The following is a 57,671-nucleotide window of genomic DNA, read 5'->3' on the forward strand; positions in this document are numbered from 1 at the left end:
ATCATGATGCCAAGTTTGCCTCAACTTCTAATATTAATTGCGGTTATTGTGTTGCTATTTGGAACTAAAAAACTACGTTCATTAGGCTCTGATCTTGGTGCATCGATCAAAGGCTTTAAAAAAGCAATGAGTGACGATGATGATAAAAAAGAGCATGATGATTCCTACAAAGTTGAAAAGCGTGATGCATCAAACGATGCTAACGATAGTAAAAAAGAGTAGCTTGTGTTCGACATCAGCTTTGGTCAATTACTCTTAGTATTAGTTATCGGGCTTGTGGTATTAGGTCCGGAGCGATTACCTGTTGCCATTAAAACCGTAGCAGGTTGGATAAAAGTGCTTCGTCGAATGTCTGCAACCGTTCAATTAGAATTGAATAAAGAACTTAAGTTGCAAGAGTTACAAGATAGTCTAAAAAAGGCTGAGCAAAGTGGTTTAAACATATTAACGCCTGAAATTCAAGAATCTATTGATGATTTAAAACGTGTAACAGAATCCTTGCAAAAAGAGATTGATTCTGCAACGCAAGTCGATAAAGATATTCATTCAAATAAAGATAAATCATGACACAAGACGCTACTCAACCTTTAGTTGGACATCTCGTTGAACTCAGGACTCGACTTTTACGTTGTATTATCTGTATTTTATTGGTATTAGTTTGCCTGCTCTATTTTTCTAATGATATTTATCATATTATAGCAAATCCACTTATCCGCCAGCTTCCTAAAGGCAGTAGTATGATTGCAACGGATATTGCAGCTCCTTTTTTCACGCCGATTAAGCTTACCGCTGTAGTGGCAATTTTTGTCTCGATTCCTTATATACTGTATCAAATTTGGGGATTTATTGCGCCGGCACTTTACCAACATGAAAAACGATTAGTTATGCCACTGATTATTTCAAGTACTATTCTTTTCTATGTTGGCATCGCTTTTGCTTATTTCGTTGTGTTTCCTCTCGCTTTTTACTTTTTTATTCATACTGCACCCGTTGATGTTGCTATCAATACCGATATCAGTAAATATCTTGATTTTGTCATGACACTTTTTGTGGTATTCGGATTCGCATTTGAAGTTCCGATTGCAATTATATTGCTTTGTTGGTCAGGCATCACAACACCAAAAAGTCTACGAAAAAAACGACCTTATATTATTGTTGGAGTATTCGCCATTGCCATGTTTGTTACTCCACCGGATGTATTTTCCCAAATATTATTAGCGATACCTATCTGTTTATTGTTCGAAATTGGCACTTTTTTTGCGCGTTTTTATCATCCGCGAAACCGAAAAGAAGAGATGGATGATAGCGATCAACAGTCAGATGAATCGTCATAAATGTAAAAGTAATGAATCTTGTTAAGCAGTAAGGATAATAAATAACCATGAAAACAGCATTACCTGATTTTAATCATGCCAATATTTTGGTTGTCGGCGATATTATGCTAGATCGCTATTGGTATGGAGGTACTAATCGTATTTCACCAGAGGCCCCAGTACCCGTTGTTAAGATTGATGCGTTAGAAGAGCGTCCAGGCGGAGCTGCTAATGTGGCCATGAATATTACTTCACTAGGTGGTAATGCGAGGTTGATTGGTTTAACCGGAATTGATGAACCAGCAAAAATTCTTAATGAAAAATTGAATGAACGTCATGTCCAATGTGATTTTGTATCAGTTCCGACACATCCAACAATTACTAAATTACGGGTATTATCACGTAATCAACAACTAATTCGTATCGATTTTGAGGAAGGATTTGGCAACATTGACCTTGCACCTATGCTTGAACGTATTCAAATAGCATTAAATAGTCACAAAGTTATGATATTGTCTGATTATGCCAAAGGAGCTTTAAGTGCGGTTCAATCGATAATTGAGTTAGCTAATCAAGCCAATGTAGCAATATTAGTCGATCCTAAAGGAACCGATTTTGAACGTTATCGAGGTGCAACACTATTAACTCCTAATATGTCAGAGTTCGAAGCTGTTGTTGGCCATTGTGACAGTGAAGAAGCGATTATAGAAAAAGGTCATCAATTAATTAAACAATATGATCTTAAAGCGTTACTTGTTACCCGTAGTGAAAAAGGGATGACATTATTACAATTAGATAAACCAACTTATCATTTACCAACCCAAGCAAAAGAAGTTTTTGATGTTACTGGTGCTGGTGATACGGTTATTGCAACCTTAGCAACGGCATTAGCATCGGGGCAGTCTTTAGAAGATAGCTGTTTTTTAGCCAATGCTGCTGCGGGTGTTGTTGTTGGTAAATTAGGTACGTCAACGGTTTCTCAAGTCGAACTCGGCAATGCCATTCGAGCGCGAACAGATGATGGCTTCGGTGTAATGACTGAATCGGAGTTAAAAGAAGAGGTGCGTAAGGCTCGGATCCGTGGTGAAAAAATTGTTATGACCAATGGTTGTTTTGATATTTTACATGCAGGGCATGTCTCTTATCTAGCTAATGCCAGAAAATTAGGTGATCGTTTAATTGTAGCGGTTAATAGTGATGAGTCAGTAAAACAATTAAAAGGTGAATCCAGACCTATTAATCCATTAATGCAACGCATGATTGTATTAGGTGCATTAAACTCTGTTGATTGGGTAGTGCCATTTACAGAAGAGACACCACAACGATTAATCGCGAGTATCTTGCCAGATATATTAGTAAAAGGTGGTGATTATAAACCTGAAGAAATCGCCGGAGGTAAAGAAGTTATCGCTGCGGGCGGTAGTGTTAAAGTGCTTAATTTTGAAGACGGATGTTCAACAACTAATATTATTAACGCCATTAAAAATCGATAAAATCTCTCTAACTCAGCTAGGCTACTTAAATAAGTAATAAGTAATAAGTAGCCATTTTCACTTCAAGAAAAATCAATTTTCATTATGTCATCTGTCACCGTGTTAATTTAACATGAATAGGTTTCTTATTTGGCTTTGAATAAGCTAATTATTGTTTTAATAAACTCTATTTGTGATTAGGCTTTAGTAACTGCATTGGTTATTTACGTTTTTTATTCAAAAAATTGTCAATTGAGATCAAAATGATTTTTGGTGATGTTATATATCAAACCTGTATATCGTTATCAAAATAGAGTTAATGAGTTCATGTTCACAGGTTACATACTGTAAAAACAAAATAAATTAAATAGGATATTTTTTCATTTAGATATTTGCAGATTCAAAAACAGTGATCGGATACTCTATTTAGTGAATATGTATAAATGATTTTATGATAATCAACATTATTTTATTGTTCTGGCAAATAAAATCATAAAGTAAACAGTAGGTTGATAATGCTTTTAATATCGAACTTTACTAATAGAATGATAAGAACTAATATTAAAAGCAATTCAATAATATTTAAAGGAATAAAGGTGAAAATAATGAAACATAAACTATTTATATTATTAATAACATTTCTTATAGTAGGTTGTAGTACGGGTTCATTCAAGAAAACGAAATACCGTTACCTAGCCAATAGCGATGATCCTCAACTAGAATTTACCTCTGATTTTGTCAAAGCCTATTATCAACCTGTTTATTTTACACTCAATATTGTTACGCCTGAACAAAATAGATGCAGTGATTTCAATACAGTAGGTTATTATTACCCGATAAAGACTTTTTTTCATTATCCGAGAATGGTGACAAATTTAAATGCGAGTGTTCCAGCTAATAAGTTGGTTTCTATTGAAAGTCATTATGATATGGGTAATCTATATTGCTATGCACCAATTAAGCAATTTACAGCTGAAAAAGGAAAGAACTATCAGATTAACTTTAAGGTAGAAAATGGTTATTGTGAGCTACATGTTATCGATAAACAGACTTCACAACCTGTAAAAGCGCAAGTAAAAAAAGCATGTACTAAATAATGAAGCTTAAGAGCGAATTATTAACAAGAGCATCATGTTATTTTTATAGGATTTTAGGCTAACCTTATGATTTGTTAAAATTGATTGAGGATACTCTTAAAAAAACAAACCATAGATAAATCAATTATTCTCCCCAAATCAACACTTATTGTGATTGCTAATTTAAAGACATTTGAAGCCTAAAGTGTAAATTAATAAAGTGATCTTATTTAATGAGCAGATCAATCGTTAATAGCTATTATTAAATTCTGAATTTATCTCTTTTTTTATTCGTTACTTTGTGCAAAGCTAGTATCAGGATTTCTTTATATTAGTACCGAGGATATTTTATGACAAAACATTATGATTATATTGCCATTGGTGGTGGCAGTGGTGGTATTGCCTCAGTTAACCGAGCAGCATCATATGGTAAAAAATGTGCAATTATTGAAGCGAAATTATTAGGTGGAACTTGTGTTAATGTTGGTTGTGTCCCGAAAAAAATTATGTGGTATGGTGCGCAAATTGCCGAAGCGATAAAACACTATGGCCCTGATTATGGTTTTGATACTACGATCAACCAATTTAGTTGGAACAAACTAATAGCCAGTCGAACCGCTTATATCGATCGGGTACATGAATCTTATGATAATGTACTTAATAATAATAAAGTTGATGTTATTCATGGTTATGCAAAATTTATTGACCGTCATACTATTGAGGTAAATGGTGAGCAGTATAGTGCAGAACATATTTTGATCGCTGTTGGTGGAAAAGCCATTGTTCCTGATATTCCCGGCGCGCAGTATGGTATTACTTCTGACGGTTTTTTTGCCTTAGATGCATTGCCAAAACGTGTAGCTGTAGTTGGTGCTGGTTATATAGCCTGTGAGATTGCCAGTGTTTTACATTCATTAGGCGCACAAACACATCAATTTGTGCGTAAAGCCACACCGTTAAGATCTTTCGATCCATTAATTGTGGATACCTTAATGGAAGTTATTGCACTTGAAGGTCAGCAATTACATACTTTTGCAATCCCAAAATCGGTAACTAAAAATAGCGATAACTCATTAACATTAGCGTTTGAAAATGGTGAAAGTTATAGTGTAGATTGCATTATTTGGGCCATTGGTCGAGAGCCTGCGACCAAAAGCATGAATCTTGAAGCTGCCGGAATTGAAGTTAATAGCAAAGGTTTTGTGATTGTCGATAAATATCAAAATACCAATGTTCCCGGTATTTATTCGGTTGGTGATGATACCGAAGCAACTGCATTAACACCGGTTGCGGTAGCAGCTGGGCGTCGTTTATCTGAAAGATTGTTTAATCATAAACCAGAGGAACATTTAGATTATAATAATATTCCAACTGTAGTGTTTACTCATCCGCCAATAGGAACGGTAGGACTAACTGAGCCAGAGGCAATTATGCAATATGGCGAAGAAAATGTTAAAGTCTATAAAACTTCATTTACAGCGATGTACACCGCGGTGACACAATATCGCCAACCTTGTAAAATGAAATTAGTTTGTGTAGGTAAAGAAGAAAAGATAGTTGGTATTCATGGCATAGGTAATGGTATGGATGAGATGCTACAGGGTTTTGCTGTAGCACTAAAAATGGGTGCCACCAAAAAAGACTTTGATAATACGGTTGCTATTCATCCAACTGCCGCAGAAGAGTTTGTAACAATGCGTTAGTAAAACAACAAATTGTAATAGTATAAAAAAAAGCAGGATATAACCTGCTTTTTTTATTTGTAGTAATCAATGAATGCTACTCATTGGGTGTTTGATTTGATTCACTTTGCCAACCGTGTTTCGCCAGTGGATAGAAACCTACAGCTACAGCAACCAATGAAACAAAAGAGATATAAATCCCTGCACCAAGATAACTATATTTACCTAATAAATGTTCCGGACTTAATAAATAAAGCGTTAGTGTTGGAGTGATAGCACTAAATAGAGCATAAGCTAAATTATAAGAGAAAGATAAGCCAGAATAGCGAATAGCAGGTGGAAACGCCCTTGTACCAATCATTGGTGTAATAGCAATAGCACCAATAAATAATCCAAATAAAGCCCAAATCCAATAAAGTTTGGTTAATGACATATCTGGACTTAAAGAGTTGTAGAAATAAATACTAGTAATAGCAAGTCCACCCCAAGCAATAATCACGTTTTTAGTCGTACCAAGTTTATCTTCTAACCAACCAAAAATGATACAACCGAGGGTTAAGGTTAAAGCAGCAATACATCCACCGATGCGCCAATCAAGATTAGCAAAATGATACATACCACCAACAATGCGTCCGGGAGTGATTAAGATCCCAACCATGATTGCGGTGGAAAGTGACCAAGTTAATAAAGCCACAATTACGCAGGCTGTTTTATGTTTTTTGATTACTGTAACAACAGGGATACTTTTTTCTAAAGCTTTACGTGCAGCCAATTCTTTGAAAATAGGAGTTTCGGATAAAAATCGGCGTAAGTACACGGAAATAACCCCAAAAATTCCCCCTACAATAAATGGGAATCGCCATGCGTAATCTAAAATATTTTGGGTAGTAAAACTAAGGTCGATCATAATGGTCATGAGAAAACCGAGTAAAATTCCTCCAGTTATACCTGAGGTTAAAGTACCAACTCCCATACCATAACGTTGTTTTGGTACATGCTCAGCAATGAACACCCATGCACCGGGCATTTCACCACCAATGGCGGCACCTTGTAGCATCCGCATGACTAATAATAGTAGCGGTGCAAACATACCTATTGTGACATAGGTCGGTAGAATACCAATAACAAATGTTGGTAGCGCCATCATTGCTACACTTAAGGTGAACATTTTTTTGCGACCAACTTTATCGCCGAAGTGTGCCATAATTATGCCACCAACCGGGCGAACTAAGTAACCGGCAGCAAAAATCCCCCACGCAAACAGATCTTTGGATAAAGGCGATAAGGTATCAGGTAAAAAGAGGGGTTTGACTATCGTATCAATGTAAAGAGCATAAATTACAAAGTCATAAAATTCTAGTGTCCCTCCTAATGAGGATAAGAATAATGTTTTTAAATCTCCACGGTTGAGCGGTCGGGCAACAGGTTGCCATTGAGAACAGATTTCTGGGTGACTCATGCAATAACCTTAATGTTAAGCTGATATAGAAAATAAAGAAAATTCTTGTTTTTTGACTAAATCATCATTTAAAAGGACATTTTGCCATAAAAAATAGCCTTTTTTTTCATCATAAAAAAATTTAATGAATATGGTGAAACTCATTATTTGATTTATAATTTAATGATATTTATCTTATTTTAGGATAAGATTTATTACACTAACCCATAATAAATAATTAAATATCTAACTAACTAACTAACTAACTAACTAACTAAACCCTGAATGGAAGAACAACAATTACTTCGCTGTAGTTGGGTTTCAAATGACCCATTATATATTGCTTATCATGATAATGAGTGGGGAATACCTCAATTTAATAGCCTGAAATTATTTGAAAAAATTTGTTTAGAAGGACAACAGGCAGGTCTATCATGGATCACTATTCTTAAAAAACGAGATGAATATCGGCGATGTTTTTTTAATTTTGAACCTGAAAAAATCATACAATTAACCGCAGAAGATATTGAGCTTTTATTGCAAAATAAAGGACTCGTTCGTAATCGCTTAAAGCTAAATAGTATAATAAAAAATGCGCATGCTTATTTAGCTATGCAAAATAATGGCGAAAATTTTTCAGAGTTTATTTGGTCTTTTGTTGATGGGAAACCAATTATTAATCATTATAAAGAGATGAGTGAAGTACCGATAACGACCGAAATCTCGGATAAAATGTCTAAGGCATTAAAAAAGAGAGGTTTTACGTTTGTTGGTTCAACCATTTGTTATGCTTTTATGCAGTCAATGGGATTAGTCAACGACCATTTTGAAGATTGTGATAAGAAAGGTTATTAAATTTATGAGAATGACAAAAGTGATCGAATATCTTTTTATATTGGTTTTATTATATTTTATTATTTGTAATGTGATCATCTATTATTGTTCTCAACAAAAACCAGATGATAATGCTGATACGGTGGTTGTTTTAGGAACACAAGTGATTGGAACGCCTGCCGTCCCGCATCCGACATTACGCGATCGTTTAGATGTAGCGGTAACTTATTTACAAAATAATCCAAGTACAAAAGTGGTAGTGTGTGGTGGACAAGGTAAAGATGAATCAGCGACAGAAGCCAGTGTCATGGCTGATTACTTAGCCAAAAAGGGTATTGAACGCTCAAGAATCTATATTGAAGACAAATCAACCAGAACCGCACAACAATTTGTATATGCTAATCAAGTCATACCTTTAGGTAAAACGGTTGTTGTAACCAGTGATTTTCATTTATTACGTTCTATTATGTTAGCCAAGCGATCAGGTATCAGTAATGTTTCAGGACTACCGGCTGATTTGAGCTTTACTAATTTAGACAAATATTACGCTTTAATACGTGAGCCATTAGCATTGCTTAACTCTTGGTTGTTTGATCATCCAATGGAATATCTTAAAGCAGACAGATCTGCCGAAAATGATGACCATTAATGCAATTTGATTCAGATAATTAAAAATGTGAATTGATCTTAATTGAGCAACACACATAATCAATCCAGACAGCAGAGGATACATGGCCATATATTGGTCGTCTGTGGCTGTTTTTACAAGCCGTACATGTTATCATAAAGCATTACCATTGATTTAAAAAACAGATAAATATGAATTTAGATACTATTGTTGCGCAGGCTACACCGCCAGGTCGTGGTGGTGTGGGTATTTTGCGCGTTTCTGGCCCACAAGTTCAGGCCGTTGCGCAAGCAGTACTAAGGAAATTACCTAAACCGCGTTATGCTGAATATTTACCATTTTTAGCTCAAGATGACTCAATATTAGATGAAGGTATTGCATTGTTTTTCCCTAATCCTCACTCTTTTACTGGTGAAGATGTGCTTGAATTACAAGGGCATGGTGGACCGGTTATTTTAGATTTATTATTAAAACGTATTTTAGCGATCCCTAATGTACGTATTGCAAGGCCAGGCGAGTTTTCCGAACGTGCTTTTTTAAATGACAAATTAGATCTAACACAGGCTGAAGCGATAGCGGATTTAATTGATGCTAGCTCAGAGCAAGCAGCGAAATCGGCGATATCTTCATTACAAGGTGTATTTTCCAAAAAAATTAATACACTGGTTGAATCGTTAATACACCTACGTATTTTTACTGAAGCGGCTATAGATTTTCCTGAAGAGGAAATTGATTTTTTATCAGATGGCAAAATTGAAGCTCAGCTTGATGACGTGATTGCTCGTTTAGAGGACGTGCGCCGAGAAGCCAGACAAGGCTCTTTATTACGTGAAGGAATGAAAGTGGTGATAGCAGGGCGTCCTAACGCGGGTAAGTCAAGTTTACTTAATGCATTGGCTGGACGTGAAGCTGCTATTGTTACCGATATAGCCGGCACAACAAGGGACGTACTGCGTGAACATATCCATATTGACGGCATGCCATTACATATTATAGATACTGCCGGATTACGTGAAGCAAGCGATCAAGTGGAACGAATTGGTATAGAGCGTGCATGGCAAGAGATTGAGCAGGCTGATCGGGTCTTATTTATGGTCGATAGTACAACAACATCTGAAACCAACCCTGAAAAGTTGTGGCCTGAATTTATTGAACGCTTACCAAAACAGATCCCGATTACTGTGATTCGCAATAAAGCAGATTTAACTCATGAAGCCTTAGGAGCCAGTGAAGTAAATGGTTGCTTCCTCATTAGGTTGTCGGCAAAAACCGGAGAAGGTATCGAATTATTGCGCGATCATCTCAAACAAGCAATGGGTTTTACTAGTGGTGTTGAAGGTGGATTTTTAGCGCGACGTCGTCATTTAAACGCATTGGAAAACGCATCAAATCACTTAAATAATGGTAAACATCAATTAGTCACTTTCCATGCAGGTGAATTACTTGCTGAAGAGTTAAGATTAGCCCAAGAAGCATTAAGTGAAATCACCGGTGAATTTACTTCAGATGATTTATTGGGACGTATTTTTAGTTCTTTTTGTATTGGTAAGTAACTTATAGATGTTATGTGTAAGGCATTAACAGGTAATAAGTAAAATAGAGAGGTTAGTATGAAATTAATAGTCGATAATATGAGTTGTCAACATTGTGTTAAAGCTATTACTAAAGCGATTAATGATGTCGATCCTAAAGCTAAAGTAACGGTTGATTTGGCTAAACGTGAAGTTAATATTGAAAATGGTACTATTTCGCAAGAAGCCGCGATTGCCGCTGTTGATGAAGCGGGTTATCAATTTGTCGGTATAGCTTATTAAGCGCTGATCATTAATCAATAGGAAAATGGTAAGATGCAACAAGTCAAACATCTTACCAAACCTTTTATTAAATCGATTTTCACTTAATTGGATAATTCTGCAGAAATTTTATACTAAAACGTATAGCTAACCTGAAACATTTTTACAAAAAACGTCAGACAATGATTGATTGTCTCATTACCACCAGCGATAAAAATGATGAGTAGGACCAATCCCTTTACCAATTGATAAATCATCAGCATGGCTAATAGCACCATGTAAGTAATTTTTAGCTTCTTTTATGGCATCTTCTAAGGTGTTGCTAGGTAGTAGCGCAGCAATAGCCGCAGATAATGTACAACCTGTCCCATGGGTATTTTTGGTATTGACCCGTGGCGATGTTAGTCGAACGACTTGTTCTGGTGTCATTAAGTAATCAGGGCTTTCATTACTGGAAAGATGTCCACCTTTCATTAATACAGCTTTACAACCTAACTTAAGTAAATCAATTCCTTGTTGTTGCATTTCATCTTCTGTAGTAGCTTCATCACAATTCAATAGTGCTGCGGCTTCCGGTAAATTTGGTGTAATGACCGTAGCTAAAGGTAACAATAAATCGCGTATTGCGTTCACTGCATCTACATTGAGCAATGAATGTCCGCCCTTAGCAACCATAACGGTATCGAGTACGACAACTGGAATTGGGTGATTGCTTAATAGTTGCGAAACGGAGGTGACGATCTCTTTATTCATTAACATGCCGATTTTCACACTATCAATTTGGCTATCTTGATAAAGGGTATTAAATTGAGCTTCGACGAATTGTGGTGGTATAGCTAAAACTGAATTAACTCCTTGTGTGCTTTGGGCGGTTAATGCTGTGATAATAGACATCCCATAAGCACCTAACGCCGAAAATGTTTTAAGATCTGCTTGGATGCCTGCTCCACCACTAGGATCGGATCCTGCAATAGTTAGTGCAATTGTCATAGTATAGTTTCCTTTTTAACTTGTTCTATTTTGGTCTTGAGTGATAAGGTAGCTTGTTTGATATTGGCTTGACCACATATTGCCGAAACGACTGCAACGCCTTCAATACCGGTTTGCATTATTTGGCTAACATTGTTTAAACCGATCCCACCGATAGCAACGGCACGACAGCGCTTTAATTGTACTAACTCAGCTAATTGTGATATTCCTATTGCTGGGGAAGCATCTTTTTTTGTGGCAGTTGGAAAAATTGGACCGATTCCCAGATAATCAACTTCTTGCCAAGGAACTTGTGCTAGTTGCTGACGATGTGTTACCGAAAATCCTAACCACTTATTTGCACCGATTAATTGTCGAGTTACATGCACCGGTAAATCATTTTGCCCAATATGTACACCGTCAGCATCGGTTGCTAGTGCTATATCAACGTAATCGTTAATAAATAATGGCACAGGGGTAGGCTTAAGTACCTCTTTTAAAGCTAAAGCCGCATGATACCACTGCTTACGATCAAATGGTTGTTCTGAACGTAATTGTATGGCAGTAACACCATTTTCTACGGCGATTTTAGTGGTATTAACCATACCAGCAATACCGCCACATAGAATCGGATCTAAAACCAAATAAAGCGTTAAATCGAGTTGTTTATTCATTTTATTTCCTTATTACAGGGAAGAGGTAAAAAGGGAAAGCTGATCTATCAGTGATACCGCATAACTTCCCAATCCTTGTTGTTTATTCGCCCGTTCACCTGCTTTTTTCATCATATAGCAAGCCGAAGCAGTAGCAGATAATCTATCTGTGGCACTCGCAATAAAAGCGGCCACCATTGCTGACAATGAGCAGCCAGTGCCGGTTACTTTGGTTAAAGCAATGTCACCTCCGGTGATGCAATAGACCGTATTACTATCTGTGACATAATCAACTTCACCAGTGATTGCGACAATGGTTTGATATTTTTGAGCGAGTGTCTTGGCTGCATTTAGTGCTGATTCGGTTGAATCTTGACTATCGGTTCCTTTGCCGGAAGCATTTTGTCCATTTAACGCTAAGATTTCTGAAGCATTTCCCCGAATGACTGTCGGTTTAAATGACAATAATTGATGAGCAATATCACTTCGGTAACTGAGTGAGGTGCCAACCGCGACAGGATCTAACACCCAAGGTGTTTGTGTTTGCTTAGCTTTAGCCGTTGCCAATAACATACTTTTTGCCAAATTGTGGCTAATGGTACCAATATTGATTAATAAACTATTAGCAACTGTCACAAATGATGCCGCTTCTTCCTCAGCTATAACCATTGCTGGTGAAGCACCAATAGCCAGTAAGATATTCGCGGTAAAATTTTGAACCACATCATTGGTCATGCAATGTACCAAAGGGCGCTGTTGTTGAACTTGATTGATAAAGGGAATGGCTTGTGTTGCAAGAAATGGTTTTACTATGGACATATTCTTTCCTTATTAATGAATAATTAAAACAGGGAAGAATTCGCCAGTGTATAACGAATTTAACTTAGACTTCCCTACGCTGGTATGATCCAGATCAGGTTCAACGGGTAGAATCTCAGTTTTTTGTCTTGAAACAAAAAACACCCCGAGTCAAAACTGTATGTTTATTATGAACTGACTATTGGTTTGAAACAAGTTATTGTAATAATCTTTCAATATCGGATATGGCTTTCCTTTCAGGTAGAAAGATTATTAGGTGATCATTATCTTCGATCGTCAAATCAGTATTGACGATAATGACATCTTCACCACGCACAACTGCTCCAATTGTTGCCCCCGAAGGCAATTTTAATCCATTGATATTTTTACCTACTAATTTTGAGTTTTCATTATTACCATTAGCGACCACTTCGATAATTTCAGATTCACCTTGTCTGAGTGAGACAACTTTGACAACACCAGTTTGCCTTACATGACTAAGTAATTCTGAAATAGTGGCGTGTTGTGGAGATATCGCGATATCAATGACACTATCATTAATTAATTCAAGATATGCTTGCCGTTGAATTAGCACAATAACTTTTTTAGCCCCCATTCTTTTAGCCAGCATTGATGACATTATATTTGATTCATCATCACTGGTGACAGCGATAAAAAGATCGGTTAATTCTACTTGCTCTTGGGATAGCAACTCTTGATCTGCTGATTCACCATGTAAAACAGTGGTGTTAAGTAATTGTTCGGCTATAAATTCGGCTCTATCAGCATTGCGCTCAATTAATTTGACTTGATAATCATTTTCTAAACGTTTAGCTAATGCGACCGCAACGCCACCACCACCACTAATAATGATGCGTTTATACGGTTTTTCTAAACGCTGCAATTCACTGGTTACAGCTTTGATATTAACTGGTGGCGTTATAAAATAAACCATATCACCAGCCTCAATCAACGTTGAGCCAATAGGGCGAATAAAGCGATTTTTACGATAAATTGCAACGACCCTTGCCTCAACATGAGGCAGGTGTTCTTTAAGTTCCGATAGTTCGCTACCGACTAATGCTCCGCCATAGTATGCGGTAACTGCAACCAGACAAACACGATTATCGTAAAATGAAGCAAATTGTAACGCACCTGGATATTGAATTAGTTGACTAATATGATTAGTAATCAGATTTTCTGGTGCAATGATATGGTCGATAGGAATACAGTCTTTATTAAAAAAAGGGTAATCCTCATCATTATATTCAGGCGCTCGAATACGTGCGACTTTTTGTGGAATATTAAAAAGCACATGGGCGATTTGACATGCAATCATATTGATCTCATCAGAGCTGGTAACAGCCACTAACATGTCTGCTGACTCAGCTCCCGCACTTTCTAATACTTGTGGATAGGATGATTTACCTAAAATGACTTGTAAATCAAAACGTTCTTGCAAAGATTGTAATTTATCATGGTCTTCATCAACCACAGTGACGTCGTTCTGTTTTTCGGTAACCAGATATTCTGCTAGCGCACTGCCTGTCTGTCCTGCACCAAGAATAATAATCTTCATAAATGATCCGTTATATCTTTAAATGACTTTAATTAATAGGTTATTAAAGTCAATCTTAATTGCTGTATAACTGTAATAAAACAACTTAATATGGTTAATCATTAAATGGTTTTTATTTATACAAAACCAATCGCATCATACACCTTTTTCAAGGTTGGCTCTGCTTTAGCACGAGCTTTCTCTGCACCTTCTTTCATGATTGAAAATAGATAATTTTCATCATTACGATATTCGTGATATTGAGTTTGTAAAGTGGTCATCATATTAATGACTTGCGTTGCAACTTCAGTTTTAAGGTGACCGTACATTTTACCTTCAAACTCTTTTTCTAGCTCGGCAATTGCTTTGCCGGTTACGCCGGTTAAAATATCTAATAAGTTTGATACTCCGACTTTATTTTTAAGATCATAACGAACCACAGGAGGCTCATCAGAATCAGTCATTGCGCGTTTAATTTTTTTCTCAACATCTTTTGGATTTTCAAGCAACCCAATAACATTATTGCGGTTAGTGTCAGATTTAGACATTTTTTTAGTCGGCTCTTGTAATGACATAACGCGAGCGCCAACTTTAGGAATAAATGGCTCTGGTATAGTAAAAATATCGCCATAAAGTGCATTAAAGCGCATAGCGATATCACGAGATAATTCTAAATGTTGTTTTTGATCATCACCTACAGGAACCAGATTGGCTTGATATAAAAGAATATCAGCCGCCATAAGCACAGGGTAATCAAATAAACCAGCATTAATATTTTCCGCGTAACGAGATGATTTATCTTTGAATTGAGTCATACGGCTGAGTTCACCAAAATAGGTATAACAATTTAAAGCCCAACCTAATTCTGCATGAGCCGGAACATGAGATTGGACAAAAATAGTACTTTTTTTCGGATCGATTCCGCATGCTAAATACAGTGCCATTGTGTCTAGTGTTGCTTTGCGTAATTTAATTGGATCTTGGCGTACGGTAATAGCATGTTGATTTACAATACAATAAACGCAATCATATTCACCTTGCAAGGCAACCCAATTTTTTAACGCACCTAAATAGTTGCCAAGTGTAAGTTCTCCTGATGGCTGAGCGCCACTAAAGACAATAGGTTTACTCATAATTTATTCCTAATTTGTACTCATTATTTTTTCGCTTCAGCCTTAGGCTGAGGTAGTAAAGTTAAAATATCTTTGAAATCATCAAATAAAAAATCCGGTTCGCTGGTCGCAATAGATATGCCATAGTTATAGCCATAACTTAAAGCAACCGTTGGACAGTTAGCATTTTTAGCTGCATTGATATCATTTTTAGAGTCACCAACAAACAGAAGCTGATCATTAAACAATCCAAATGTTGCCATAACTTGATATAACGGCGCTGGATGCGGTTTTAGTTTAATGACATCACCACCACCGAGTACTAGAGAAAAATAATCTTTAATCCCTAATGAGGTGAGTAATGCTGGTAAGAATTGTGCAGGCTTATTGGTAACTAATGCCAATGGGTACTGATTTTGATGAAGTATTTTTAGTGTTTCTTTGACATTAGGAAACAGTTTTGTTTCAGCATCAATGACTTTATCATAGTGCATATTAAACAGATTTTTAGCTTGTGAAGACAACGCTTGTGATGGTTCGACTTCTATTGCTTTAAATACCCGTTCTAACATGATATCAAGACCGTTACCTACCCAATTTTTAACTTGTTCATTGGTGACTTGTGGTAACTGCAAATCGGCTAACATAAGTTGTAGCGCCAGTGCTAACCCCGGCACACTATCAACCAAAGTACCGTCAAGATCGAACGCGATTGCTTGAATATCATCTAATTTACGCATGTTTAACTCCTGCTAACTCTTTTCGCATCGCATCGATAACGGTTTTATAATTAGGTTGATTAAATATAGCTGAACCAGCGACAAACATGTCAGCTCCCGCTTTAGCAATTTCAGCAATATTTTCGACTTTTACTCCACCGTCAATTTCCAGACGAATGTCTCTTCCTGATTGTAAAATACGTTGCTTAACTTGTTGTAATTTCATCAATGTTGATGGAATAAATGATTGACCACCAAAACCCGGATTTACACCCATTAATAAAATCAGATCAACTTTGTCAATAATATAATCCAAGTAATTAAGTGGAGTTGCCGGATTGAGAACAACCCCTGCGGTACAACCATGATCTTTAATTAACTGTAAAGAACGATCAAGATGAATCGTTGCTTCAGGGTGAATCGATATATTCGTTGCGCCAGCTTTGGCAAAAGAGACAATTAATTCTTCTACTGGTGAAACCATTAAATGAACATCAATTGGTGCGCTAATGCCATAGTCTCTAAGTGCTTGGCAAAACATTGAACCCATAGTTAAATTGGGTACAAAGTGATTATCCATGACATCAAAGTGAACCACATCAGCACCAGCATCGAGAACTTTTTGCGTATCTTCACCAAGACAAGCAAAATTAGCTGATAATATTGATGGCGCAATAATATATTCTTTCATAATCTACCTCTAATGATTAAGCTTATCCGCAAATCAATTTAAGATTTTTTGTACAGAGCTAAAATCTCATCAATTTTTTTGCGTCCTTCACCTGCACAACTAATTGAACGTCGCATTTCTGCGCGGTAAAGATAACTAGCTTTATTATAAAGTGTTTTGGTGTAATCCGTATAATGATTAGACACCAGCACTGGAATATCATTTTTATACGCTATCTTTTCAGCCAATTGTGATAATTTTTTATGTTCTTCAAATCCGAAGTTGTTTGAATAATAAGCGGTAAACCCAGCTGATTCATTCGGTGAAAGGTAAGGTGGATCACAATAAATCACCGAATTTTGTTTGGCTTTTTTCATTACCTTTTGATAAGGTGCGCAAATAAATTGCGCGTTTTGTGCTTTTTCGGCAAAAAAGTACAACTCCTTTTCTGGGAAATAAATAGTTTTATAGCGCCCAAATGGGACATTAAATTTACCGCTATTATTATAACGACATAAACCGTTATAGCAGTGACGATTTAAATATACAAACAAAAGTGATCGTAAATATTGGTCTTTACTGCCATTGAAGACATCACGTAGTTGATAAAATGCTTCAGCTTGATTATTTTGACGATTAAATAATAATTTCAGATCATTAATAAAGAGATCTGGTTTTGATTTGAGCAAATTAAATAACGCAATTAAGTCATGATTGATGTCAGCCAAAATATAATTTTTAAAGTTAGTATTTAAGAAGACGGAACCTGCTCCAACAAATGGTTCAATAAGTTGTTCCCCTTCAGGTAGATACCGCCTAATTGTATCCACAAGCTCATATTTTCCACCGGCCCATTTTAAAAAGGCTCGTTGCTTCTTCAACGGATGCTCCTATTTTGTTTTTAGGTAGGATAAATGAACTTTATCCTTTGTTTATTTTATTGCTTTTTCTTTGTTAATAGTAGCAGCTGGTTTGACCCATGGTTTGTCTTTTTGTAATGAACTAGGTAAAGCTTGAATTGCTTTTTTAGCGTCATTGGCTGACGCATAATTACCTTTGATTAACACAAACCAGGGACTATTATTTCGTTTTGTTTCATAAATTTGGTAGTTAGTAATTTTATGCTCATTCGCAAATTTTTTAAGATTATTGATCGATGAAGATGCACTAATTTGAATCGAGAAATGATTACTTTCTAACTTACCCGTTTTTGCTAAATTTAGTTCTCCTTCATTATTATTGAGCGTATTTCTTTCAGGAGTATTTTGAGATTGAGTTGATTCCGTATTATGTGAATTGGAAGAACCATTAACACTATTTATATTATTTGGTGTCGATGATGTATTTGTTCGACCTCGTTGTTCAGATGTTGTAATTTGATTGTTATTTTGTTCATTGGTTAAATCATTCGGATTATTATTTCCATCGTTTTGATTAAAGGATGGATTTAATGTCGTATCCTGTGGATTAGTTGTTGAATTCAAATCATTAGGTTGAGTAAGTACGTTAGAATTTTCATCAGTTAATGTACTATTGTCTTCAATTGATGAATCACCATTGACAACCGGCGGCGTCAATGGAGTTGGTTCATTTTTGTGTGAAGAACGAAAGATAATTAAGCTAAGCAAAAGTAGAATAATTACAATTGTCAAACCCAAAATAATCAATTTAGTTTTTGAAAAATTTGGTAGTATATTGGGCAATTTAAATGAGGGCGTAGAGTCCTTATTTGGTTGTTCCGATACATAACGATCATCTCTATCTACTCGCATACTTACTCCTTCACCTGTCATCAGGTTTATCGCATCTTAATGATTAGTCATTATATGAATGAAAATAAATAGCTTATATTTCTTCTATTTTTTCAATAATATAACCTGCTACACCTTTTGCACTTTGTTCATCTGTTTTAATTGTAATATCCGCAATTTCTTCATAAAGAGGCTCACGTTCACCTGCTAACTCTTCATAAAGCTCACGCGGTGTATTACCGCCTTGCAAAAGTGGCCGACGCTTATCCTTTTGTGTTCTAGCCATTTGCTTTTCAATTGTTGTTTCAAGATAGACCACAATACCACGCGCTGACAATCGATTGCGAGTTTCTTTAGATAAGACTGAACCGCCACCTGTTGCCAGTACTACACCTTGTTTTTCAGTCAATTCGTTAATAACTTTCTCTTCTCTGGCTCGGAATCCGTCTTCACCTTCTAAATCAAAAATCCATGCAATATCAGCGCCAGTACGCTTTTCGATTTCCTGATCAGAATCAAAAAATTCCATGCCTAACTGTTGTGCAATTTGTCGGCCTATTGTGCTTTTTCCTGCCCCCATTGGGCCAATTAGAAAGATATTTCGCTTTTCTGCCATTGTAGTTTCATCATCTATTAATTTTGGTTAAAAATATACAACACAGTATCAATTAATTATGATTTTTATAACCATTGTTGATATAAACTGTGTAACTTTTCTTGGATCTCCGTCTAACGACAAAAATTTAGGTCGGTAATTATCTCAATAGATAGCCCCTTTTTGCAATAGGTATTTATTAATAGTTTTAGCTAATTCCGGCTTGATGCAAATCATGAATATTTAAAGCCCCAACTAATTCGCCTTCCGTATTAACCACGGGAGCAGCTGTAATATTATGGTCATTAAATGATTTCAGTGCTTCAATTGCCTTCCAATTTTCAGGTATTCTATAGCCCGGACTGGTCATCACCGTCATAATACGATCTTGTAGTGTGCCATTTTTTAATAATAATCGACGTAAATCACCATCTGTAAAAACCCCGATAATTTTATTATTGTCATTACATACAGCAACTAAACCTACACCTGTACGACTAAGTTCTAGCATTGCATCAAATACGGTTGCTGTTTGTGGAACTTTGGGAATTAAATCTCCCGTTCGCATAACATCTTTTACATGATTAAGTAATTTAGCACCTAAACTACCTGCTGGGTGAGAACGTGCAAAATCTTCTTCTTTAAAGCCTTTAGCGCGCATCACCGCAATGGCTAGTGCATCACCTATCAGTAATGTATTGGTTGAACTTGAAGTCGGTGCAAGTCCCATAGGGCAAGCTTCTTTTTCAATTGAAATATCTAAAACAGCCTGTGCTGATTTGGCCAGTGGAGAGTCCAATCCACCAGTAATTGCAATCACAGGGATATTCATTGTTGCCAGTATGGGTAAAATGAAATTAAATTCTTTAGCTCGACCAGAGTAAGAAATTAAGATAGCCACATCATTTTCGGTAACCATACCTAAATCACCATGCAAAGCCTCTGATGGGTGCATAAAAAAAGCTGGACTGCCAGTGCTTGCTAGAGATGCTGCTATTTTTTTACCTATATGTCCAGACTTGCCGATACCCGAAACAACTACTTTTCCTTTAGTCGCTATAATAAGCTGACACGCTTTGATAAAATCATCACCAAGTCGATTAGGTAATTTTTGCGCTTCGTAAAGTTCCAATTCAAGAAGTTCTCGACCATATTGTAATAACTTGTCCATTTTTAATTAGCCTATGGTATTTTTATTAAAAATAACTGTTTTTTATAAAATTAGTATCAAATTCAATTCCTAATAATTAAAAACAGTCACATGTGTAACAGTTTAACAATTAACAGCTAAATATTCAAAAAAGAAAGCTTTACTTAGGTTAATTTGTAAAAAAGTTTCAGGAGTGCTATATGTTTAAGTATAAAAAGTAGTTAATTTCATCTTTAGCATTAAAAACCTAGCGCAACTTTTATGCCTAGCATAATTAAAATTACGCCTAATAATTTGTCAATAATGAACTGAATTTTAAAATAACGACGTTGTACAGTTTGTGTTTGAAAAATAAAGACAACAAAAGGCCACCAAAATACAGCTTGTATCCAAATAATAAATGCAACAACGAGTTTATCAGTTAAAGATGAATTAGCATTTAATACTTGAGTAAAAATAGCAAGAAAGAACAGGGTAGCTTTTGGATTAAGTAAATTGCATAAAAAACCTTGCAAAAAAGCTGTTTTACTTGAGATAACCTGTTTAGTGATTGACCTGCCAATGTATGTTGTCGTCGAAACGTTAGCAAGCAAGGCTTTAATACCCAGCCAGATTAAGTAAGTAGCCCCAGCATAACGTAGAGCATTAAATAACCATGGTGTAGCAGTGATAAGTATGGCGACTCCTGCAACACAGTAACTCATATGAATTAAGATAGCGGTAATTACGCCCAAACAAGTAATTAATGCTAATTTTCGGCTATAACTTAAGCTATTTTTCAATATAAGGAAAAAATCAGGTCCCGGAGATATCATTCCTAGAAAACTAATTGTTGTGACTAAAATCAAAATATCAAGAGTCATTGTTGTTACTGTTTAACCTCTTCTGCCGAGTGGTTTAATGTTGCAATATTGGTTTTATTTTGCTCAATAAATTGTTTTTTATCAAAATTTGGTTTGGTTAAATAATCGGTTAAAAATTTGGCGTTGGTTTGAATTTGTGCGCCATTTAATATTAAACGAGGTAAATCAATTTGGTAGATTGTTTGGTCAGGTGTTTTTTGTAAATCCTGAGTTTGTGCATTGGTCAATAGGTATAATTTACGCTCTTTTTCTGAAAGATGTCTAATTGTTGAGGTTCCAGCACCCATCATGAGATGATCTGGGAAAATATAAAAAATAGTGTTATTTAATATACCTTTATCCTTTAATTCTTGGATAAATAATCCCAGATTATGATCAAGTGATGCTGCTACAAAGGACATATTATCCTCTTTTGAGGAAATTACAGAGGCCATACGGTCATCATAAAATCCATTAGGAGCATGAGTCGATACAGTTGAAATAAATAATGCAAATGGTTTATCACCATTATTCATCTCGGTAATTTGCTGTTTTGCTATATCGAAAATATCTTTATCATATAAACCAAATGGAGCTTCAGGATATTGATTAACATAATTTTTTTCAGATATAACTTGCATGCCTAATAGTTCAGCAGTATGTCCAATACCGGCAAAACTAGGACTGGCCATGACATAACGGGTTTGATAGCCAGCTTGGTGTAATACATCGCCTAAACTGACTATTTGTGTTTTATTAGCGTTAATTAATGGGGTAGTGGCAAAACCACCAATCAAAAAAGGCATACCCGTCATGTAGGTATACATAGAAGCAGTCGTCCAAGTACTACCAGCACTCATAGGCATATTAGGAAAGAAGGTATATTCTTGGCGTAATTGACGTAAATTAGGGGTAATATCTTCAAAATCAAAAAAACCTTGCTCGAATGACTCTAATGATATGACAATAATATTTTGACCTTTATGACTAATAAGCTGATCTTTATTCGGATAATCTGTCATATTGAGCGTTTGTAATGCTTGTTCAAATGGTACTCTTGGCGCGGTGGTTACTTGATAAATCTCATATAAGCGACTCACAGGACCATTATGATAGCTAATGGAAAAAATGGCTAAAATACCTAAAACTAATCGTAAAAATAAATGACATTTACGTTTAAATAGATTGGTTAACTTTGTCATTATCCAGATAAGAACAAAAAACACTACAGTGACTAACACAGCCTGTAATTTAAAGATAAATAACCCTTCAATAATGTCATTAATATTCAAGTTAACATAAAATTGATAATCTATAAAACCACCACTAAAGTAAATTGCTGTAAGCTCCATGACAATAAACACCGTCATTAATATGATGGTAAGTAGTTGCCATTTTTTTGGGGAAAATAATGAAGCAAAAGCAAGGGTGATAATAAAAAGAGGTATAACAACTAAGGTCGATATGGGCATAAAACTCATTACTCAATAAACAATTTTGACTAAGTATATACTTAAAGTCTCAAAAGTAAAAAATAGTAACTTATTTTCGATTCAACTGTAAAAAGCTCGTTATTAGACGCTAAAGGTTTGATAACTCTTTTACATCTATTACTAATATTAATTAATTCATTGGAATAATGACGTAAAGAACTTTCAGGAAAGGTATATGTCTTAGTATGTAATTTTAGCTTGAATTCAAGTAGGATTTTTAGATCGTTTCACTGATAACGTAATCATTTTTTATTCTCCAGATTAATAGTGGTGAATATTTAGTAAAATAGAATTATATTTCACATGTGACGATTAACTAGATGATTTATTGATGAGTAGATAATTGTTATTGACTGGCTTTGGGTTAGCAAGTAAAGGTATCATTTTTAGGAAGTAGTAGGGCAAATATCTTTCATCCTACATTTAAGTAGCAATAGTCCAATTATTTTATCTAAGAGTAATAAAAATTTGTTTTAAAAGTAAAACAAGTTAAGTGATATCGTTTGAAAACAAAGTTATCTTTCGCTTAATAAACAAAAAGAATGTTCATTTCGTCCTACTAAAATCGTTGGGCTGACTCAAGGTTTTAAAATAAATATTATTTATAATTAAAAAAAGATTGAAATTAAATGGTGATTAAGTGAGGATACATCAGTTATGATGTTTTTTCGTGCTAACAAGTACTGTAATAATTCTAAAAACAATGCAATTTTTAACAAGGAGCCAACATGTTTAGTAGAGATATGACCATTGCCGATTATGATAAGGATTTATGGGATGCAATTAAAGCAGAGGAGCAGCGTCAGGAAGATCATTTAGAACTTATTGCATCGGAAAATTATACCAGTCCAAGAGTAATGCAAGCACAAGGTTCACAACTCACCAATAAATATGCAGAAGGTTATCCGGGTAAACGTTATTATGGTGGTTGTGAATATGTTGATATTGTAGAACAACTGGCTATCGATCGGGCTAAAGCACTATTTGGAGCTGATTATGCCAATGTGCAACCACATTCAGGCTCACAAGCTAATTTTGCCGTGTATACTACTTTAATACAACCTGGTGATACGGTGCTTGGAATGAATTTATCGGAAGGAGGACATTTAACCCATGGTTCACCGGTTAATTTTTCCGGTAAGTTGTATAAAGTTGTTGCTTATGGCGTTGATGATACAGGGCATATTGATTATGACGAAGTGGCAAAAATAGCTGAGCAAGCTAAACCTAAAATGATTGTTGGCGGATTCTCTGCTTATTCTGGCATAGTTGATTGGCGAAAGATGCGTGAAATTGCTGATAGTGTTGGAGCTTATTTATTTGTCGATATGGCTCATGTTGCTGGATTAGTCGCGGCCGGTTGTTATCCGAATCCTGTTCCTTTTGCTCATGTGGTGACAACGACAACACATAAAACACTTGGTGGACCTCGTGGTGGGTTAATTTTAGCCAAAGGTGGAAGTGAAGAGCTTTATAAAAAATTGAACTCAGCAGTATTCCCCGGTGCGCAAGGCGGTCCTTTAATGCATGTCATTGCGGCAAAAGCAGTAGCCTTAAAAGAAGCGATGGAGCCAGCTTATAAAGAGTATCAAGAACAAGTAATTAAAAATGCTAAAGCAATGGTTGACGTAATTTTAGCGCGTGGTTATAAAGTGGTCTCTGGTGAAACACAAAATCATCTATTTTTAATTGATTTAGTTGATAAAAATATCACAGGTAAAGAAGCGGATGCCGCATTAGGTAGTGCGAATATCACCGTAAATAAAAATAGTGTACCTAAAGATCCGCAAAGTCCGTTTGTCACATCTGGTGTACGCATCGGTTCGCCGGCGATCACACGTCGTGGGTTTAAAGAGGCTCAATCACGCGATCTTGCTCACTGGATCTGTGATGTGCTGGACAACATCAATGACGAACAAGCTATTCAGGCAGTTAAAGAAAAAGTGTTAGCTGTTTGTCATCAGTTCCCGGTATATCAGCATTAATGGTTGATGCTGATAACGGGTCACATCACTTGAAAAACGGTGATAGTGGTTTGCTATCACCGTTAATTAGTTATTTAGTTGGATTGTTGGTGGTTTGTTGGTGCTGTTGTGGTGTAAAAAATTGATTCAAATAACCTTTATACCAAAGCCAGCCACCTGTTGCACCAATACCTATTATTATGGCTAATATAAAAACTATTATTAAGCTTTTGTTTCGCTTTCTCATCGGATCACGTAAATTACGTTTGGCATTTTGCGGTAACTCCGCTTTACTGGTGAGTAATCCACCGAGTAATAGATTGATTTTAACTTGGCCATTAATCGCCCATCCGGAAGCTTCAAGCAGAGGGCCAAGTGTTCTACGTCTTAACTTTAACCAAGCTAAAATGACAGAAGGACCAGAAATAATTAAAAATAATCCAATAAAGACAAGTGGAAATTGCCACCATGTTAATGAAAAGATAGCCTGAAAAATAGTCGCTAAAGCAGTGCCGATAGCTCCTATTGCTAAGCCAATAGCTGCAAAGATCCCCACACTTTTACCGATATCAAATTTGTTTTCAGGATTTTGCAAAACTTGGGTACTGGATTTTTCAATATCGGCATCTTTATTGGTTGCCCACTTGTTGATCTGTTCAGTGATTAAACGACCAATACGTTGATAAGGCGCCCAGATTGCTTGCTGAATACTAATCGGTTTAGTGATCATCTTAACTACATTAGCATCCCAGTCATTACCTTCATTATCAATAAATACACCGTTTCGCCCTTCAATTAATAAATCACCTTGACCGGCAGTTATTGCCGCAACAATAAGTTGTTTTTGACCTTGCCTTGTACATTCGCAATACAGTAGGCATAACTCGGAGTAATTTGCTAATACAGAATGCTGAGCGATATTATCAACTGAAACGCAAAGCGTTGCACAGCGACCGTCAATATAGAGTTTACCTAATTGAAATGCAGCGCTATTTTCCAGAGAGAAAAAGTCGGCAAATGAAGCAAAGTTAACCAGTAATCGATAAAGATGTTTTTGGAAAAGTACTAACTTTTCTAAAATAAGCACATCTGATGCCGAAATAGGGGTTTTATTATCCTGCTCAACCATATGTTGAAATTCTGTCAATAAATCACTATTGACGATACTGGCAATCAGTTTACCGGAAAGATCTTCAATGCTACCTGTTGGCTCAACAGATACTTTTAATTGGGTAAGTGCCGGTTTAGAACTAATTAGCGTAGTATAGGCGTCTAAGCTATTTTGTATATTTTGCCACTCTGGTTGAGTGAGTTGGTTGGGGTTAGCAAGCGCAGAAGTGACTAACGTTTTAAAGGTCGTAATTTTAGATTTCCAAAGTGGATTGAGTCCATTGACTAAATCAAGGGTATTTTCAGTGTCAATTTTAGATAATGGCAGTTGAGCCAAAGCTTCGTCCGATAATAATCCATTTTCAGTAGGTACGATATATTTTTCATCAACATTAAGAGCAGTTTGTGCTTGAGGAGCATACTGGGCAAGTTCGACACGTAGAAAGTAATCATCGATTTTCGGTTTAAGAATTTGTACAAGTTTCCATATTTCGGAACTATTTTCCCCAAAAGGTGTTTGAGTATTACTAATATCGGTTTGCCATTGGTACCAAGTTTTTAGATTATCTACAAAGGTTGTAGCAATAGCTAAATTAATACCATTTTGTCCACTCATATCTTTTTCGGCTCCGATAATATTAATTGCCGATTGAATAAAAGTTTGCATTTCAGATGATAATTGAGCAGAGACAGGAAAAATCAAATCGCCATTATAAAGTTTATTAGCATTGATTTTAATCGATTGTTGGACATCGTCTTGTGTTAAATAGTCACGTTGGCTTTGGTTTAGATTAGCTAAAATACTATGTGCGGTGACCAGTAATTTCTGCCCTTGTTCAGTTGAAGTATTTATTTGGGATAAAGGTAAAATTTCGCAAGCTTGTAAAATATTATCGAAGGATAAGATTTTATCTTTCATCCAATTAATTGCATCTAGAATATCTGGAATACGAATCCGCCCATCTTGATCTACATCTAATAGAGCAAGCGTTCTTTCATCAAAATCGAGTCCTGTTGTTGGGCAACTAAGCGCAACCCATAATTTGGGATCTAAATTGGGTAAATTGATAATGTCATCAGTACTTTTAATTACAACTTGATCTAATCCGCCGACACGTTGAAATGTCCACATATGACTCATAATAACCTCCGTACCGAGATTTATTAATGTTAGTAGTTAATAAATACAACAGCATTAGTTTTTTAAAAGAAGAGAACAGTGATCCTCACCTTGATGAGGGCTTTTAGTATTTCTTTGATAATTGATTTTAATTGTCTAGAACAACTTTAATGATAAAATAGCGTCTTATTATTCTATATCTCGATAAAAACTACAAGTATGTCATTAATTAATCTAACAAATGCTTATATCTCTTTTAGCGATGCTCCACTGCTTGATCATATTGATATGTCAATTGAACCCAATGAACGAGTCTGTCTTGTTGGGCGTAATGGAGCGGGTAAATCCACTTTACTAAAAGTACTTAATAAAGAAATCCCATTAGATGATGGGCAAATTATTTATGAAAATAACGTTGTTGTTTCACGTTTACAACAAGATCCGCCAAGAGATATTCAAGGAAATGTGTTTGATTTTGTGGCAGAAGGATTACAAGAACAAGCACAGTTACTAAAAGAGTATTACGAATTATTGCATTGTGTTGAAAGTGATCCTAGTGAAAGTAATTTGGCCAAATTGACCAAAATGCAAGAACAGCTCGATCATCAAAATGGTTGGCAGTTAGATAATCGTATTCGTAATATTATTTCTTCATTGTCGTTAGATGGTGAGGCGCTACTATCTTCATTATCTGGTGGTTGGTTACGTAAAGCTGCATTAGCTAAGGCCTTAGTTTGTCAACCTACGGTTTTACTTCTTGATGAACCGACAAACCATTTGGATATTGAAACAATTAAATGGCTTGAAGAGTTTTTGAAAAGTTTTAATGGCAGTATTGTATTTATTTCCCATGACCGTTCTTTTATCAGGCAAATGGCAACGCGTATTATTGATCTTGATCGCGGTAAAATTGCTTCTTGGGGTGGTGATTACGATAGCTATTTGTTAGGTAAAGAAGAGGCATTACGTGTCGAGGAGTTACAAAATGCCGAATTTGACAAAAAATTAGCACAAGAAGAAGTATGGATACGTCAAGGAATCAAAGCACGTAGAACTCGTAACGAAGGACGTGTACGTGCATTAAAAGCGATGCGTCAAGAATATTCCCAGCGACGCCAAGTCATGGGTAGTGCCAGAATGCAAATTGAAGAAGCACTACGTTCAGGAAAAATTGTTTTTGAACTTGAGCATGTGAATTATCAAATTGCAGACAAATTATTGGTTAACGATTTTACTGTGCAAGTATTACGCGGTGATAAGATCGCGCTTATTGGACCAAATGGAATCGGTAAAACCACACTATTAAAACTCATGTTAGGTGATTTAGAACCTACCAGCGGAAGTGTACATTGTGGGACTAAACTGGAAGTTGCTTATTTTGATCAGCATCGGTTAGAACTCGATCCGGAAAAAACCGTTATGGATAATCTTGCTGAAGGTAAGCAAGAGGTTATGGTCAACGGACGTTCTCGTCATGTGCTTGGTTATTTACAAGACTTTTTATTCCCACCTAAACGAGCTAGAACGCCTGTGCGAGCGTTATCAGGAGGTGAGCGTAATCGTTTATTGCTGGCTAAACTGTTTTTAAAACCAAGTAATTTATTAGTACTTGACGAACCAACTAATGATCTTGATATTGAAACATTAGAACTATTAGAAGAGTTAGTTAATGATTATCAAGGAACCGTTTTATTGGTGAGCCACGATCGACAATTTGTTGATAATGTTGTAACTCAATGCTGGTTTTTTGAAGATCAGGGTCATATTGGTATTTATACTGGTGGTTATACCGATGCATTGCAGCAACAGCAACAGTCTCAACCAGTTAAAGTCTCAACGGCAATGAATAATAAACCTGAAATAACTAAAAAAGAGACTGTCAATATTAATCGTCAGAATAATCAACAAGTGACGAAGAAAAAGGTAAAGCTTAGTTATAATGAACAACGTGAATTAGCACAATTACCGAGCAAAATTGAGCAGTTAGACATTGAGATAACTGAGCTTCAAGCGCAAATTAGTCAGAGTGATTTTTTTAATCGTCCTCACGAAGAAACGAGCGTGATATTACAAACTTTAGCTGATAAAGAAGCAGAATTAGAAGCCGTATTCGAACGTTGGGAAGCGTTAGAAGCAATAAATAATTAGTCTTTGTCAAATTAAATTTGAGCGGTACAAATAAGCGCTTGTTATGCAAGCCCTTATTTGCTTAATATCCAAATCTTTCTGGAAAAAAAGAAGAACAGCAATAGTGCAATAATGACAAATATCGCACCAATGAACCCGATATATTGGGTTGATAATAAGATAAGTACTTGGCTACCCACAAATGCTCCGCCACCTATACCAATATTGTAAATACCTGAATAGACCGAAGTCGCAATATCAGCGGCATCTGGCGCTACATCAATCACTTTGCTTTGCATTACCATACCAATAATAGTAATGGCTAAACCCCATATCATCCCTTGCAATATTGCAGTATAAAGGCTTAAAACGCAGACATAGAGTGATAATAGACAAATCATCAATAACAGCACAGGGATCACTAATATAGCGGTTGGGTGCTGTTCAGCAAATTTGGCAAAGATGAAGCTACCTATCATACCTGAAAATCCAACAGCTAATAATAAAATCACAACGGTATGTTGATTAAAACCACCAACACTAAGCATAAATGGTGTGATATAAGTATAAGCAGTAAAATGACCTGTTATAATAATTGCTGTTAAAAGATAGATATTTAACAAAACAGGTCGTTTAAGTACATGTGGGATATCTTTAATAGAAATCGTATTAGTACTTGGCACACTAGGTAACAAGTTGGTTAACAAAATCATAATGCAAAAAGCAATAAATCCAATACATAAAAAGGTAAATCGCCAACCTAGCAGTTGACCAATCATAGTACCAATTGGAATACCTAACACTGTTGCCATTGAAACGCCAACGACAATAAACCCCATAGCTTGCGCACGCTTTCCATTAGGGGCTAATCGAACCGCTAAAGGTGTTGTGATAGCCCAAAATACAGCATGGGCGCAAGCGATCCCAATTCTGGCAAGCATTAGACTCATAAAGTTCCAAGCAAATCCAGCTAACACATGGCTACCAATAAATAAGCAAAAGAGAAAAATGAGTAACTTACGTCGCTCCATTTTTGACGTCAATATAGTAAGTGGAAGTGACAGTAAAGAAACCGCCCACGCATAAATAGTTAATAATAAACCAGCGTGGGACACATCCATTGAAAAACTTTCGGCAATATTAGGTAATAAGCCAACCGGCACAAATTCGGTGGTATTAAAAATAAATCCTGCAAAAGCGAGACAAAGAATCGACGACCATATCCGAGACCGTTTTTTGGTATTATTCATGGTATAAAATATAAAGATGATAGAAGGGATATATATTGTTCGCGATTATAACCGAATATTTTTTATTATTAAACAGATACAAATAATAAATATTAATTTATCTTGCCACCTTATCTTTGATTAGGTGGCATAAGCTAATTTAAACTAGCGTCTTAACTACTGCTAAAGCTTTATCATAATTAGGTTCATCTGAGGTTTCTTTAACATACTCTACATAAGCAATTTTGTTATTTTTATCAATAATAAAGACGGCTCGCGCCAGTAACCGTTTATCCTCTATGACAACGCCATATTTCAAACCAAAATCAAGGTCTTTGTGGTCGGAGGTTACTTTCACCGCATCAATACCTTCTGCAGCACAATAACGACCTAGAGCAAAAGGGAGGTCAACACTAACAGAAAAAATCACCGTATCTTTTAATTTAGTTGCCTCAACATTAAAACGATGAACTTGCGCGCTACACACAGAGGTATCAATTGAGGGAACGGAATTAATAATTCTAACCTTACCGTTAAAATCTGATAATTTGACAGGTTTCATTGTGGCATCTTGTACTACAAAATCACTGGCAATATCACCGACTTTGATTTTTGGACCGAGCAAAGTAACCGGTACACCACGCATAGTAACTTCATTTACTCTTTTTTGCATAATTGTCTCCTGTATTGTGACAAATTACGTTATTGGAAATCTCTACACTAACATTGCAACAAAATAAGGGATCTTTTAAAAATTATTATTTAGTTAATATAGAGCTATAACGATTTGACAGCAATAGCCATATCTCATTAAAACCGCTGTTAGATCCGATTAATAAAATAGCTAATGACTTATTTCATTTGTAAGAATTGTCGTGTAACAGCTTTGTCAATCGAATATAGCAAGGTATATAATATTTAAACCTTTTCACTACTATCATTATTATCATGAGTCAACTTCTTATCACTGTTTGTTTACTTACTTTTAGTAATATTTTTATGACCTTTGCTTGGTATGGACATCTACGCTTTTTACATAATCAAGTTTGGATTGTGGCGGTGTTTATTAGTTGGGGAATTGCGTTATTTGAATATTTATTGCAAGTGCCAGCTAACCGAATCGGTTTTCAGGTTGCCAGTGCAGGACAATTAAAAATTATTCAAGAAGTGATCAGTTTATCGGTATTTATACCATTTTCAATTTTTATACTAAAAGAGCCATTTAAAACCGATTATATCTGGGCAGGGATCTGTTTATTAGGCGCAGTATTTTTCATGTTTCGGGATAAAATTATCGGATGAAATAGCGACAAAAAGCAAGTGAGTTTTAGATAGCCATTGCAACTTTTGTGGCTAGATAACTGTTTTTTATAAGTGTAGCTTGACTTTATAAAGGTAAAATTGCGGGCTTTTAACTTTTATTAACGGTATTTGTCCGTCTATTTTACCATTACAATAGATTTGAATACAGAAAATGAAAAACAATAAAATATAAATGTGATTCTAATCACATATAGCTCACTCCACCATTTATTAATTCAATTGTTCAATTTATGATTAATTAACTATTGATTAGTCGTTGTAATTAAGCAACGGCTATACCTTATGAGCCTATTGTAAAAAATTCTTCTATCATAATCAGATACTTATAAATCATTTTGTTGATTTAAGTAAACACATGAGTTGCAAACATCTATAACTAATCTCATTAAGGGGATCGCTATGCGCAAAATATTAATTAATAGTTTAATTATTTCTTCTTTGATTTGTACCAGTACTTGTGTTTTTGCTGTTAAAGATGTTACCACTAGCCCTGAGGATTTTTACCTTAAGGAGGATCAAGCTCCCAATAGTTTACTGCTTTTACCTCCTCCGCCAGCTTATAATAGTATCGATTTTCTCCGAGATAAGGCTCAATATGATTGGGGTAAATCCTTACGCAATACAGAAAGGGGGCATCAAGCTTATTTAGATGCTGATACGAGTAAAGATAATATTACAGAACAATTTTCATCATCTTTCGGTTTTGCTATTTCATCCGATAAAACACCAGAGATTTATAAACTGATCGCTACAATGAAAGAAGATGCCGGCGATCTTGCTACTCGCTCAGCTAAAAATTATTATAATCGAGTAAGGCCATTTTCTTTTTTTCATGAATCAACTTGTCGTCCGGAAGATGAAAAAACATTATCTACCAATGGCTCGTATCCATCAGGTCACACCACAATGGGATATGCTATCGCACTTGTTTTAGCTGAAATTAATCCACAACGTCAAAATGAGATTTTAAAACGGGGTTATGAAATTGGCGATAGTCGGGTAATTTGTGGTTATCATTGGCAAAGTGATATTGATGCAGCAAGGGTTATGGCTGGTGCGGTTGTTGCTCAACTACACACTAATACTGCATTTACTCAACAATTAGCCAAAGCAAAAATAGAATTTGACATGTTAAAACAATAAATAAGCAAATTTTATTAAATATCCGTTTAGTTTATTAGTTAGGAATAAAAGAGCTAAGTTAATCTGTAAAATATTGGCTGTTTGTGATAACAGCCAATATTAAGCAGTGTTAAATTATAAACTCTTAAAAGAGATATCAGGTAAAATTGCCTCACCTTGCCAATAAAGCTCACAAGCAATCCGACCGGCAATTTGGTAATAAATTTGAGCAAATTCACTATCCGGATGACTGATAACCGTTGGTTTACCAACATCGAGATCTTGTCTTAACATACTATGCAATGGAATTTGTCCAAGTAACAATGTATGATACTGTTTTGCTAACCGCTCAGCACCGCCTTCACCAAAAATAGCTTCATGGTGACCACATTTTTCACAAATGTGATAGCTCATATTCTCTACAATACCAATTGTGGGAATATTCACCTTATTAAACATCGTAATCCCTTTTTTCGCATCAATTAAGGCAATATCTTGTGGAGTAGTAACAATTACTGCCGCGGTAACAGGAATATTTTGCGCAAGCGTTAACTGAATATCCCCTGTTCCCGGTGGCATATCGACAACTAAATAATCTAATTCAGGCCATAAGGTATCTTGCAAAATTTGTAATAGCGCTTTACTTGCCATTGGACCACGCCAAACCATGGCTCCATCTGACTCGACCAGATAACCAATAGAATTACTGGCAAGCCCATAAGCAGTAATTGGATTCATATGTTTATTATCTGGGGTTAACGGTTGTTCTTTTTCGGTACCTAGCATCATCGGAATTGAAGGACCATATATATCAGCATCTAAAATGCCGACTTTAGCACCTTGCTTTTGTAAAGCTAAAGCTAGGTTAACGGCAGTTGAGGATTTACCCACACCACCTTTTCCCGAACTAACTGCAATAATATTTTTGATATTATTAATGGCAGGTTGACTGTTAGCACGCTTTAAAGTGGCAATGTTATATTTAATATTCCAGTTAACCTCATCAATACCTTCAAGTTTAAGCAACTCGGGGGTCACAGTCTGTTTTAACTCTTCAAAAGTCATTTGCCAAGCAAATGGCATTTCCAACGAAATCAACAAGTGATGATTCACTTGTTCACACTGTTTTACTGCACCTAATTCAACTAAATTCTTGGTTAGTGTAGGGTGAGTAAATTGTTCAAGAATCTTTTTTGCTTCCATGGGTATTAGCCTTGTCTCTTGTCCACAAATGTTTATATTCATCCGACCCAATGTTAGTTTTTTATCCGTAATGACCGATAAAAATAAAAAAGGATAAATGGCGAAAAATATTTCTACCTGCAATCCATTTTTTCGTTTTTCATTTAAAGGTTAGCTGAGTATCTAAAGAAATTTTATCAAATTATGGCATAAATCTAGCGATAATCCCACGATTGATGTACTATTTCTGCCATTATGTAAAAAAAGGTAATAAATCAACATGACAACTCAACGCAAAATACTGGTTACTTGTGCGCTTCCTTATGCTAATGGATCAATTCACTTAGGTCATATGCTTGAGCATATTCAAGCAGATGTTTGGGTGCGTTATCAGCGAATGCGTGGTAATGAAATCTATTTTATTTGTGCCGATGATGCTCATGGTACGCCAATTATGCTCAAAGCGCAGCAATTGGGTGTGACACCAGAACAGATGATTGAAACGGTAAAAGCAGAGCATCAACGTGATTTTTCTGGGTTTAATATAAGTTTCGATAATTACCATTCTACTCATAGCCCAGAAAATAGAGAGATATCAGAGCAGATTTATAAACGCTTAAAAACTAACGGTTATATTAAAACCAAAGTGATTTCGCAACTTTTTGACCCTGAAAAAAAGATGTTTTTACCAGATCGGTTTGTAAAAGGTACTTGTCCGCGTTGTAAAGCTCCCGATCAATATGGTGATAACTGTGAAGTGTGCGGTGCTACTTATAATCCTATTGATCTGATTAATCCGCAATCGGTTGTATCGGGCGCAACCCCGATTATGAAAGATTCTGAGCATTTCTTTTTTGATCTGCCTGCTTTTTCAAATATGTTACAAGAGTGGATACGTTCAGGCACATTACAAGATCAAGTGGCTAATAAGATGCAGGAGTGGTTTGAAGCAGGTTTACAACCATGGGATATAAGCCGAGATGCCCCTTACTTTGGTTTTGAAATTCCTGACGCACCTGGTAAATATTTTTACGTTTGGTTAGATGCACCAATTGGCTATATGGGATCTTTCTTAAATTATTGTAATAAAAATAATAAACCAATTTTTGATGAATTCTGGAATAAAAATTCAACTACCGAACTGTATCATTTTATTGGTAAAGATATTGTTTATTTCCATAGTCTGTTTTGGCCGGCAATGTTGGAAGGTAGTCACTATCGTAAACCGTCAAATATTTTTGTACATGGATATGTGACCGTTGATGGTGCGAAAATGTCTAAATCGCGAGGCACTTTTATTCAAGCCAGTACTTATTTAAAACATTTAGATCCGGATTGTTTGCGTTATTATTATGCAGCTAAATTATCTCCACATATTGATGATATTGATTTAAATCTAGAAGATTTTGTACAACGCGTTAATAGTGATTTAGTCAATAAAGTGGTCAATATTGCTTCACGGTCGGCTGGATTTATCAGTAAACGTTTCGACGGAAAACTCTCAGGACAAGTCGCTGAACCTGAACTCTATGCTCAGTTTACTGAAAAGTCGCAAATTATTGCTGATTATTTTGAACAACGAGAATCCAGTAAGGCGATTCGTGAAATTATGGCATTGGCTGATGAAGCGAATCGTTACATCGATGAAAAAGCGCCTTGGGTTGTTGCTAAACAAGAGGGGCAAGATCAGGCATTACATGATATCTGTTCAATGGGGATCCACTTATTCCGTATTTTAATGACTTATTTAAAACCGATAGTTCCTTCACTAGCTGAACGAACAGAAGAATTTTTAAACAGTAAACTACAGTGGCATACTATTGATAATGCCTTAACCAATCATACAATTAATCGTTTCAAAGCCCTATTTAACCGTATTGATATGGACAAAATTATTACAATGATTGAAGAATCTAAACAGCAAGCTGTATCGGCCACGACGACAGCGACAATGGCTGAACCTATCGCAGATACCATCAATTTTGATGATTTTGCTAAAGTGGATTTACGTGTAGCTCTAATTAAAAACGCCACACTTGTCGAAGGTTCAGATAAGTTATTACAGTTAACACTCGATATTGGTGACCAAACACGAAATGTGTTTTCGGGGATCAAACAGTTTTATCCAGATCCTCAGGTATTAATTGGACGTTTGACGGTTATGATTGCTAACTTAGCACCTAGAAAGATGCGTTTTGGTCTTTCAGAAGGTATGGTACTTGCAGCGAGTGGCAAAGATGATAGTGACGGTATTTATCTATTATCACCAGATAGTGGTGCAAAACCTGGTATGCGAATTGCCTAAATGACACTAATTTGCATCTTAACAAGTAGTTATACTTGTTAAGATGTTTCAGGTTAGCTATACGTTTAAGTATAAAATGTCCCTACAATCAACTTTTTTGATTTTGTTTAGGATCTCCTGAATAAGGGAAGATGCTATCTTTTAAAGAAAATGAAAAATCTTTTGTGTTGATTTCACCAATAGTTTTATCACTATCATAAAGTGCCAGCAAAAATTCTGCCATTTGATCTGCCGTATGATATTTAGCGAAACTTTTATCATAGTCATATTCAGTAACATTGTTAGCTTTTTGACCAAATTCAGTTTGGGTTGCAGCAGGAGCCAAAACTTTAGCCGTTAATTTGGCTTTGATTTGTTTTAACTCATGTGCAAGTCCTTCAGTGAAGGCATTGACATAAAATTTAGTTGCACAATAGGTAACAGCATTAGGCACAATTGTATAGCCACCACGTGATGAGATATTAATAATTTGTGTACCAGATTGGTTTTGATATTTTCTTGTATAGAGAGTGGAAAATATCGTTAAGGCTTCAATATTTAAATGTAGCATGGTTTCAATTTTATCTAGATCCTGATCACCAACACTGCCATAATTACCAAACCCAGCATTATTGATCCAAGTTTCAATAAAATAATTGTCTAATTGATTAAAAAGTGCATGTACATTAGTCGATTTAGATAAATCACACACTTTGATTACAACCTCTAATTGCGGATTGATATCGGCAATTTTTTGTTTTAATAAGGCTAATTGTTCTTCTCTTCTGGCAATCACAATAAGATTTTTATTGCGTTTAGCAAAAGCGATGGCTGTTGCATAACCTATTCCTGAACTAGCCCCGGTTATAACGGTATATTTTTTATCTATATTTTGCATATCTATTTACCTTTCATTAAAGTTTTATGTATGAATATTAATTAATGCTGTTTAAATCTATAATAACTTATTCCATGCGTTTTCTGGTAACTGAATGTCTCTTTTTGCTTGCATTAAAGCATCTTGTAACTGTGAGCGGTTAAATGGGAAGCAATAAGCTGGTTTAGCTCGTTCAAATTTCCAACTTACAGCTAAAGATCCGACATCAACATAATCAAAGCCTACACGATCGAGTAACTCAAATATTACTTGTTTGGCTAATAAGTCATCTCCTGCAACTGGAATTGCGCGTCTATTTAATTTATCGTTTGGTTTTGCATCTTTCACGATATCTTTTGCCAAAATGGCATTAAACACTTTGATAAGTTTAGATTTATTTAGATGCTTAGCAACTAATTCACTGGTTGTGGTTTCATAATTATCTAATTGTTGGAACTGTCCGTCACGCTTAGGATAATAGTTCATGGTATCAAGAACGATTTTATTGGCGAGTAGTTCAGTTGGTAGTTGTGGATAGTTGATGAATGGAATTGCAGCCATGATTATATCACCAAATTCAATAGCTTCTTGTTGACTGCCAATTTCACAGCCTATACCTCTAGCTACACTAAATAGTGTATTTTTATCTCTTGAATTACTCAACATGACTTGGTAACCAGCCTGCATAAATAGCGTTGCACAAGCTTGACCAACAAATCCAGCTCCAATTATACCAATTTTTTTCACTGAAATATCTCCTATTCCTGATAACTATGGTGTATTATCTTTGTAAATTAAAAGATAATAAATATAGTTATAATTGATTTATTAACAACTGAGAGTTATTAATATGGATCTATTTAGATGTATGGAAGCATTTGTATTAACGGTAAAAACAGGTTCTTTTGCCACTTCATCTATTTCGTTAAATACTTCACCACAAATGGTCGCTAAATACATAGCCTTTTTAGAAAGCTATTTAGGATTAAAATTACTTAATCGAACAACTCGTTCACAAATGTTAACTGAATTTGGCAAACAATATTATGATCGCTGTTTAGTTATTCTTGGCGAAGTTAAGAAGACAAAAACCTTGGCACAGCAGTTTAGTGAAGAGCCTAAGGGGAGAATTAGAATTAGTGCTCCACTGAGTTTTGGTCGGTTTACTTTGATCCCTTTAATTAGCCAATTTATGAAGTGCTATCCAAAAATTAATGTTGATGTTCAACTCAGTGATCGTTATGTCGATTTAGTCAAAGAGGAATTTGATGTTGCTTTCCGTGTTGGTGAATTGAATGATTCAGGTTTAATTGCCCGTAAACTTAGCCCTTATCAACCTATTTTTGCTGCTTCACCGAGCTATATCACTGAGCATGGTATTCCGGCAACTCCTTATGAACTAAAAGATCATCAATGCTTGATATACCAATATGTCAATCGTAACGGGAATGACAATATTTGGCCTTTCACTATTAACGGTAAATTAGTGCAAATTCCTATCGCTGGTGCATTTCAAAGTAATGATACTTCGGTATTAGCGTCGGCAGCGGTTGAAGGGGTAGGGATCGCGATGTTATCTGAGTTTATGCTTAGTGATCTGATTAAACAAAAAAAATTACTGCCAATATTACAAGGTTATTTACCTCCGGCAAAGAAGATGCATTTAATTTATACCGCCGATGCTCAACGTTTGCCGAAGCTGAAAATGTTTATTGAGTTCATATTAGAATCAAGCATCTAAAAGATCTCTTGTTTTATAGTTTTGACATTTAAATAAAGTAATATTAACTAATCATCATGTTGATTTACTAGCGATTAAGTTAAAAAAGCGGCAAGAGATGGATGTTATGTGAAGATAATAAAACAGGCGATGAACTGATCGCCTGTTTAACTATATGATTAAACTAATCTAATGATGATCTATTTTATAGTAACCTGCGTACTTACATCTTTACCAAGCATATTATTTAAAGTAACTAGATCATCGGCTGTTAATGTTCCGACCGCATACTTTAATTGTAATAGGTTAATTAAATAGTTATATTTTGCATCAGATAGGTTTCGTTTAGAACTATATAATTGCGTTGTAGCGTTTAATACGTCAACAATCGTACGTGTTCCAACTTGATAACCAGAGGTGGTTGCTTCTAATGAACTTTGAGCTGAAACTACCGCTTGTTGATAAGCTTTGATCGCACTGATTGATGAAGAGATATTATTATAAGATGAACGAACTTGATTAATCACACTACGGTTAGTACTGACCAACTTTTCACTGAAACTGACATAATTATGTTGTGCTTGTTCAACTTGGGACATAGTCGCACCACCAGAGAAAATCGGTACATTGACACTCAGACCGATGGTATTATTCCCTGCATATGTTTTCCCTTCAGAAGGTTTTCCACGATAATAATTACCGTAGTTATCGTTTTTATTTAAATTAGTTGAAGCATCTAAACTGGCTGTTGGTAAATGACCAGATTGTGCTAACTTAATTTGTTCACGTGCAATATCCTGATTCAATTTCATTGTTAATAAATTCAGGTTCGATGATTCAGATTGTTTTAACAATGCACTAATTTGTGTAGGAGCTTGCGTTTTGAAGGTATTTGTATTAATAGTTGCCAGTTTTGAATAAAAACGACCACTTACTTGACGTAAGTCTTCTAGAGAATTATTTAATTCGTTTAATGCATTAACTTGTTGAGCAACCGTCAGATCGTAATTTGCTTGGGCATTTTGCACGTCAGTAATTGCAACCAGACCAACTTGGTGTTGCTGACGAGTTTGTTCTAGTTGACGATAGATTGCTTTTTTCTGTGCATCAATAAAGCTAAGTGCATCAAGTGCTTTTAAGACATTAAAATAAGCAACAGAGGTATTTAAGATTAATGTTTGCCCCTGATACTGATAAGAAATATCAGCAATACTTGCTTGTTTCTTGGTGATATCTAAAGCTTTCCAATTAGAAAAATTGAAAATACTTTGTGACATGGTGACTTGATATAAATTACCGCTTTTCGATTTTGCACCACTGTTATCACGACGACCATGAGTCACGCCATAAGATGCGCTTAAACCAACTTGAGGAAGTAAACTTGCTCTTGAACCTGAAATTGCTGAATATGCTTTATCTTTTTCAGCTAATGAACTACGTAAATCAGGATTGGTTTCTTTTGCTTGTTCGTAAACTTGAACCAGATTTTCAGCAAATACAGATTGGCTTAACACTAAGCCGATTAAAAGTGTTAAAGTTTTTTTCATTCAGCTTCTCTTTAAAAAACATTAAAATATAATAGTAGTATTTCCAATTGCCTAATTTTAACAGATAATTAGCATATAGAAAGCATACTTTGTATACTATCCGCACTTTTTATTAAAATTTAACTAAAAATCGAGAATCAATATGAAAATTAAGAATAATCCTGTGCATTTTGACAAAAAAGATGTCTTTAATTTAACCAAGCGAAGTTTATACAATGGATTTTTTACTCTGCTTGAATATCGTTTTCAATACCGTAAGTTTGATGGTTCAACCAGTGAAGTTGTCACCCGAGAAATTTTAGAACGTGGTCATGCGGTAGTATTATTAGCTTATGATGTCAAACGGGATGAAGTTGTTTTGATTGAACAAATTCGTATTGCTGCCATTGAAACGCAACAAAGTCCATGGATACTAGAGCTAATAGCAGGTATGATGGATCATGAAAATGAATCATATGAAGAAGTGGCAAGGCGAGAAGCCATGGAAGAAGCGGGTGTCACAATTGGTCGTTGTAAACCAATCGTCAGTTATTTAGCATCGCCAGGTGGATTAACCGAAAAATTACATATTTTGGTTGGAGAGGTTGATTCATCCACTGCAGTAGGTATCCATGGACTAGCTGAAGAGAATGAAGATATAAAGGTTCATGTAGTAAGTCGAGAACAAGCTTATCAATGGGTTGAAAATGGGGTGATAAATAATGCCGCTTCAATTATTGCACTTCAGTGGTTACAACTTAATCATCATTTGTTAAAAAATGAATGGAAGTAAATTATTTTATAGTTGCCAATTAATAATTTCTTTCATAATAATGTGATCTAAATTACACTTTTAATATTAGATTTGTATTTAAATTAATATACTTAAGCGTTGTCAAAATTATACTTTTTAATCAAGCATAATTATATTAATAAATAATAGAGGTAGGTTTTGGAGCCACTTTTACAACTTCCGATAAAAAATAATAAAAACGGTAAAATTTTACATATTACCGATACTCATCTATTTGCGAACAATAATGATATGTTGTTGGGCGTGCATTCAAATGCCAGTTTTTTAGCAGTAATTGATGAAATAAAACAACAGAATAAGCAATATGATTTAATAGTGGCAACCGGAGATTTTGTACAAGATGGTTCGAAAGAGGCTTATGCACGTTTTGCCAAACAGATTAATACCTTTGATGTTCCTTGTGTTTGGTTAGCTGGAAATCATGATAATTATACTTACATGCAGCAAGTATTTCATCAATATCACTTAGCTGAAAATAAAGTGGTGTTACTCGGTGATAAATGGCTTATCGTATTACTTAACAGTCAAGTTGTTGGTCATGCATATGGTTTTTTACCGGAATCAGAGCTTCATTTTTTACGAGATACATTAGAGCAGCATAGTGATCGTTGCGCACTTGTGTTCTTACATCATCATCCCATTACATCCAGTTGTCACTGGTTGGATCAGCATATATTAAAAAATAGTGTTGAATTAGAAAAGATCATCGAACATTATCCAATGATAAAAGGATTAGGTTGGGGGCATATTCATCAACAACGAGATTCAAACTGGCATCATTGTAACGCATTTTCAACACCTTCAACCTGTGTGCAATTCAAACCAGAATGTTATGAATTTCAATTATCGAATGAGGATGCACCAGGGTGGAGAGAAATTACATTAAATACTGACGGTACTTTTGCTACACAAGTTTACAGAATTAGTCATAATCTGTTTAAACCAGATATGTCGAAAAATGGTTATTAGTCTGAAAAATATGAATAATTCTTATTTATAATAAAGGTGCGAAAAAGTAAAATAACCTTTCGACAATACGTTGCCAAACAGGTCGTTTTTCCCAATCATGTACATTAACAGTGTCAGAATTGGATAGATATTGCTGTAAAAGGGTAGCGAGTGATTGAGCAAATTCAGCATCATCAATAACAGTTGTTATCTCAAAATTTAACCATAAACTTCGCATATCTAAATTAACCGTGCCAACAAGGCTAAGTTGGTTGTCGATTAAAACACTTTTAGTATGTAATAAGTTATCATTAAATTGATAGAGTTTAACGCCACCTTCTAATAATTCAGAAAAGAATGCTCGACTAGCCCATTTTACCATGACCGAATCGTTCTTTTTAGGTACGATAATAATGACTTCAACGCCACGCTGAGCCGCAGTACATACTGCATGTAATATGTCATCACTTGGTACTAAGTAAGGTGTTGTGAAAATAATTTGTTGTTGTGCAGAATAAATTGCTGTCAATAATACCTGATGGATCATATTTTCCATATAACCCGGACCTGAAGCAATAAGTTGCATGATGTGTTTCTTTTCTTCCGGTGGTTCAGCAAAATCAGTTATTTGTGGTAAAGCTAAATATTTACCAGTTTCTAATTCCCAATCACTGGCATAAATGGCCCCCATTAATGTGGTCACAGGGCCACTCATTCGTACCATGATATCAACCCATTCACCCACATGTTTATTTTGTTTGAAAAAACGAGGATCAACAATATTCATGCTACCCGTGTAAGAAATATAGTTATCGATAATAGCGACTTTACGATGTTGACGTAGATCGAGACGTCTGAACATAAAACGGAATAAGTTCACCTTTAATACTTCAATAATAATAATTCCTGCATCACGCATTCTTTTGCTAGCATTGGTTTTGATAAAGTGTCTGCTACCTGCTGAATCGAGCATTAAGCGACAAGTAACACCACGTTGAGTCGCTTGAATTAAAGCTTGTTCGACTTCGTCTGCTCGGCCCCCTTCATTCCAAATATAAAAGACCATTTCAATGTTGGAAGTTGCATGATTAATATCTTCGATTAGACGGTCAAAGATCACATCGGTTTTACTAAGAAGTTCAATATGATTTCCGTTAATTCCGTCAAGTCCAGTTTGATGTTTACAAAGTTGAAAAATAGGTTTACTTACTTGGCTAACATTATTTGTAAAAATATCGGGAAAGGCACATAATTTATTAATAAATTTAGTGATAGTAGGGCGCATTTTCTGCGCACGTTTAACGCGTTGTTGACCTAAATGCGCTTCACCTAATGCAAAATAGAGTATCACACCTACAAGCGGTAAAATATAAATAACTAGCATCCATGCAATAACATACGTTGTGGGTCTACGTTTAAACACAATACGTAATGTTGTTGCTACAATAATTAGCCAATATACCAGAAAGATTAAAGAACTAATTAAGGCATGAAATGAAGTAAATTGCATATTTATCAACTATCACTTAGAGTTAATTTACTAACAGGATCTGTATTGTAATCATAATTTTGAAATGCTTCTGGTAATGCTTTGGGACTGTTATGTTTATCTACCGAAACATAAGTAAATGTTGCATCAGTAATACAAAAACGTTGATTGGTATCGTTAGTATCGGTTAGTTTTTTGATCCAAACTTCGATACCTATGGTAATTGAAGTTTTTCCGGTTTTTATGCAATGAGCATAACAGCAGACTACATCGCCAACCATGGCCGGTTTATGGAAGGTAATACTGCTAGCATTTACAGTTACTACTCTTCTTTTAGCAATCTCTTTAGCTAAAATTCCTCCAGCTAGATCCATTTGTGACATGATCCAACCACCAAATATGTGTCCATGAGGATTGGTATCAGCAGGCATAGCAAGCGTTCTAAGTACCAATTGTCCTGTTGGTTTATTCATTTCTTGTTTCATTATAAAATACTCCACCCTAGACTATTGTATTAGTTGCTTGCATTTGCGCTTTTGTTCATGTTTTTATAAATATAAATACCCGATATCAACGATAATAATAGTGATGCTCCAGGTAAAATAAATACTTTAAAAATCCAAAAGAAGTCGTCGGATGTGTAATAAGTTGCACCTAAACTAAATACACCACAGAACATAAAAAAGCTTATCCATAATAGGTTGAGTTTATTCCAAACAATAGGATCTAACTGAATTTCTTTACCTAACATGGTTTGTAGAAGATTTTTTTGAAATACAAATTGACTCACTAACAATGCGGTTGCAAATGAGAAATTAATAATGGTGACTTTCCATTTAATGATATTTGGATCACGTGTATAAAGTGTAAATCCACCAAAAATAATAATCATAAGATAAGAAATTAATTCTACTTTATCTATTTTTCGGTAAATTAGCAGAAGGATTAAAAAAGAAACGGTGGCAGTGATCATTAATGCCTGAACGCCAGCAAAAATATCGTATATTGTTAAAAAAACAAAAAAGAAAATAAGCGGAATAAAATTCAAAAGCTGTTTCATTTAATCATTAATCCAATAAAAAAGAAAAATATTTTGTGTTCTAAAAAAACAAAAAGCCTATAAAATAGGCTTATTTTTTGGTATGAAGTTCGGGATGTTCTTTACAGTTACCAGAATGACAGTGACCATAAAGATACAGACTGTGATAAGTTAATTGCACACCATATTGAGCTGCAATCTCTTTTTGTCTGGCATTTATAATCTCATCACGAAATTCGAATACCTCACCACAATCTAAGCAAATTAAGTGATCATGGTGTTGTTGTGTTGCGAGTTCAAAAACTGCTCTACCACCTTCAAAATTATGACGAGTCACTATCCCTGCATCATCAAATTGGTTCAAAACTCTATAAACAGTTGCAAGCCCAATTTCTTCCCCCATATCAAGTAGTTTTTTATATAGGTCTTCAACAGTGATATGCTGACATGAAGGATCACGCAATAATTCTAAAATTTTTAATCGTGGTAACGTAACCTTTAAACCTGCACTTTTTAGTGCAGCATTATTATCATTTTCATGATTTGTCATATTACATCCCAGTTTAGTTAATTAATAAAGCATATTATAGAAACTATGCACTGAAAATAAAAGCAATCATTTTACCAGATTAGAGATTCATTTCAGTTTTTACTTGATTAACCCAATTATTGATACGAGTTTGAGTTAATTCTGGTTGCCTGTCTTCATCAATAGCAAGACCGACAAAATGTGAGTCATCAACTAAACTTTTTGAAGCCTCAAAATCATAATCTTCTGTTGACCAATGTCCAACTATTTTTGCTCCTAATGGTTGGATAATATCGCGTAATGTTCCCATTGCATCACAAAAATATTCAGAGTAATCTTCTTGATCACCACAACCAAAGATGGCAACTGTTTTACCATTAAAATCGATCTGTTCTAAATTCGGGAAAAACTCATCCCAATCACATTGAGATTCACCATAATACCAAGTTGGTATACCGAAAAAAAGGTAATCATATTGTTCAATCTGTTCTTTGGTACTTTTTGCAATATCATAAAGATCTGCTGTATCACTTCCTAAAATATCTTGAATTTGCTTAGCTACATTCTCTGTATTGCCTGTGTCACTACCAAAAAAAATACCAACTTTTGCCATATTTTTACCTTTACTATTATTTATCATACTGAAATATTTTTGGATTATATCACTGTCATCTAGTATCAGCAATAATTCTCAATTAGCAAAACATTGGTTATTAATTGCTACACAATTTATTGATCTTGGATTATCATTATTGACTGTTTTTTATTAACTTAAGTTGTGGAAATTCTTTATGAACCTGCATGAATATCAAGCCAAACATCTTTTTAAACAATATAATTTACCTGTTCCAGAAGGTTACGTCTGCAATTCAATTGATGAAATACAAGATACTTTAGCTGAATTGTCAACTCAAACTGTTTCAAACGCTTGGGTCGCTAAGTGTCAAGTTCATGCCGGGGGGCGAGGTAAAGCAGGTGGGGTTATTTGTACCAAAAACCTCAATGAAATAAGGCAATTTGCCGAAAAGTGGTTAGGTCAATATCTGGTTACCTATCAAACAAATTCAAAAGGACAACCTGTTAATAAAATTTTAATTGAAAAGGCTTCACAAATTCACAAAGAACTTTATTTAGGGGCTGTAATTGATAGAAGTACGAAACGGGTTGTAATTATGGCTTCAACTGAAGGCGGTGTTGATATCGAAAGTGTAGCTGAAAAATCTCCGCATTTAATTCATAAAATTTCACTCGATCCTCTGACAGGTCCTTGTGCTTATCAAGGTCGTGAACTTGCTTTCAAATTAGGATTAAACGGTAAGTTAATTAATCAATTTTCCCGATTGTTTGTCAATTTTGCTAATTTATTTGTAGAAAACGATGTTTCTTTAGCGGAAGTTAATCCTCTGGTTATTACTGACTCCGAACAATTAATTTGTTTAGATGCTAAAGTTGTTTTAGATGACAATGCACTGTTTAGGCATCCTAATTTAAGCATCTTAAGAGATACTACCCAAGAAGATGAGCGTGAATCGATTGCAGCCAAGCAAGGTATTAGTTACGTTTCGCTAGATGGTAATATCGGATGTATGGTCAATGGTGCAGGGCTAGCAATGGCTACAATGGATATTATTAAGCTATATGGCGGCGAACCAGCTAACTTTTTGGATGTTGGTGGCGGTACAACTAAAGAGCGTGTTGCCGAAGCATTTAAATTAATATTATCCGATAAAAATGTTAAAGCGATATTAGTCAATATTTTTGGCGGTATTGTCCGCTGTGACCTGATTGCAGATGGTATTATAAGTGCTATTAAAGAAATCGGTCTTAATGTCCCGGTGGTTGTTCGTCTTGAAGGTAATAATGCCGAATTAGCCAGAAGTATTTTAGCTGAAAGTAAATTAAATGTTATTACCGCAGAAGGATTAATCGACGCTGCACAAAAAATAGTTGCTGTTGCATAACAATAAAAGGAATGGAGAAAAGTTATTATGTCAATTTTAGTTAATAAAGAAACCAAAGTTATCTGCCAAGGCTTTACTGGTAGTCAAGGGTCTTTCCATTCTGAGCAAGCACTTGCCTATGGTACCAAATTAGTGGGAGGGGTGACTCCCGGTAAAGGTGGCACTACTCATTTAGGATTACCGGTATTTAATACTGTCAAAGAAGCAGTAGAGGCAACTGGTGCAACCGCTAGCGTTATTTATGTTCCAGCAGCCTTTGGCAAAGACTCAATATTAGAAGCGATTGAAGCAGGAATAAAATTAATTGTCTGCATTACTGAAGGTATTCCTACATTAGATATGCTGATAGTTAAAGAAAAGTTAAAGCAAAATGATGTAATCATGATTGGACCCAACTGTCCAGGTATTATTGTTCCGGATGAGTGTAAAATAGGTATTATGCCAGGACATATTCATTTAGCTGGTAAAGTTGGTATTATTTCTCGTTCAGGTACATTAACCTATGAAGCAGTTAAACAGACAACTGATATAGGATTAGGTCAGTCTGTTTGTGTGGGTATCGGTGGCGATCCTATCCCGGGAAGTGATTTTATTACTATTTTAGCTCTGCTTGAACAAGATCCAAAAACTGAAGCAATCGTAATGATCGGTGAAATTGGTGGTACAGCAGAAGAGGAAGCAGCTGAATATATCAAAAAGCATGTAACTAAACCTGTTGTAGGTTATATTGCTGGCGTATCAGCACCTGCCGGTAAACGTATGGGACATGCAGGCGCGATTATTTCGGGTAAAAAAGGTACCGCAGAAGAAAAAACAAAAGTATTACAAGCAGCAGGTATTACTATGGTAAGTAGCCTTGCTGATATAGGTGAAGCTGTAAAAAAACAATTTAATCTGTAATTTTTTGACATACGTCAATTTTTATTCTTAAATTATTGGTGTACAATGTAACAAAATAACGTTATAAATTTTGTGGGCATTCAAGGATTAGGGAGCAAATATGTTAGATATAGTAGAACTTTCTCGCCTCCAATTTGCACTCACAGCAATGTATCATTTTATTTTTGTTCCATTAACGCTAGGTTTAGCGTTCTTGTTAGCAATTATGGAAACGGTATATGTTGTTAGCGGTAAGCAAGTTTGGAAAGATATGACTAAGTTTTGGGGCAAACTGTTTGGTATTAACTTTGCAGTAGGTGTTGCAACAGGCTTAACAATGGAATTTCAATTCGGTACCAACTGGTCTTATTATTCACACTATGTGGGTGATATTTTCGGTGCGCCACTTGCAATTGAAGGTTTAATGGCCTTTTTCTTAGAATCTACCATGGTTGGTTTATTCTTTTTTGGTTGGGATAGATTAAGTCGTGGTAAACATTTACTCGTGACATGGTGTGTTGCGTTTGGTTCAAACTTGTCTGCGCTTTGGATTTTAGTTGCTAATGGTTGGATGCAGTTCCCGGTAGGATCTGATTTCAATCCAATTAATTCCCGAATGGAAATGGCAAGCTTTTTTGATCTTATTACTAACTCTGTTGCTCAGTACAAATTTGTCCATACAGTTGCAGCAGGTTATTTGACTGGTGCGATTTTTGTTTTAAGTATTAGTTCTTATTATCTACTTAGAAACCGTGATGTAGCATTTGCCAAACGATCTTTCGCTGTTGCAACTATGTTCGGTTTTGTTATGTCAATTGTGGTTGCGGTAATGGGGGATGAAGCTGGTCATGAAATGACAACGGTTCAACCGACAAAACTTGCAGCAATAGAAGCTGAATGGGAAACCCAACCTGCACCGGCATCATTTAATGTGATTGCATTTCCTTCACAGAAAAATAAAGAAAATTTATTTGCCATTCAAATTCCTTATGCAATGGGTATTATGACTACTCGTTCATTAAACACCCAAGTTATCGGCTTAAAAGATATTTTAGCTAATAACGAAACTCGAATTAGAAATGGGATTTTGGCATATACAAATTTAGAGAAAATCCAGCAAGGTAATCAAGATCCTACAGTTTTAAAAGCCTTTGAAGATCATAAAGCCGATTTAGGTTATGGTTACTTGGTTAAACGTTTTACTGATCGTGATAATTTAACCATTCCTCAAGCGACCGAAGAGCATATTAAAGCCGCAGCAGAGGATTCAATTCCTGCAGTATTCCCATTATTTTGGGCATTTAGAATAATGGTTGGATTAGGCGTATTAATGATTCTTGGAACCGGTATTGGATTATGGAATACTTATAAAAATAGAATTGGACAAAAACGTTGGTTACATCGTTTATTAGTCCTATTTTTACCATTCCCATGGCTTGCCTGCGAATGTGGTTGGTTTGTTGCCGAATATGGTCGTCAGCCTTGGGCTATTCAAGACATTTTACCAACAGGTATTGCCAATTCATCATTATCACCAGGTGAAGTACTTTTCACCATGATTTTGATTTGTGGTCTTTATACACTGTTCTTAATTGCTGAAATGTTCTTAATGTTTAAGTTTGCACGTTTAGGACCAAGTTCTTTAGGTACAGGCAACTATTATTATGAAAAAACACAACCGGTAACAAAATAGGACATTGGGAGTAAACACAATGATTGATTATGAAATTGTACGTGTTATCTGGTGGGTACTAATTAGCGTTGTTTTAGTCGCTTTTGTTGTCACAGATGGCTTTGATATGGGAGTGGGGATCTTATTACCCCTCATTGGTAAAACAGATACTGAACGCCGAATTATGATTAATGCCATAGCCCCACATTGGGATGGTAACCAAGTTTGGCTTATTACTGGTGGAGCAGGTATTTTCGCTGCTTGGCCAATGGCCTATGCAACATCATTTTCAGGTTTTTATATTGCGATGATTTTGGTACTTTGTGCCTTGTTTTTTAGACCAATTGGCTTTGATTATCGTAGTAAGCTTGAAAACACTAAATGGCGTAATTTATGGGATGCTGGCATCTTCATAGGAAGCTTTGTTCCTGCTTTAGTTTTTGGTGTCGCATTTGGTAATTTATTAGAAGGTGTTCCTTTTAGATTTGATAATTCTTATCGTGTTTTCTATGACGGCAACTTCTTTGGTTTACTCAATCCTTTTGCGTTGTTAGTGGGTATTGTTAGTTTAATGTTATTTGTAGCTCATGGTGGTGCTTGGTTGCAAATGAAAACATCAGGTGAACTCTATTTACGCGCAAGAAAAGCCACACAAATTTCTAACTTAATTATGTTAATTGCTTTTATATTAGCTGGTGTTTGGGTTGCATTTGGCATTCATGGTTATGAAATAACCAGTGTCATTGATTATAATGCAACATCACATCCGTTAAGTAAAACAGTGTCAACAGATGTTTCGTGGTTAGCTAATTATATGAATCATCCTATTTTATGGGCGGTGCCTATTTTAGGGATTGTATTACCGTTATTAAATATTATCTGTTCTGCATTAAATAAAAATGGTTTGGTATTTATATTATCAACGTTGACTATTGCATGTGTATTGTTTACTTATGGCATTGCAACCTTCCCATTTATCATGCCTTCAAGCATTATGCCTAATGCAAGTTTGACAATATGGGATGCTTCATCTAGCCAATTAACATTGAATATAATGTTTGGTGTAGTGGTGATATTTTTACCAATTGTTCTTTTATATACCATTTGGGCTTATGTCAAAATGTTTGGACGACTTGATAAAAATCATATTGAAAATAATAAGCACTCACTTTATTAAGGAGCAGGTATGTATTACATTTTATGGTTTATAGGTATTATTGCGGCTTGTATGCTTGCTGTGGTTACAGGACTATGGGTTGAACATACCAGTAGTGATAAAGAATCAAACAATAAGTAAAAAAGCAACATTAAAATTAGGTGGCCTATGGTCACCTTTTTTCATTAATAGGTAGGTGTGATTAATTATTAAATGATAATTGTTTTCATTTAAGTAATTTTATATCATAGTGCATCCAATTTTATATTCATATATAATGCATCCTGATTTTTATTAGCGCAATATTTGAATATGAAAGAATTCAATTGGAATGCAAGAGTTTACTATGAAGATACCGATGCTGGTGGAGTGGTCTATCACGCTCGTTATCTTGCTTTTTTCGAACGAGCTAGAACAGAAATGTTGAGGCAAGTTAATATTAGTCAACAAAAGTTATTACAAGAAGGTATTGCTTTTGTCGTCAAAAAGTTGGATATTAGCTACCTCTTTCCAGCCCGTCTAGATGACATGTTAACTATTAATAGTAAGGCTGTACAAATTCGTAAAGCGTCTATTATTTTTAAACAGACTATTTATAATCAAAATAAGCAACTTGTCAGTAGTGCTGATGTAGTTATTGCTTGTGTAGATATTACTAAAATGAAGCCATGTGGGCTTCCAAAGTTATTAGTTTTGGAGTTTATATAAGTGGAAAATCTGAATATTATTGATTTGTTTTTACATGCCGGCATACTCGTACAAGGTGTTATGTTATTGTTACTCACTTTTTCTGTAATATCTTGGGCGATTATTTTTCAACGCAGTAAGATTTTAAGTCAAGCTAAGAAACAAGTTGAACAATTTGATAATAGTTTTTGGGCTGCTGATGAGTTGAATGTTTTATTCGATAAAGCAAAATTTAATAAAGAAGATATAAGTGGTACAGAACATATTTTTTATTCAGGTTTTAAAGAGTTTTCTCGCTTGTATCAAATTAATCCCAACATGTCAGAAGCCGCTTTAGACGGAGCATCTCGTTCTATGCGATTAGCGATGAACCGAGAACTTGATAGCTTAGAATTACATATTCCTTTTTTAGGAACCGTTGGATCAATTAGTCCATATATTGGTTTATTTGGTACTGTTTGGGGGATTATGCATGCATTTATTTCTCTTGGTGCAGTAAAACAAGCTACTTTACAAATGGTTGCGCCAGGGATTGCTGAGGCATTAATTGCAACGGCGATTGGTCTATTTGCGGCTATACCTGCTGTATTAGCGTTTAACCGTTTAACATTGAAAGTGAGTAGAATCGAACAAAGTTATCTTAACTTTATTGATGAATTTTCTGCAATTTTACAACGTCAAGCAGTAGCTGTCAGGAAATAATTATGAGCAGACGTTCGCGTTATTCGACAAAATCCGAAATCAATATTGTTCCATTGCTGGACGTATTATTGGTTCTGGTGCTTATTTTTATGGCTACAGCTCCAATCATTAGTCAAAGTGTTGAAGTTGATTTGCCTGAGGCATCTGAATCAAAAACGGTTTCTTCTTCTGATAATAAACCGATAATTGTTGAAGTGTCAGGTATCGGAGTATATACGCTTATAATCAATAATGAGCGTCAATCAAACTTACCTGCGGAACAAATTGTTGCTGAAGTTAAACAACAAATGTCACTTAATGATAAAGCTGTTTTTTTAATTGGTGGAGCTAAAGACGTTCCTTATGAAGAAATTATTAAGGCGTTAAACTTATTACAATCAGCAGGTGTTAAATCTGTAGGATTGATGACTCAACCAATCTAATTAAACATAACGAAACATTTAAAATGCCAGCGATGTCAGATAAGTTAAACTCAAAATTAAGTCTATCTTTGATAATATCCATTATTTTGCATGGAGCATTGATTATCTTTCTAGGCTATAAAGTTATACAAGATAATGATCTTAATTATGGTAGTATCAATGGTCAATCGGTAGATGCTATTATGGTTGATCCATCGGTAATGACAGAGCAATATCAAAGACAATTAAAAAGTCAGCAAAGGCAACAACAAGTCGATCAGCAACGGCAGCAACAATTAGAAAAACAAGCTAAAGAGTTGCAAGAAAAGCAATTAGCTGAACAACAACGCCTTAAAGATATAGAAAAAGAGCGGATCAAAGCTGAAAAAGAAGCAGCAGAAAAGGCCGCAAAAGAAGAAGTGGAAAGAGCTGCTAAAGAAAAAGAGATAGCAGAAAGGGCGGCTAAAGAAGCAGCAGAAAAAGTAGCGCAAGAAAAAGCGGCTAAAGAAGCAGCAGAAAAAGTAGCGCAAGAAAAAGCGGCTAAAGAAGCAGCAGAAAAAGCAGCGCAAGAAAAAGCAGCTAAAGAAGCAGCAGAAAAAGCAGCGCAAGAAAAAGCGGCTAAAGAAGCAGCAGAAAAGGCAGCGCAAGAAAAAGCGGCAAAAGAAGCAGCAGAAAAAGCAGCGCAAGAAAAAGCGGCAAAAGAAGCAGCTGAAAAGGCAGCAAAAGAAAAAGCAGCAAAAGAAGCAGCAGAAAAGGCAGCAAAAGAAAAAGCGGCAAAAGAAGCAGCAGAAAAGGCAGCGCAAGAAAAAGCGGCAAAAGAAGCAGCTGAAAAGGCAGCGCAAGAAAAAGCGGCAAAAGAAGCAGCAGAAAAGGCAGCAAAAGAAAAAGCGGCAAAAGAAGCCGCCGATAAAGCAGCAAAAGAAAAAGCCGCAAAAGAGGCAGCAGAAAAGGCAGCAAAAGAAAAAGCCGCAAAGGACAACGAACTTAATGATATTTTAGGTGGACTTACTTCAGGTACACCAAGTGTCGCTACAGGCTCTACCCCATCTCGCAAAGGTGTATCAGATGGAGAGTTAGATAAATATAAATCATTGGTACAAACTGCGATAAGTAATAAATTTATTAATCCAAATAAACTTTATAGTGGTCGACACTGTGTACTGCAAATTCAAATAGCAACCGATGGCTTTTTAATCGATGTTAAATCTCAAGGCGGTGATGAAGCTTTATGTCGAGAGGCTATTTCAGCAACAAGGGCAGCGGTAATACCTAAACCATCAAGTTCGCTTTATGAGCAAGTTAAAACGATGTTTATCGATTTCCAGCCAAAATAGTTTCATTTTCTCCTTTTATACTCAAACATCATGTTAACCTGAAAGATTTTAACAGTTGAAACATCTTAGCATCTTTTGACCACTCTATTGAAAACAGATTAATTGTCCCAATATATCCAACCTAACTAAAGTTATTTAAGCAATCTTGGGATCAGAATATGACAACAATTGACAATTTTATAGAATAAACCAATAATTATTTGAGTGTCAGGTTTTAGAATATATGCGATAATTATCAATCAAGTTCGCCAATTAGACTTACCTGCACAACAACTTATTGTCGAAGTTTGTGACATAGTCTACTGACTAAAAAATACGGTTTTTATTAGTGTAGCTAATATGTTCCTTGTAAAGGAAGAGATTATCAAGGCGTTAAACTTTTTCCAACCTACAGGTATAGTATTAAATCTGTTGGATTAATAATTCATTCAATTTAAATAAATGTAACGAAACATTAAAAAATGCTAGCAATGTCTGATAAGTTAAATTTAAAAACGAAATTAAAATTAAGTCTACCTATGATAATTTCCATTACTTTGCATGGATTATTAATTATTTTGTTAGGCTATAAACTTATGCAAGACAGTGAGCTGAATTATGGTGATATCAATGGGCAGTCGATTGATGCCATTATGATCGATACATCAGCTATGAAAGGGATTCAGCCAACAGAAGAGCCGCCAAAAGAGCAACCAACCGAGCAGCCAATACAACAACCCCTTAAAGATTTGGAAGAAGATCTAACTAAAATTACTGAAATACAAAAACAAGAAGAAGCGAAAAAAGAGTTACAGCGACAAGAAGAAGCTAAAAAGAAAGAAGAGGCCAAAAAAGCTAAAAAAGCCGAAGAGCTCAAAAAGCAGAAACAAGTTGATAAAATTTTGGGTGGACTAACTTCAGGCACTCCAAATACTTCTTCTGGATCGTCGGCTTCTCGTAAGGGCGTATCAAATGGTGAGTTAGGTAAATATAACACTTTGGTAAAAAATGCTATAAGTAACAAATTTAGTAATCCAAATAAGCTTTATAGTGGTCGCCATTGTGTGCTAGAGATTCAAATAGCTTCAGACGGATTTTTAATCGACGTCAAATCTAAAGGTGGAGATGAAGCACTCTGTCGTGAAGCAATTTCTGCGACTAAAGCGACGGTAATACCTAAACCATCAAGTTCCATTTATGATGAAGTTAAAACGATGATTATTGATTTTCAACCGAAATAATATTATTACATCTTTTTTTAACAGCAAACTTCATACCAGTCAGCTAGTTTAATCGTTACAAATCTTCAACATCTTTCGATAAAGATGTTGAAAACTGATTAATCATCCCAATATTAGATCTATTCATTCTAAGTAAAGTTATTTAAGTAAGAGAAGGAGCAGAATATGACAACAATTGTCAGTGTCCGTCGTGAAGGGCAAGTCGTTATTGGTGGTGACGGACAAGTTACCTTAGGTGAACGCATTATAATGAAAGGTAATGCTCGTAAAGTCCGTCGTTTATACAATAATAAAGTTATTGCAGGATTTGCCGGTGGTACTGCTGATGCTTTTACACTTTTTGAACTGTTTGAACGCAAACTGGAAATGCATCAAGGTCATTTGACTAAATCAGCAGTCGAATTAGCAAAAGATTGGCGTACTGATAGAATGTTACGAAAATTAGAAGCATTATTAGCCGTAGCTGATGAAAGTGCTTCACTGATTATTACAGGTACAGGTGATGTTATTCAGCCAGAAGATGATTTAATTGCGATAGGTTCCGGTGGTCCTTATGCGCAAGCTGCTGCCCGAGCATTACTTGACAATACATCACTATCTGCACATGATATTGTGCAAAAATCATTATCGATTGCCGGTGATATTTGCGTATACACCAATAATTTCCAAACAATCGAAGAACTCAATTATTAATTAATCCGATTTAAGAGAATACTATTATGTCTGAAATGACTCCTCGCGAAATTGTAAGCGAACTAAACCAACATATTATTGGGCAAGACAAAGCCAAACGTTCCGTCGCGATTGCTCTGCGTAATCGCTGGCGCCGTATGCAACTTGATGAAGCATTGCGTCATGAAGTTACACCAAAAAATATACTTATGATTGGTCCAACAGGGGTTGGTAAAACTGAAATAGCAAGACGATTAGCTAAATTAGCACATGCGCCATTTATTAAAGTTGAAGCAACAAAATTTACCGAAGTTGGTTATGTCGGTAAAGAGGTGGACTCCATTATTCGCGATCTGACTGATTCAGCGGTAAAAATGATTCGACAAGAAGCGATTGAAAAAAATCGTAATCGAGCTGAAGAGTTGGCAGAAGATCGTATTTTAGATGTACTTGTGCCACCAGCTAAAGATGGTTGGGGACAAGTTGAAAGTAATTCCGACTCGACAGCTAGACAAGCATTTCGAAAAAAATTGCGTGAAGGCGAACTTGATGAAAAAGAGATCGAAATAGAAATAGCCGGAGTTAATATAGGTGTTGAGATTATGGCGCCTCCGGGTATGGAAGAGATGACAAACCAATTACAATCTATGTTTCAGAATCTAGGTGGACAGAAAACTAAACCACGCAAGATGAAGATTAAAGATGCTTTCAAACAGCTAATTGAAGAGGAAGCGGCTAAACTTGTTAATCCAGAAGAACTCAAACATGAAGCGATAGAAGCTGTTGAACAAAATGGAATTGTATTTATTGATGAGATCGACAAAGTTTGTAAGCGTGGTAATTCATCAGGTCCAGATGTTTCTCGTGAAGGCGTGCAACGCGATTTACTGCCTCTGGTTGAAGGTTGTACAGTTTCAACTAAACATGGCGCAGTAAAAACAGATCATATTTTATTTATTGCATCAGGAGCTTTCCAAACGGCAAGTCCATCGGATCTAATCCCTGAACTACAAGGCCGTTTACCAATTCGCGTTGAACTGCAAGCTTTAACAAGTGAAGATTTTGAGCGTATTTTAACAGAGCCTAACGCTTCACTTACAGTACAATATAAAGCGCTTATGGCGACCGAAGGAGTAAATATTGAGTTTACTCAAGATGGTATTCGTAAAATTGCTGAGTCAGCGTGGCAAGTTAATGAACAAAATGAAAATATTGGTGCGCGTAGATTACATACAGTGTTAGAACGTTTAATGGAAGATGTATCATTTGAAGCCAGCGAACTTGGTGGACAAACCATAACCATTGATGCTAAATATGTTGGTGATCACTTAGATAAATTAGTGGCAGATGAAGATCTAAGCAAATTTATTTTATAATGGATTAAGTCAATCTAAACTAATTAAAAAGGTGAGTATAACTCACCTTTTTTTTGACTCTTTTAATGATAGCAGCCATTTTTAAAGACTACCATTCACTTAATAATTTGATTACTAACAGAGAATTGATTACTTATTAATAACCATTTTATTATTAATATATAGTAAAAGCTTATCTTTTTAATATTTCACCCAAAATTTTGGCTGCTTTTTGTTTATTTTTTGATTTTTTTGAATCATCATTAGGATCCTGATTTTCAAGCTTATTACGTAAGTTATCTAAACTTTGTTGCCATTTATCATTAAATAAATCTTTAATTATTTTACCGAGATCGATTTGATAGTGCAGATTAGCAAATTTCCCATAAATATGTAATGGAATAACTAATTGTTGGAGTTTAGCAATGGTTTCATTTTTACCATTCCAACCACCTAACATTTTGACATTTAAATTAACATCTAAATCTCGCTCAATCATACCGACTTTTCCCGAACTTTCTACTACTTCAAGCAAAGGCGACGTAGCGGTTAAAGAGGTTAAGTCCAGATCCCCTTTATTTAAACTCGCATTGGCTTCGATTTTTTGAAATTCGGTATATCGTTTTTGACTGTCTGGTGTTGAAATATCTTTGGTATACTTAGATGCCGCTTCTTCGATAATA

At 35.4% G+C, this 57,671-nt stretch carries 56 protein-coding genes, 1 pseudogene and 1 riboswitch (1 of these 58 only partly in view); of the genes and pseudogenes, 30 read left to right on the plus strand and 27 right to left on the minus strand.

What is annotated here, in order from left to right; genetic code table 11:
- The first annotated feature begins 3 nt into the window (after window positions 1-3).
- The 6 genes and pseudogenes from tatA to gorA all read left to right on the plus strand — a co-directional run bounded on the left by tatA (window position 4) and on the right by gorA (window position 5,564).
- Entirely contained in the window at window positions 4-222 is a 219-nt protein-coding gene (gene tatA, locus A9G11_RS01450) for a twin-arginine translocase TatA/TatE family subunit (protein ID WP_065617759.1), read from the plus strand.
- 3 nt (window positions 223-225) lie between these two features.
- Window positions 226-549, plus strand: a pseudogene (gene tatB / locus A9G11_RS01455) (Sec-independent protein translocase protein TatB); the annotation flags it as partial.
- 14 nt (window positions 550-563) lie between these two features.
- Window positions 564-1,334, plus strand: a complete 771-nt coding sequence (tatC, locus tag A9G11_RS01460; RefSeq protein WP_065617760.1) for a twin-arginine translocase subunit TatC — start codon at window positions 564-566, stop codon at window positions 1,332-1,334.
- A 47-nt stretch (window positions 1,335-1,381) separates the two neighbouring features.
- Window positions 1,382-2,806 (plus strand): bifunctional D-glycero-beta-D-manno-heptose-7-phosphate kinase/D-glycero-beta-D-manno-heptose 1-phosphate adenylyltransferase HldE, encoded by a 1,425-nt coding sequence (gene hldE, locus A9G11_RS01465; RefSeq protein ID WP_065617761.1) that lies wholly within the window; start codon window positions 1,382-1,384, stop codon window positions 2,804-2,806.
- Window positions 2,807-3,390: 584 nt separating this feature from the next.
- On the plus strand, window positions 3,391-3,882 hold the full coding sequence (locus tag A9G11_RS01470) for a hypothetical protein (protein WP_065617762.1): 492 nt from the start codon (window positions 3,391-3,393) through the stop codon (window positions 3,880-3,882).
- A gap of 329 nt (window positions 3,883-4,211) precedes the next feature.
- The gene (gorA, locus tag A9G11_RS01475; RefSeq protein ID WP_065617763.1) at window positions 4,212-5,564 is read left to right on the plus strand and encodes a glutathione-disulfide reductase; all 1,353 of its coding nucleotides are present in this window, start codon (window positions 4,212-4,214) and stop codon (window positions 5,562-5,564) included.
- Window positions 5,565-5,640: 76 nt separating this feature from the next.
- Here gorA and A9G11_RS01480 read toward each other — a convergent pair whose 3' ends face one another.
- Complete coding sequence (locus A9G11_RS01480; protein WP_065617764.1) at window positions 5,641-7,002, minus strand: MFS transporter; 1,362 nt, start codon at window positions 7,000-7,002, stop codon at window positions 5,641-5,643.
- Window positions 7,003-7,266: 264 nt separating this feature from the next.
- Here A9G11_RS01480 and A9G11_RS01485 point away from each other — a divergent pair, with 264 nt between their 5' ends.
- The 4 genes from A9G11_RS01485 to A9G11_RS01500 all read left to right on the plus strand — a co-directional run bounded on the left by A9G11_RS01485 (window position 7,267) and on the right by A9G11_RS01500 (window position 10,257).
- Window positions 7,267-7,836 (plus strand): DNA-3-methyladenine glycosylase I, encoded by a 570-nt coding sequence (locus A9G11_RS01485; RefSeq protein ID WP_065617765.1) that lies wholly within the window; start codon window positions 7,267-7,269, stop codon window positions 7,834-7,836.
- A 4-nt stretch (window positions 7,837-7,840) separates the two neighbouring features.
- Window positions 7,841-8,464, plus strand: coding sequence for a YdcF family protein (locus tag A9G11_RS01490; protein WP_065617766.1), 624 nt, complete (start codon window positions 7,841-7,843; stop codon window positions 8,462-8,464).
- 170 nt (window positions 8,465-8,634) lie between these two features.
- On the plus strand, window positions 8,635-9,996 hold the full coding sequence (mnmE, locus tag A9G11_RS01495) for a tRNA uridine-5-carboxymethylaminomethyl(34) synthesis GTPase MnmE (RefSeq protein ID WP_065617767.1): 1,362 nt from the start codon (window positions 8,635-8,637) through the stop codon (window positions 9,994-9,996).
- Between the two features lie 57 nt (window positions 9,997-10,053).
- Window positions 10,054-10,257: a heavy-metal-associated domain-containing protein gene (locus A9G11_RS01500; protein ID WP_065617768.1), complete on the plus strand. Its 204-nt coding sequence runs from the start codon at window positions 10,054-10,056 to the stop codon at window positions 10,255-10,257.
- Between the two features lie 177 nt (window positions 10,258-10,434).
- Here A9G11_RS01500 and thiD read toward each other — a convergent pair whose 3' ends face one another.
- From thiD to A9G11_RS01565, 13 genes are all read right to left on the minus strand, one after another.
- Complete coding sequence (gene thiD / locus A9G11_RS01505) at window positions 10,435-11,226, minus strand: bifunctional hydroxymethylpyrimidine kinase/phosphomethylpyrimidine kinase (RefSeq protein ID WP_065617769.1); 792 nt, start codon at window positions 11,224-11,226, stop codon at window positions 10,435-10,437.
- Complete coding sequence (thiE, locus tag A9G11_RS01510; RefSeq protein WP_065617770.1) at window positions 11,223-11,879, minus strand: thiamine phosphate synthase; 657 nt, start codon at window positions 11,877-11,879, stop codon at window positions 11,223-11,225. Before thiE ends, thiD begins: the two co-directional genes overlap by 4 nt.
- A gap of 12 nt (window positions 11,880-11,891) precedes the next feature.
- A complete protein-coding gene (gene thiM / locus A9G11_RS01515) occupies window positions 11,892-12,677 on the minus strand; it encodes a hydroxyethylthiazole kinase (protein ID WP_065617771.1) in 786 nt (261 codons plus the stop codon).
- Between the two features lie 54 nt (window positions 12,678-12,731).
- Window positions 12,732-12,835, minus strand: a riboswitch (TPP riboswitch).
- A gap of 38 nt (window positions 12,836-12,873) precedes the next feature.
- A complete protein-coding gene (gene trkA / locus A9G11_RS01520; protein WP_065617772.1) occupies window positions 12,874-14,235 on the minus strand; it encodes a Trk system potassium transporter TrkA in 1,362 nt (453 codons plus the stop codon).
- Between the two features lie 116 nt (window positions 14,236-14,351).
- Entirely contained in the window at window positions 14,352-15,347 is a 996-nt protein-coding gene (gene trpS / locus A9G11_RS01525; RefSeq protein WP_065617773.1) for a tryptophan--tRNA ligase, read from the minus strand.
- 23 nt (window positions 15,348-15,370) lie between these two features.
- Window positions 15,371-16,066 carry a phosphoglycolate phosphatase gene (locus tag A9G11_RS01530; RefSeq protein ID WP_065617774.1) on the minus strand — a complete coding sequence of 232 codons (696 nt, stop codon included), beginning with the start codon at window positions 16,064-16,066 and terminating at the stop codon, window positions 15,371-15,373.
- A complete protein-coding gene (gene rpe, locus A9G11_RS01535; protein ID WP_065617775.1) occupies window positions 16,059-16,736 on the minus strand; it encodes a ribulose-phosphate 3-epimerase in 678 nt (225 codons plus the stop codon). Before rpe ends, A9G11_RS01530 begins: the two co-directional genes overlap by 8 nt.
- A 38-nt stretch (window positions 16,737-16,774) precedes the next feature.
- Window positions 16,775-17,596, minus strand: a complete 822-nt coding sequence (locus tag A9G11_RS01540) for a Dam family site-specific DNA-(adenine-N6)-methyltransferase (protein ID WP_065617776.1) — start codon at window positions 17,594-17,596, stop codon at window positions 16,775-16,777.
- A gap of 51 nt (window positions 17,597-17,647) precedes the next feature.
- Window positions 17,648-18,487 (minus strand): SPOR domain-containing protein, encoded by an 840-nt coding sequence (locus tag A9G11_RS01545; protein ID WP_065617777.1) that lies wholly within the window; start codon window positions 18,485-18,487, stop codon window positions 17,648-17,650.
- A gap of 73 nt (window positions 18,488-18,560) precedes the next feature.
- Window positions 18,561-19,082 carry a shikimate kinase AroK gene (gene aroK, locus A9G11_RS01550; protein ID WP_065617778.1) on the minus strand — a complete coding sequence of 174 codons (522 nt, stop codon included), beginning with the start codon at window positions 19,080-19,082 and terminating at the stop codon, window positions 18,561-18,563.
- 187 nt (window positions 19,083-19,269) lie between these two features.
- Entirely contained in the window at window positions 19,270-20,232 is a 963-nt protein-coding gene (gutQ, locus tag A9G11_RS01555; protein WP_065617779.1) for an arabinose-5-phosphate isomerase GutQ, read from the minus strand.
- A gap of 218 nt (window positions 20,233-20,450) precedes the next feature.
- Entirely contained in the window at window positions 20,451-21,074 is a 624-nt protein-coding gene (locus tag A9G11_RS01560) for a LysE family transporter (RefSeq protein WP_065617780.1), read from the minus strand.
- A gap of 5 nt (window positions 21,075-21,079) precedes the next feature.
- Window positions 21,080-22,525 carry an LTA synthase family protein gene (locus A9G11_RS01565; RefSeq protein WP_065617781.1) on the minus strand — a complete coding sequence of 482 codons (1,446 nt, stop codon included), beginning with the start codon at window positions 22,523-22,525 and terminating at the stop codon, window positions 21,080-21,082.
- 749 nt (window positions 22,526-23,274) lie between these two features.
- Here A9G11_RS01565 and glyA point away from each other — a divergent pair.
- A complete protein-coding gene (gene glyA, locus A9G11_RS01570; RefSeq protein WP_065617782.1) occupies window positions 23,275-24,531 on the plus strand; it encodes a serine hydroxymethyltransferase in 1,257 nt (418 codons plus the stop codon).
- 70 nt (window positions 24,532-24,601) lie between these two features.
- Here glyA and A9G11_RS01575 read toward each other — a convergent pair whose 3' ends face one another.
- Complete coding sequence (locus tag A9G11_RS01575) at window positions 24,602-26,761, minus strand: phage holin family protein (protein ID WP_065617783.1); 2,160 nt, start codon at window positions 26,759-26,761, stop codon at window positions 24,602-24,604.
- A gap of 198 nt (window positions 26,762-26,959) precedes the next feature.
- On the opposite strand from A9G11_RS01575, the gene A9G11_RS01580 reads away from it, so the two are divergent.
- Window positions 26,960-28,888 carry an ABC transporter ATP-binding protein gene (locus A9G11_RS01580; RefSeq protein ID WP_065617784.1) on the plus strand — a complete coding sequence of 643 codons (1,929 nt, stop codon included), beginning with the start codon at window positions 26,960-26,962 and terminating at the stop codon, window positions 28,886-28,888.
- Between the two features lie 53 nt (window positions 28,889-28,941).
- Here A9G11_RS01580 and A9G11_RS01585 read toward each other — a convergent pair whose 3' ends face one another.
- Together A9G11_RS01585 and tpx are read right to left on the minus strand one after the other, a co-directional pair.
- Complete coding sequence (locus A9G11_RS01585) at window positions 28,942-30,117, minus strand: sugar transporter (RefSeq protein WP_065617785.1); 1,176 nt, start codon at window positions 30,115-30,117, stop codon at window positions 28,942-28,944.
- Window positions 30,118-30,256: 139 nt separating this feature from the next.
- Complete coding sequence (gene tpx, locus A9G11_RS01590) at window positions 30,257-30,769, minus strand: thiol peroxidase (RefSeq protein ID WP_065617786.1); 513 nt, start codon at window positions 30,767-30,769, stop codon at window positions 30,257-30,259.
- A 275-nt stretch (window positions 30,770-31,044) separates the two neighbouring features.
- Between tpx and A9G11_RS01595 the strand changes: the two genes are divergently transcribed.
- Together A9G11_RS01595 and A9G11_RS01600 are read left to right on the plus strand one after the other, a co-directional pair.
- Window positions 31,045-31,398 carry a DMT family protein gene (locus tag A9G11_RS01595; protein ID WP_065617787.1) on the plus strand — a complete coding sequence of 118 codons (354 nt, stop codon included), beginning with the start codon at window positions 31,045-31,047 and terminating at the stop codon, window positions 31,396-31,398.
- 420 nt (window positions 31,399-31,818) lie between these two features.
- Window positions 31,819-32,562: an acid phosphatase gene (locus tag A9G11_RS01600; protein ID WP_065617788.1), complete on the plus strand. Its 744-nt coding sequence runs from the start codon at window positions 31,819-31,821 to the stop codon at window positions 32,560-32,562.
- Between the two features lie 114 nt (window positions 32,563-32,676).
- Here A9G11_RS01600 and apbC read toward each other — a convergent pair whose 3' ends face one another.
- Window positions 32,677-33,786 (minus strand): iron-sulfur cluster carrier protein ApbC, encoded by a 1,110-nt coding sequence (gene apbC, locus A9G11_RS01605; protein WP_065617861.1) that lies wholly within the window; start codon window positions 33,784-33,786, stop codon window positions 32,677-32,679.
- A gap of 217 nt (window positions 33,787-34,003) precedes the next feature.
- On the opposite strand from apbC, the gene metG reads away from it, so the two are divergent.
- On the plus strand, window positions 34,004-36,028 hold the full coding sequence (metG, locus tag A9G11_RS01610) for a methionine--tRNA ligase (RefSeq protein ID WP_065617789.1): 2,025 nt from the start codon (window positions 34,004-34,006) through the stop codon (window positions 36,026-36,028).
- Window positions 36,029-36,116: 88 nt separating this feature from the next.
- On the opposite strand, the gene A9G11_RS01615 is transcribed toward metG, so the two are convergent.
- On the minus strand, window positions 36,117-36,905 hold the full coding sequence (locus tag A9G11_RS01615; protein WP_065617790.1) for an SDR family NAD(P)-dependent oxidoreductase: 789 nt from the start codon (window positions 36,903-36,905) through the stop codon (window positions 36,117-36,119).
- Window positions 36,906-36,962: 57 nt separating this feature from the next.
- Window positions 36,963-37,631, minus strand: a complete 669-nt coding sequence (locus tag A9G11_RS01620) for an NADPH-dependent F420 reductase (protein ID WP_081298376.1) — start codon at window positions 37,629-37,631, stop codon at window positions 36,963-36,965.
- 103 nt (window positions 37,632-37,734) lie between these two features.
- Between A9G11_RS01620 and A9G11_RS01625 the strand changes: the two genes are divergently transcribed.
- On the plus strand, window positions 37,735-38,625 hold the full coding sequence (locus A9G11_RS01625; protein ID WP_065617791.1) for a LysR family transcriptional regulator: 891 nt from the start codon (window positions 37,735-37,737) through the stop codon (window positions 38,623-38,625).
- A 179-nt stretch (window positions 38,626-38,804) separates the two neighbouring features.
- On the opposite strand, the gene tolC is transcribed toward A9G11_RS01625, so the two are convergent.
- Complete coding sequence (tolC, locus tag A9G11_RS01630; protein ID WP_065617792.1) at window positions 38,805-40,151, minus strand: outer membrane channel protein TolC; 1,347 nt, start codon at window positions 40,149-40,151, stop codon at window positions 38,805-38,807.
- Between the two features lie 142 nt (window positions 40,152-40,293).
- Here tolC and nudF point away from each other — a divergent pair, with 142 nt between their 5' ends.
- Entirely contained in the window at window positions 40,294-40,923 is a 630-nt protein-coding gene (gene nudF, locus A9G11_RS01635; RefSeq protein WP_065617793.1) for an ADP-ribose diphosphatase, read from the plus strand.
- Between the two features lie 159 nt (window positions 40,924-41,082).
- Complete coding sequence (gene cpdA / locus A9G11_RS01640) at window positions 41,083-41,913, plus strand: 3',5'-cyclic-AMP phosphodiesterase (protein WP_065617794.1); 831 nt, start codon at window positions 41,083-41,085, stop codon at window positions 41,911-41,913.
- 25 nt (window positions 41,914-41,938) lie between these two features.
- Here cpdA and cls read toward each other — a convergent pair whose 3' ends face one another.
- The 5 genes from cls to fldA form a co-directional block, all read right to left on the minus strand.
- Window positions 41,939-43,402, minus strand: coding sequence for a cardiolipin synthase (gene cls, locus A9G11_RS01645; protein WP_065617795.1), 1,464 nt, complete (start codon window positions 43,400-43,402; stop codon window positions 41,939-41,941).
- A gap of 5 nt (window positions 43,403-43,407) precedes the next feature.
- Window positions 43,408-43,866 carry an acyl-CoA thioester hydrolase YciA gene (gene yciA, locus A9G11_RS01650; RefSeq protein ID WP_065617796.1) on the minus strand — a complete coding sequence of 153 codons (459 nt, stop codon included), beginning with the start codon at window positions 43,864-43,866 and terminating at the stop codon, window positions 43,408-43,410.
- Window positions 43,867-43,895: 29 nt separating this feature from the next.
- Complete coding sequence (locus A9G11_RS01655) at window positions 43,896-44,441, minus strand: inner membrane-spanning protein YciB (protein ID WP_065617797.1); 546 nt, start codon at window positions 44,439-44,441, stop codon at window positions 43,896-43,898.
- 70 nt (window positions 44,442-44,511) lie between these two features.
- Window positions 44,512-44,970, minus strand: coding sequence for a ferric iron uptake transcriptional regulator (gene fur / locus A9G11_RS01660; RefSeq protein ID WP_065617798.1), 459 nt, complete (start codon window positions 44,968-44,970; stop codon window positions 44,512-44,514).
- Window positions 44,971-45,049: 79 nt separating this feature from the next.
- Window positions 45,050-45,562, minus strand: a complete 513-nt coding sequence (gene fldA / locus A9G11_RS01665) for a flavodoxin FldA (protein ID WP_065617799.1) — start codon at window positions 45,560-45,562, stop codon at window positions 45,050-45,052.
- Window positions 45,563-45,740: 178 nt separating this feature from the next.
- Here fldA and sucC point away from each other — a divergent pair, with 178 nt between their 5' ends.
- The 12 genes from sucC (at window position 45,741) to hslU (ending at window position 57,009) form a co-directional block, all read left to right on the plus strand.
- The gene (gene sucC, locus A9G11_RS01670; protein WP_065617800.1) at window positions 45,741-46,910 is read left to right on the plus strand and encodes an ADP-forming succinate--CoA ligase subunit beta; all 1,170 of its coding nucleotides are present in this window, start codon (window positions 45,741-45,743) and stop codon (window positions 46,908-46,910) included.
- A gap of 27 nt (window positions 46,911-46,937) precedes the next feature.
- Entirely contained in the window at window positions 46,938-47,810 is an 873-nt protein-coding gene (gene sucD / locus A9G11_RS01675) for a succinate--CoA ligase subunit alpha (RefSeq protein WP_065617801.1), read from the plus strand.
- A gap of 100 nt (window positions 47,811-47,910) precedes the next feature.
- Entirely contained in the window at window positions 47,911-49,482 is a 1,572-nt protein-coding gene (locus A9G11_RS01680; protein WP_065617802.1) for a cytochrome ubiquinol oxidase subunit I, read from the plus strand.
- A gap of 19 nt (window positions 49,483-49,501) precedes the next feature.
- On the plus strand, window positions 49,502-50,638 hold the full coding sequence (gene cydB, locus A9G11_RS01685; RefSeq protein WP_065617803.1) for a cytochrome d ubiquinol oxidase subunit II: 1,137 nt from the start codon (window positions 49,502-49,504) through the stop codon (window positions 50,636-50,638).
- Window positions 50,639-50,647: 9 nt separating this feature from the next.
- Window positions 50,648-50,758, plus strand: a complete 111-nt coding sequence (locus A9G11_RS13945) for a cytochrome bd oxidase small subunit, CydX/CbdX family (RefSeq protein ID WP_081298377.1) — start codon at window positions 50,648-50,650, stop codon at window positions 50,756-50,758.
- A 171-nt stretch (window positions 50,759-50,929) separates the two neighbouring features.
- The gene (ybgC, locus tag A9G11_RS01690; protein ID WP_141674325.1) at window positions 50,930-51,325 is read left to right on the plus strand and encodes a tol-pal system-associated acyl-CoA thioesterase; all 396 of its coding nucleotides are present in this window, start codon (window positions 50,930-50,932) and stop codon (window positions 51,323-51,325) included.
- Window positions 51,326-52,006 carry a protein TolQ gene (gene tolQ, locus A9G11_RS01695; RefSeq protein WP_065617805.1) on the plus strand — a complete coding sequence of 227 codons (681 nt, stop codon included), beginning with the start codon at window positions 51,326-51,328 and terminating at the stop codon, window positions 52,004-52,006. It begins immediately after the preceding gene.
- A 2-nt stretch (window positions 52,007-52,008) separates the two neighbouring features.
- Window positions 52,009-52,428, plus strand: coding sequence for a colicin uptake protein TolR (gene tolR, locus A9G11_RS01700; protein WP_065617806.1), 420 nt, complete (start codon window positions 52,009-52,011; stop codon window positions 52,426-52,428).
- Window positions 52,429-52,451: 23 nt separating this feature from the next.
- A complete protein-coding gene (gene tolA / locus A9G11_RS01705) occupies window positions 52,452-53,741 on the plus strand; it encodes a cell envelope integrity protein TolA (protein WP_065617807.1) in 1,290 nt (429 codons plus the stop codon).
- A gap of 470 nt (window positions 53,742-54,211) precedes the next feature.
- The gene (gene tolA, locus A9G11_RS01710; protein ID WP_176701218.1) at window positions 54,212-54,961 is read left to right on the plus strand and encodes a cell envelope integrity protein TolA; all 750 of its coding nucleotides are present in this window, start codon (window positions 54,212-54,214) and stop codon (window positions 54,959-54,961) included.
- A gap of 165 nt (window positions 54,962-55,126) precedes the next feature.
- Entirely contained in the window at window positions 55,127-55,654 is a 528-nt protein-coding gene (gene hslV, locus A9G11_RS01715; protein WP_065556332.1) for an ATP-dependent protease subunit HslV, read from the plus strand.
- 26 nt (window positions 55,655-55,680) lie between these two features.
- Window positions 55,681-57,009: an HslU--HslV peptidase ATPase subunit gene (gene hslU, locus A9G11_RS01720; protein ID WP_065617809.1), complete on the plus strand. Its 1,329-nt coding sequence runs from the start codon at window positions 55,681-55,683 to the stop codon at window positions 57,007-57,009.
- Window positions 57,010-57,181: 172 nt separating this feature from the next.
- Here the strand turns inward: hslU and asmA are convergent, their stop codons facing one another.
- Window positions 57,182-57,671, minus strand: partial view of an outer membrane assembly protein AsmA gene (gene asmA / locus A9G11_RS01725; protein ID WP_065617810.1) — the final stretch only. It continues 1,400 nt past the right edge of the window; the window shows 490 of its 1,890 coding nt (coding positions 1,401-1,890); its start codon lies off the right edge, out of view; the stop codon is at window positions 57,182-57,184.

It is taken from the genome of Gilliamella sp. wkB108 (assembly GCF_001690195.1).
GTDB classification, from domain to species: domain Bacteria; phylum Pseudomonadota; class Gammaproteobacteria; order Enterobacterales; family Orbaceae; genus Gilliamella; species Gilliamella apicola_L.

What these genes read in the sequence shown, in the direction of transcription:
- tatA (WP_065617759.1), top strand. Translation starts at nt 4, where the DNA reads ATGATGCCAAGTTTGCCTCAACTTCTAATATTAATTGCGGTTATTGTG.
- tatC (WP_065617760.1), top strand. Translation starts at nt 564, where the DNA reads ATGACACAAGACGCTACTCAACCTTTAGTTGGACATCTCGTTGAACTC.
- hldE (WP_065617761.1), top strand. Translation starts at nt 1,382, where the DNA reads ATGAAAACAGCATTACCTGATTTTAATCATGCCAATATTTTGGTTGTC.
- A9G11_RS01470 (WP_065617762.1), top strand. Translation starts at nt 3,391, where the DNA reads ATGAAACATAAACTATTTATATTATTAATAACATTTCTTATAGTAGGT.
- gorA (WP_065617763.1), top strand. Translation starts at nt 4,212, where the DNA reads ATGACAAAACATTATGATTATATTGCCATTGGTGGTGGCAGTGGTGGT.
- A9G11_RS01480 (WP_065617764.1), bottom strand. Translation starts at nt 7,002, where the DNA reads ATGAGTCACCCAGAAATCTGTTCTCAATGGCAACCTGTTGCCCGACCG.
- A9G11_RS01485 (WP_065617765.1), top strand. Translation starts at nt 7,267, where the DNA reads ATGGAAGAACAACAATTACTTCGCTGTAGTTGGGTTTCAAATGACCCA.
- A9G11_RS01490 (WP_065617766.1), top strand. Translation starts at nt 7,841, where the DNA reads ATGAGAATGACAAAAGTGATCGAATATCTTTTTATATTGGTTTTATTA.
- mnmE (WP_065617767.1), top strand. Translation starts at nt 8,635, where the DNA reads ATGAATTTAGATACTATTGTTGCGCAGGCTACACCGCCAGGTCGTGGT.
- A9G11_RS01500 (WP_065617768.1), top strand. Translation starts at nt 10,054, where the DNA reads ATGAAATTAATAGTCGATAATATGAGTTGTCAACATTGTGTTAAAGCT.
- thiD (WP_065617769.1), bottom strand. Translation starts at nt 11,226, where the DNA reads ATGACAATTGCACTAACTATTGCAGGATCCGATCCTAGTGGTGGAGCA.
- thiE (WP_065617770.1), bottom strand. Translation starts at nt 11,879, where the DNA reads ATGAATAAACAACTCGATTTAACGCTTTATTTGGTTTTAGATCCGATT.
- thiM (WP_065617771.1), bottom strand. Translation starts at nt 12,677, where the DNA reads ATGTCCATAGTAAAACCATTTCTTGCAACACAAGCCATTCCCTTTATC.
- trkA (WP_065617772.1), bottom strand. Translation starts at nt 14,235, where the DNA reads ATGAAGATTATTATTCTTGGTGCAGGACAGACAGGCAGTGCGCTAGCA.
- trpS (WP_065617773.1), bottom strand. Translation starts at nt 15,347, where the DNA reads ATGAGTAAACCTATTGTCTTTAGTGGCGCTCAGCCATCAGGAGAACTT.
- A9G11_RS01530 (WP_065617774.1), bottom strand. Translation starts at nt 16,066, where the DNA reads ATGCGTAAATTAGATGATATTCAAGCAATCGCGTTCGATCTTGACGGT.
- rpe (WP_065617775.1), bottom strand. Translation starts at nt 16,736, where the DNA reads ATGAAAGAATATATTATTGCGCCATCAATATTATCAGCTAATTTTGCT.
- A9G11_RS01545 (WP_065617777.1), bottom strand. Translation starts at nt 18,487, where the DNA reads ATGCGAGTAGATAGAGATGATCGTTATGTATCGGAACAACCAAATAAG.
- aroK (WP_065617778.1), bottom strand. Translation starts at nt 19,082, where the DNA reads ATGGCAGAAAAGCGAAATATCTTTCTAATTGGCCCAATGGGGGCAGGA.
- gutQ (WP_065617779.1), bottom strand. Translation starts at nt 20,232, where the DNA reads ATGGACAAGTTATTACAATATGGTCGAGAACTTCTTGAATTGGAACTT.
- A9G11_RS01560 (WP_065617780.1), bottom strand. Translation starts at nt 21,074, where the DNA reads ATGACTCTTGATATTTTGATTTTAGTCACAACAATTAGTTTTCTAGGA.
- A9G11_RS01565 (WP_065617781.1), bottom strand. Translation starts at nt 22,525, where the DNA reads ATGCCCATATCGACCTTAGTTGTTATACCTCTTTTTATTATCACCCTT.
- glyA (WP_065617782.1), top strand. Translation starts at nt 23,275, where the DNA reads ATGTTTAGTAGAGATATGACCATTGCCGATTATGATAAGGATTTATGG.
- A9G11_RS01575 (WP_065617783.1), bottom strand. Translation starts at nt 26,761, where the DNA reads ATGAGTCATATGTGGACATTTCAACGTGTCGGCGGATTAGATCAAGTT.
- A9G11_RS01580 (WP_065617784.1), top strand. Translation starts at nt 26,960, where the DNA reads ATGTCATTAATTAATCTAACAAATGCTTATATCTCTTTTAGCGATGCT.
- A9G11_RS01585 (WP_065617785.1), bottom strand. Translation starts at nt 30,117, where the DNA reads ATGAATAATACCAAAAAACGGTCTCGGATATGGTCGTCGATTCTTTGT.
- tpx (WP_065617786.1), bottom strand. Translation starts at nt 30,769, where the DNA reads ATGCAAAAAAGAGTAAATGAAGTTACTATGCGTGGTGTACCGGTTACT.
- A9G11_RS01595 (WP_065617787.1), top strand. Translation starts at nt 31,045, where the DNA reads ATGAGTCAACTTCTTATCACTGTTTGTTTACTTACTTTTAGTAATATT.
- A9G11_RS01600 (WP_065617788.1), top strand. Translation starts at nt 31,819, where the DNA reads ATGCGCAAAATATTAATTAATAGTTTAATTATTTCTTCTTTGATTTGT.
- apbC (WP_065617861.1), bottom strand. Translation starts at nt 33,786, where the DNA reads ATGAATATAAACATTTGTGGACAAGAGACAAGGCTAATACCCATGGAA.
- metG (WP_065617789.1), top strand. Translation starts at nt 34,004, where the DNA reads ATGACAACTCAACGCAAAATACTGGTTACTTGTGCGCTTCCTTATGCT.
- A9G11_RS01615 (WP_065617790.1), bottom strand. Translation starts at nt 36,905, where the DNA reads ATGCAAAATATAGATAAAAAATATACCGTTATAACCGGGGCTAGTTCA.
- A9G11_RS01625 (WP_065617791.1), top strand. Translation starts at nt 37,735, where the DNA reads ATGGATCTATTTAGATGTATGGAAGCATTTGTATTAACGGTAAAAACA.
- tolC (WP_065617792.1), bottom strand. Translation starts at nt 40,151, where the DNA reads ATGAAAAAAACTTTAACACTTTTAATCGGCTTAGTGTTAAGCCAATCT.
- nudF (WP_065617793.1), top strand. Translation starts at nt 40,294, where the DNA reads ATGAAAATTAAGAATAATCCTGTGCATTTTGACAAAAAAGATGTCTTT.
- cls (WP_065617795.1), bottom strand. Translation starts at nt 43,402, where the DNA reads ATGCAATTTACTTCATTTCATGCCTTAATTAGTTCTTTAATCTTTCTG.
- yciA (WP_065617796.1), bottom strand. Translation starts at nt 43,866, where the DNA reads ATGAAACAAGAAATGAATAAACCAACAGGACAATTGGTACTTAGAACG.
- A9G11_RS01655 (WP_065617797.1), bottom strand. Translation starts at nt 44,441, where the DNA reads ATGAAACAGCTTTTGAATTTTATTCCGCTTATTTTCTTTTTTGTTTTT.
- fur (WP_065617798.1), bottom strand. Translation starts at nt 44,970, where the DNA reads ATGACAAATCATGAAAATGATAATAATGCTGCACTAAAAAGTGCAGGT.
- fldA (WP_065617799.1), bottom strand. Translation starts at nt 45,562, where the DNA reads ATGGCAAAAGTTGGTATTTTTTTTGGTAGTGACACAGGCAATACAGAG.
- sucC (WP_065617800.1), top strand. Translation starts at nt 45,741, where the DNA reads ATGAACCTGCATGAATATCAAGCCAAACATCTTTTTAAACAATATAAT.
- sucD (WP_065617801.1), top strand. Translation starts at nt 46,938, where the DNA reads ATGTCAATTTTAGTTAATAAAGAAACCAAAGTTATCTGCCAAGGCTTT.
- A9G11_RS01680 (WP_065617802.1), top strand. Translation starts at nt 47,911, where the DNA reads ATGTTAGATATAGTAGAACTTTCTCGCCTCCAATTTGCACTCACAGCA.
- cydB (WP_065617803.1), top strand. Translation starts at nt 49,502, where the DNA reads ATGATTGATTATGAAATTGTACGTGTTATCTGGTGGGTACTAATTAGC.
- A9G11_RS13945 (WP_081298377.1), top strand. Translation starts at nt 50,648, where the DNA reads ATGTATTACATTTTATGGTTTATAGGTATTATTGCGGCTTGTATGCTT.
- ybgC (WP_141674325.1), top strand. Translation starts at nt 50,930, where the DNA reads ATGAAAGAATTCAATTGGAATGCAAGAGTTTACTATGAAGATACCGAT.
- tolR (WP_065617806.1), top strand. Translation starts at nt 52,009, where the DNA reads ATGAGCAGACGTTCGCGTTATTCGACAAAATCCGAAATCAATATTGTT.
- tolA (WP_065617807.1), top strand. Translation starts at nt 52,452, where the DNA reads ATGCCAGCGATGTCAGATAAGTTAAACTCAAAATTAAGTCTATCTTTG.
- tolA (WP_176701218.1), top strand. Translation starts at nt 54,212, where the DNA reads ATGTCTGATAAGTTAAATTTAAAAACGAAATTAAAATTAAGTCTACCT.
- hslV (WP_065556332.1), top strand. Translation starts at nt 55,127, where the DNA reads ATGACAACAATTGTCAGTGTCCGTCGTGAAGGGCAAGTCGTTATTGGT.
- hslU (WP_065617809.1), top strand. Translation starts at nt 55,681, where the DNA reads ATGTCTGAAATGACTCCTCGCGAAATTGTAAGCGAACTAAACCAACAT.